54 protein-coding genes (1 of these 54 only partly in view) are annotated in these 56,670 nt (G+C 63.9%); 34 read left to right on the top strand and 20 right to left on the bottom strand.

Features of this window, described 5'->3' with window-relative positions:
• The 10 genes from ACVOLI_RS02990 to ACVOLI_RS02945 form a co-directional block, all read right to left on the bottom strand.
• Positions 1–1,316 carry the 5' portion of a sugar porter family MFS transporter gene (locus tag ACVOLI_RS02990; RefSeq protein ID WP_481533463.1) on the bottom strand. It extends 94 nt beyond the left edge of the window, so only the first 1,316 of its 1,410 coding nucleotides appear in the window; its start codon is at positions 1,314–1,316; its stop codon lies beyond the left edge, outside the window.
• A gap of 41 nt (positions 1,317–1,357) precedes the next feature.
• Positions 1,358–2,692 (bottom strand): xylose isomerase, encoded by a 1,335-nt coding sequence (gene xylA / locus ACVOLI_RS02985; protein WP_282267440.1) that lies wholly within the window; start codon positions 2,690–2,692, stop codon positions 1,358–1,360.
• 38 nt (positions 2,693–2,730) lie between these two features.
• Positions 2,731–4,224: a xylulokinase gene (xylB, locus tag ACVOLI_RS02980; protein WP_481533462.1), complete on the bottom strand. Its 1,494-nt coding sequence runs from the start codon at positions 4,222–4,224 to the stop codon at positions 2,731–2,733.
• Positions 4,225–4,252: 28 nt separating this feature from the next.
• Positions 4,253–6,634 (bottom strand): glycoside hydrolase family 95 protein, encoded by a 2,382-nt coding sequence (locus ACVOLI_RS02975; RefSeq protein ID WP_481533478.1) that lies wholly within the window; start codon positions 6,632–6,634, stop codon positions 4,253–4,255.
• A 97-nt stretch (positions 6,635–6,731) separates the two neighbouring features.
• Positions 6,732–9,599: a TIM-barrel domain-containing protein gene (locus tag ACVOLI_RS02970; protein ID WP_481533461.1), complete on the bottom strand. Its 2,868-nt coding sequence runs from the start codon at positions 9,597–9,599 to the stop codon at positions 6,732–6,734.
• Between the two features lie 55 nt (positions 9,600–9,654).
• Positions 9,655–11,346, bottom strand: a complete 1,692-nt coding sequence (locus ACVOLI_RS02965) for a DUF5597 domain-containing protein (RefSeq protein ID WP_481533460.1) — start codon at positions 11,344–11,346, stop codon at positions 9,655–9,657.
• 38 nt (positions 11,347–11,384) lie between these two features.
• Positions 11,385–13,286, bottom strand: coding sequence for a sialate O-acetylesterase (locus ACVOLI_RS02960; protein ID WP_481533477.1), 1,902 nt, complete (start codon positions 13,284–13,286; stop codon positions 11,385–11,387).
• 17 nt (positions 13,287–13,303) lie between these two features.
• On the bottom strand, positions 13,304–15,493 hold the full coding sequence (locus tag ACVOLI_RS02955) for a cellulase (protein ID WP_481533476.1): 2,190 nt from the start codon (positions 15,491–15,493) through the stop codon (positions 13,304–13,306).
• 92 nt (positions 15,494–15,585) lie between these two features.
• The gene (locus ACVOLI_RS02950; protein WP_481533459.1) at positions 15,586–18,525 is read right to left on the bottom strand and encodes a TonB-dependent receptor; all 2,940 of its coding nucleotides are present in this window, start codon (positions 18,523–18,525) and stop codon (positions 15,586–15,588) included.
• 304 nt (positions 18,526–18,829) lie between these two features.
• Positions 18,830–19,783 carry a LysR substrate-binding domain-containing protein gene (locus tag ACVOLI_RS02945; protein WP_282267426.1) on the bottom strand — a complete coding sequence of 318 codons (954 nt, stop codon included), beginning with the start codon at positions 19,781–19,783 and terminating at the stop codon, positions 18,830–18,832.
• Positions 19,784–20,028: 245 nt separating this feature from the next.
• Between ACVOLI_RS02945 and ACVOLI_RS02940 the strand changes: the two genes are divergently transcribed.
• Genes ACVOLI_RS02940 through ACVOLI_RS02920 form a run of 5 tightly spaced genes read left to right on the top strand, consistent with a single transcriptional unit; the run spans position 20,029 to position 24,349 of the window.
• Positions 20,029–20,763 carry an SDR family oxidoreductase gene (locus ACVOLI_RS02940; protein WP_481533458.1) on the top strand — a complete coding sequence of 245 codons (735 nt, stop codon included), beginning with the start codon at positions 20,029–20,031 and terminating at the stop codon, positions 20,761–20,763.
• A 1-nt stretch (position 20,764) separates the two neighbouring features.
• Positions 20,765–21,382, top strand: a complete 618-nt coding sequence (locus ACVOLI_RS02935; protein WP_481533457.1) for a 2-dehydro-3-deoxy-6-phosphogalactonate aldolase — start codon at positions 20,765–20,767, stop codon at positions 21,380–21,382.
• Positions 21,379–22,530 carry a galactonate dehydratase gene (dgoD, locus tag ACVOLI_RS02930; protein WP_282267420.1) on the top strand — a complete coding sequence of 384 codons (1,152 nt, stop codon included), beginning with the start codon at positions 21,379–21,381 and terminating at the stop codon, positions 22,528–22,530. Before ACVOLI_RS02935 ends, dgoD begins: the two co-directional genes overlap by 4 nt.
• Complete coding sequence (locus tag ACVOLI_RS02925; protein ID WP_481533456.1) at positions 22,524–23,444, top strand: SMP-30/gluconolactonase/LRE family protein; 921 nt, start codon at positions 22,524–22,526, stop codon at positions 23,442–23,444. The genes dgoD and ACVOLI_RS02925 overlap by 7 nt, the downstream gene beginning before the upstream one ends.
• A complete protein-coding gene (locus ACVOLI_RS02920) occupies positions 23,441–24,349 on the top strand; it encodes a 2-dehydro-3-deoxygalactonokinase (RefSeq protein WP_481533455.1) in 909 nt (302 codons plus the stop codon). Before ACVOLI_RS02925 ends, ACVOLI_RS02920 begins: the two co-directional genes overlap by 4 nt.
• 177 nt (positions 24,350–24,526) lie before the next feature.
• Here the strand turns inward: ACVOLI_RS02920 and ACVOLI_RS02915 are convergent, their stop codons facing one another.
• The 3 genes from ACVOLI_RS02915 to ACVOLI_RS02905 are packed head-to-tail and all read right to left on the bottom strand — an operon-like array spanning position 24,527 to position 26,537.
• Positions 24,527–24,802 (bottom strand): hypothetical protein, encoded by a 276-nt coding sequence (locus tag ACVOLI_RS02915; RefSeq protein ID WP_481533454.1) that lies wholly within the window; start codon positions 24,800–24,802, stop codon positions 24,527–24,529.
• 29 nt (positions 24,803–24,831) lie between these two features.
• On the bottom strand, positions 24,832–25,023 hold the full coding sequence (locus tag ACVOLI_RS02910; protein WP_481533453.1) for a hypothetical protein: 192 nt from the start codon (positions 25,021–25,023) through the stop codon (positions 24,832–24,834).
• Positions 25,024–25,025: 2 nt separating this feature from the next.
• Positions 25,026–26,537, bottom strand: a complete 1,512-nt coding sequence (locus ACVOLI_RS02905) for an FAD-dependent oxidoreductase (protein WP_481533452.1) — start codon at positions 26,535–26,537, stop codon at positions 25,026–25,028.
• Positions 26,538–26,644: 107 nt separating this feature from the next.
• Here ACVOLI_RS02905 and ACVOLI_RS02900 point away from each other — a divergent pair, with 107 nt between their 5' ends.
• The 20 genes from ACVOLI_RS02900 to ACVOLI_RS02805 all read left to right on the top strand — a co-directional run bounded on the left by ACVOLI_RS02900 (position 26,645) and on the right by ACVOLI_RS02805 (position 40,946).
• Positions 26,645–27,568, top strand: a complete 924-nt coding sequence (locus ACVOLI_RS02900) for a LysR family transcriptional regulator (RefSeq protein WP_481533451.1) — start codon at positions 26,645–26,647, stop codon at positions 27,566–27,568.
• Between the two features lie 304 nt (positions 27,569–27,872).
• Positions 27,873–28,085, top strand: a complete 213-nt coding sequence (locus ACVOLI_RS02895; protein ID WP_481533450.1) for a hypothetical protein — start codon at positions 27,873–27,875, stop codon at positions 28,083–28,085.
• 107 nt (positions 28,086–28,192) lie between these two features.
• Entirely contained in the window at positions 28,193–28,522 is a 330-nt protein-coding gene (locus ACVOLI_RS02890) for a hypothetical protein (RefSeq protein WP_481533449.1), read from the top strand.
• A gap of 905 nt (positions 28,523–29,427) precedes the next feature.
• On the top strand, positions 29,428–29,781 hold the full coding sequence (locus tag ACVOLI_RS02885; protein ID WP_481533448.1) for a DUF6794 domain-containing protein: 354 nt from the start codon (positions 29,428–29,430) through the stop codon (positions 29,779–29,781).
• Positions 29,782–30,190: 409 nt separating this feature from the next.
• Positions 30,191–30,649, top strand: a complete 459-nt coding sequence (locus ACVOLI_RS02880; RefSeq protein WP_481533447.1) for a hypothetical protein — start codon at positions 30,191–30,193, stop codon at positions 30,647–30,649.
• A gap of 57 nt (positions 30,650–30,706) precedes the next feature.
• Positions 30,707–30,979 (top strand): hypothetical protein, encoded by a 273-nt coding sequence (locus tag ACVOLI_RS02875; RefSeq protein ID WP_481533446.1) that lies wholly within the window; start codon positions 30,707–30,709, stop codon positions 30,977–30,979.
• A gap of 169 nt (positions 30,980–31,148) precedes the next feature.
• Positions 31,149–31,589: a hypothetical protein gene (locus ACVOLI_RS02870; RefSeq protein WP_481533445.1), complete on the top strand. Its 441-nt coding sequence runs from the start codon at positions 31,149–31,151 to the stop codon at positions 31,587–31,589.
• Between the two features lie 231 nt (positions 31,590–31,820).
• Positions 31,821–32,993 carry a serine hydrolase domain-containing protein gene (locus ACVOLI_RS02865; protein ID WP_481533444.1) on the top strand — a complete coding sequence of 391 codons (1,173 nt, stop codon included), beginning with the start codon at positions 31,821–31,823 and terminating at the stop codon, positions 32,991–32,993.
• Positions 32,994–33,176: 183 nt separating this feature from the next.
• Positions 33,177–34,187: an alpha/beta hydrolase gene (locus tag ACVOLI_RS02860; RefSeq protein WP_481533443.1), complete on the top strand. Its 1,011-nt coding sequence runs from the start codon at positions 33,177–33,179 to the stop codon at positions 34,185–34,187.
• A gap of 131 nt (positions 34,188–34,318) precedes the next feature.
• Positions 34,319–35,152, top strand: coding sequence for a trypsin-like serine protease (locus ACVOLI_RS02855; protein WP_481533442.1), 834 nt, complete (start codon positions 34,319–34,321; stop codon positions 35,150–35,152).
• Between the two features lie 234 nt (positions 35,153–35,386).
• Positions 35,387–35,689 (top strand): hypothetical protein, encoded by a 303-nt coding sequence (locus tag ACVOLI_RS02850; protein WP_296249694.1) that lies wholly within the window; start codon positions 35,387–35,389, stop codon positions 35,687–35,689.
• A 220-nt stretch (positions 35,690–35,909) separates the two neighbouring features.
• Positions 35,910–36,416, top strand: a complete 507-nt coding sequence (locus tag ACVOLI_RS02845; protein WP_481533441.1) for a hypothetical protein — start codon at positions 35,910–35,912, stop codon at positions 36,414–36,416.
• Between the two features lie 208 nt (positions 36,417–36,624).
• Positions 36,625–37,131, top strand: coding sequence for a GNAT family N-acetyltransferase (locus tag ACVOLI_RS02840; protein ID WP_481533440.1), 507 nt, complete (start codon positions 36,625–36,627; stop codon positions 37,129–37,131).
• Positions 37,132–37,341: 210 nt separating this feature from the next.
• Positions 37,342–37,734: a hypothetical protein gene (locus ACVOLI_RS02835; RefSeq protein WP_481533439.1), complete on the top strand. Its 393-nt coding sequence runs from the start codon at positions 37,342–37,344 to the stop codon at positions 37,732–37,734.
• 74 nt (positions 37,735–37,808) lie between these two features.
• Positions 37,809–38,198, top strand: coding sequence for a lysozyme inhibitor LprI family protein (locus ACVOLI_RS02830; RefSeq protein WP_296249702.1), 390 nt, complete (start codon positions 37,809–37,811; stop codon positions 38,196–38,198).
• A gap of 202 nt (positions 38,199–38,400) precedes the next feature.
• Positions 38,401–38,670: a DUF2798 domain-containing protein gene (locus ACVOLI_RS02825; protein ID WP_481533438.1), complete on the top strand. Its 270-nt coding sequence runs from the start codon at positions 38,401–38,403 to the stop codon at positions 38,668–38,670.
• 122 nt (positions 38,671–38,792) lie between these two features.
• Entirely contained in the window at positions 38,793–39,176 is a 384-nt protein-coding gene (locus ACVOLI_RS02820; RefSeq protein ID WP_481533437.1) for a YbjQ family protein, read from the top strand.
• A gap of 111 nt (positions 39,177–39,287) precedes the next feature.
• Positions 39,288–39,707, top strand: a complete 420-nt coding sequence (locus tag ACVOLI_RS02815; protein ID WP_481533436.1) for a hypothetical protein — start codon at positions 39,288–39,290, stop codon at positions 39,705–39,707.
• Between the two features lie 28 nt (positions 39,708–39,735).
• On the top strand, positions 39,736–40,068 hold the full coding sequence (locus ACVOLI_RS02810; RefSeq protein WP_481533435.1) for a low molecular weight protein tyrosine phosphatase family protein: 333 nt from the start codon (positions 39,736–39,738) through the stop codon (positions 40,066–40,068).
• A 215-nt stretch (positions 40,069–40,283) separates the two neighbouring features.
• Complete coding sequence (locus tag ACVOLI_RS02805) at positions 40,284–40,946, top strand: Pr6Pr family membrane protein (RefSeq protein WP_481533434.1); 663 nt, start codon at positions 40,284–40,286, stop codon at positions 40,944–40,946.
• 33 nt (positions 40,947–40,979) lie between these two features.
• On the opposite strand, the gene ACVOLI_RS02800 is transcribed toward ACVOLI_RS02805, so the two are convergent.
• The gene (locus tag ACVOLI_RS02800) at positions 40,980–41,654 is read right to left on the bottom strand and encodes a DUF2306 domain-containing protein (RefSeq protein WP_481533433.1); all 675 of its coding nucleotides are present in this window, start codon (positions 41,652–41,654) and stop codon (positions 40,980–40,982) included.
• 275 nt (positions 41,655–41,929) lie between these two features.
• Between ACVOLI_RS02800 and ACVOLI_RS02795 the strand changes: the two genes are divergently transcribed.
• The 4 genes from ACVOLI_RS02795 (at position 41,930) to ACVOLI_RS02780 (ending at position 46,650) form a co-directional block, all read left to right on the top strand.
• A complete protein-coding gene (locus ACVOLI_RS02795; RefSeq protein ID WP_481533432.1) occupies positions 41,930–44,122 on the top strand; it encodes a TonB-dependent siderophore receptor in 2,193 nt (730 codons plus the stop codon).
• Between the two features lie 223 nt (positions 44,123–44,345).
• Positions 44,346–44,660 carry an iron uptake protein gene (locus ACVOLI_RS02790; protein ID WP_481533431.1) on the top strand — a complete coding sequence of 105 codons (315 nt, stop codon included), beginning with the start codon at positions 44,346–44,348 and terminating at the stop codon, positions 44,658–44,660.
• Positions 44,661–44,672: 12 nt separating this feature from the next.
• Complete coding sequence (locus ACVOLI_RS02785) at positions 44,673–46,334, top strand: PepSY-associated TM helix domain-containing protein (RefSeq protein WP_481533430.1); 1,662 nt, start codon at positions 44,673–44,675, stop codon at positions 46,332–46,334.
• Positions 46,327–46,650: a DUF3325 domain-containing protein gene (locus ACVOLI_RS02780; protein ID WP_282273005.1), complete on the top strand. Its 324-nt coding sequence runs from the start codon at positions 46,327–46,329 to the stop codon at positions 46,648–46,650. The genes ACVOLI_RS02785 and ACVOLI_RS02780 overlap by 8 nt, the downstream gene beginning before the upstream one ends.
• 38 nt (positions 46,651–46,688) lie before the next feature.
• Here ACVOLI_RS02780 and ACVOLI_RS02775 read toward each other — a convergent pair whose 3' ends face one another.
• Entirely contained in the window at positions 46,689–47,585 is an 897-nt protein-coding gene (locus tag ACVOLI_RS02775) for a LysR substrate-binding domain-containing protein (protein WP_481533429.1), read from the bottom strand.
• Between the two features lie 99 nt (positions 47,586–47,684).
• On the opposite strand from ACVOLI_RS02775, the gene ACVOLI_RS02770 reads away from it, so the two are divergent.
• On the top strand, positions 47,685–47,894 hold the full coding sequence (locus ACVOLI_RS02770) for a hypothetical protein (protein WP_481533428.1): 210 nt from the start codon (positions 47,685–47,687) through the stop codon (positions 47,892–47,894).
• Between the two features lie 84 nt (positions 47,895–47,978).
• Positions 47,979–48,302, top strand: a complete 324-nt coding sequence (locus ACVOLI_RS02765) for a hypothetical protein (RefSeq protein ID WP_481533427.1) — start codon at positions 47,979–47,981, stop codon at positions 48,300–48,302.
• Positions 48,303–48,586: 284 nt separating this feature from the next.
• On the opposite strand, the gene ACVOLI_RS02760 is transcribed toward ACVOLI_RS02765, so the two are convergent.
• Both ACVOLI_RS02760 and ACVOLI_RS02755 read right to left on the bottom strand, forming a co-directional pair.
• Positions 48,587–49,297, bottom strand: coding sequence for a YceI family protein (locus tag ACVOLI_RS02760; RefSeq protein WP_481533426.1), 711 nt, complete (start codon positions 49,295–49,297; stop codon positions 48,587–48,589).
• Positions 49,298–49,387: 90 nt separating this feature from the next.
• Complete coding sequence (locus ACVOLI_RS02755; RefSeq protein ID WP_282272292.1) at positions 49,388–49,978, bottom strand: malonic semialdehyde reductase; 591 nt, start codon at positions 49,976–49,978, stop codon at positions 49,388–49,390.
• A gap of 131 nt (positions 49,979–50,109) precedes the next feature.
• Between ACVOLI_RS02755 and ACVOLI_RS02750 the strand changes: the two genes are divergently transcribed.
• Together ACVOLI_RS02750 and ACVOLI_RS02745 are read left to right on the top strand one after the other, a co-directional pair.
• Entirely contained in the window at positions 50,110–51,081 is a 972-nt protein-coding gene (locus tag ACVOLI_RS02750) for a mitochondrial fission ELM1 family protein (RefSeq protein ID WP_481533425.1), read from the top strand.
• 390 nt (positions 51,082–51,471) lie between these two features.
• The gene (locus tag ACVOLI_RS02745) at positions 51,472–51,957 is read left to right on the top strand and encodes a YajQ family cyclic di-GMP-binding protein (protein WP_282272294.1); all 486 of its coding nucleotides are present in this window, start codon (positions 51,472–51,474) and stop codon (positions 51,955–51,957) included.
• 21 nt (positions 51,958–51,978) lie between these two features.
• Here the strand turns inward: ACVOLI_RS02745 and ACVOLI_RS02740 are convergent, their stop codons facing one another.
• The 3 genes from ACVOLI_RS02740 to ACVOLI_RS02730 all read right to left on the bottom strand — a co-directional run bounded on the left by ACVOLI_RS02740 (position 51,979) and on the right by ACVOLI_RS02730 (position 55,764).
• Positions 51,979–53,070 (bottom strand): helix-turn-helix domain-containing protein, encoded by a 1,092-nt coding sequence (locus tag ACVOLI_RS02740; protein WP_481533424.1) that lies wholly within the window; start codon positions 53,068–53,070, stop codon positions 51,979–51,981.
• Positions 53,071–53,162: 92 nt separating this feature from the next.
• Entirely contained in the window at positions 53,163–54,287 is a 1,125-nt protein-coding gene (locus tag ACVOLI_RS02735; RefSeq protein WP_481533423.1) for an NAD(P)-dependent alcohol dehydrogenase, read from the bottom strand.
• A 13-nt stretch (positions 54,288–54,300) separates the two neighbouring features.
• Complete coding sequence (locus ACVOLI_RS02730) at positions 54,301–55,764, bottom strand: benzaldehyde dehydrogenase (protein WP_481533422.1); 1,464 nt, start codon at positions 55,762–55,764, stop codon at positions 54,301–54,303.
• A gap of 222 nt (positions 55,765–55,986) precedes the next feature.
• Here ACVOLI_RS02730 and ACVOLI_RS02725 point away from each other — a divergent pair, with 222 nt between their 5' ends.
• Positions 55,987–56,550, top strand: a complete 564-nt coding sequence (locus tag ACVOLI_RS02725; RefSeq protein WP_481533421.1) for a DUF1415 domain-containing protein — start codon at positions 55,987–55,989, stop codon at positions 56,548–56,550.
• Positions 56,551–56,670 lie beyond the last annotated feature (120 nt).

Below are 56,670 nucleotides of genomic sequence, written 5' to 3'. Positions count from 1 at the left end.
CTGTACGTCGATGCCAGACCAATGCCGGCCAGCAGCATCGGGAAGGTCACCGTGACGATGAAGTTCGCCGTCCACTGCGCCGCACCGGCAACCGCCAGCGCCGAGCCACGGATCTGGTTGGGGAACATCTCGCCCAGCATCACCCACATCACCGGGCCCCAGGACACGTTGAAAAACACCACGTATGCATTGGCCGCGACCAGCGCCAGCGTGCCCATGTGGCCGGGCAGCTGCAGGTGGCCTTCCACCATCGAACCGCTGGCGAAGGCGTAGACCACCAGTCCCAGCGATACCGCCATGCCACTGGAACCGATCCACAGCAGCGGCTTGCGACCGATCTTGTCGATCAACAACACGGTGACGATGCAGGCACCGATGCTGAGCGCGCCGGACAACACATTGATCAGCAACGCATCGCTCTCGGAGAAGCCCACCGCCTGCCACAGCACCGCGCCGTAATAGAACACCACGTTGATGCCTACCAGCTGCTGGAACACCGCAAGGCCAATGCCCACCCAGACGATCGGGCGGATCTTGCGGGTGGCCTTGTCGACCAGATCCGACAACTGCGGGCGGTGGTGGTCCTGCGACAACGACGCGTCGATCTCGCCCAGCGTGGCCTGCGCCTGCTCGGCACCGAACAGACGGGTCAGCACGGCCAGTGCTTCGTCCTTGCGGCGTTTGACCACCAGGAAGCGCGGGCTTTCCGGGATGAACAGCAACAGCAGCAGGAACAGCAGCGACGGGATCGCCTGCATCCAGAACATCCAGCGCCATGCGGCCTGGCCGGCCCACAGCGGCTCGGTCGAGGCGCCAGCGGCCTTGGCCAGCAGGTAGTTGCTGAGGAAGGCGATGAACAGGCCGGAGATGATCGCGATCTGCTGCACCGTGGCCAGCCGACCGCGGTAACGCGCCGGTGCAACCTCGGCGATATAGGCCGGCGACATCACGCTGGCCGCACCCACCGCGAACCCACCGACCACGCGCGCGGCGATGAACACCAGCGAGCTGTGCGCACCGCCGGCACCCAAGGCCGACAGCAGGAACAGCACCGCCGAGATGATCAACACCGAGCGTCGGCCCAGCCGATCGGCAAGACGGCCGGCGAAGAACGCGCCGATCGCACAGCCCAGCAGCATCGAGGCCACTTCAAAGCCCAGCTGCGCCTCGGTGGAGCCAAAGGCCTGCTTCAGGCCATCGACGGTGCCGTTGATCACGCCACTGTCGAAGCCGAACAGGAACCCGCCTATCGTCGCCACCACGCTGATCAATACGATCAGCGCGGTGTTTTCCTTGTTTGCTGCTGACTGCCCCATCCCCTCACCCTCTCTGTCTGGTTATGTCGTCGGCCTGGTGCTCAGCGCAGCAGGTACTGGTTGAGCAGGTTCTCGTAGCGCTCCTGCTTGCCGCTGGCCTGCACCGGTTCGCCGTTGCCGGCCGCGAGCTTGGCCAGGTCGGCCAGGCCCAGCTTGCCGCTGGCGAAGTCCTTGCCGGCGCCGGCATCGAAGCTGGCGTAACGCTGTGCGCGCCACTGTTCCCACGGCGAATCATTGAGCAGGCCGTGGGCCACTTCCAGACCGCGTGCGAACGCATCCATGCCACCGATGTGGGCAATGAACAGGTCTTCCATGTCGGTGGATTCGCGGCGCGGCTTGGCGTCGAAGTTCAGGCCGCCGACCAGGCCGCCCTGGCGCAGCACCACCAGCATCGCGCCGACGGTGTCGTACAGGTCGGTCGGGAACTGGTCGGTGTCCCAGCCGTTCTGCGCGTTGCCACGGTTGGCATCGATGCTGCCGAGCAGGCCGTGATCGGAGGCGACCTGCAGGTCGTGCTCGAAGGTGTGGCCGGACAGCGTGGCGTGGTTGGCCTCGATGTTGAGCATGAAGTCGTCCTGCAGGCCATTGGCCTTGAGGAAGCCGGCGACGGTTGCCGAGTCGAAATCGTACTGGTGCTTCATCGGCTCCATTGGCTTGGGTTCGATGAAGAACTTGCCGGTGAAGCCGATGCTACGGCCGTAGTCGCGCGCGGCGCTAAGGAAGCGTGCGAAATGCTCGAGCTCGCGCTTCATGTTGGTGTTGTGCAGGCTGGCATACCCTTCGCGGCCACCCCAGAACACGAAGTGCTCGCCACCCAGTTCAACCGTGGCTTCCAGCGCAGCCTTGACCTGCACCGCGGCGCGGCTGACCACGTTGAAATCCGGGTTGGTCGCCGCGCCGTTCATGTAACGCGGGTGCGAGAACAGGTTGGCGGTGCCCCACAGCAGCTTGGTGCCGGTGGCCTGCTGGCGTTGCTTGGCCAGCGCCACCACGTGCTTGAGATTCTTTTCGTAGGTACCGATGTCATCGGCGTCCGGCGCCATGTCGACGTCGTGGAAGCAGTAGTAAGGCACACCGAGCTTGGTGAAGAACTCGAACGCCGCATCGACCTTGGCCTCGGCGGTGGCCATGGCATCGCCTTTCTCCCACGGGAAGCGGCGCGTGCCCGGGCCGAACGGATCGGCACCGGCGTTGCAGAAGGTGTGCCAGTAGCAGGCAGCGAAGCGCAGGTGCTCGCGCATGCTCTTGCCACCGACCAGCTTGTCCGCGTCATAGACCTTGAACGCCAAGGGGTTGTCCGAGTCGCGACCCTCGAACGGGATCTGGCCGATGCCGGGGAAATACTCGGTGGCGCCGATGAAGGGCTGCTTGCTCATGGTGCGAATTCCTGTGTCGACAAACTACGGGGAAAGAATCAACCGCGGTACAGCGGCATGACGGCGTGCAGGTGTTGCAGGTAGCGCTGGTAGGCCAGCGCATAGGCCGCGCTGCGCGCGCCGTCGGGCGTGGCAGTGGCTGCGGCATCGGGGGTTACATGGGTGGCCGCGAGTGTGGCCAGGGATGCGTCGTTGCCGGCGCTGCGCTGCAATGCCCACAGCGCCTGCAGGGCGGCACCGAATGCGGCGCCCTCGGACTGCTGCGGCACTTCCACCGGCAGGCCGAACACATCGGCGACCATCTGCCGCCAGGCAGCGCTGTTGCTGCCGCCACCGGTCAGCACGATGCGGTCGAAGCGCATGCCGGCGCCGACGAAGGCGTCAAAGCCGTACTTCAGTGCATAGGTCGCCCCCTCCATCGCCGCGCGGTAGAAGTGCGAGGGGTTCATGGTGGTGGCGTCCAGGCCAGCCAGCACGCCCTTGCCCAGCGGCAAGTCGGGGGTGCGCTCGCCATTGAGGAAGGGCAGCATCACCAGCCCATCTGCGCCCGGCGTGGCCGCATTGATGTGCGCATCGCCGTCGCGGCTGCTGAAGCCGAACATGCGCGCCACCTGCTCGGTGACCACGGTGCAGTTCATCGTGCAGATCAGCGGCAACCAACCGCCGCTGGACGAACAGAACGCCGCCCATGCGCCACCGGCATCCACCACCGGCACATCGGAGCTGGCGAACAAGGTACCCGACGTGCCCAGGCTCATCGCCAGCTTGCCCGGCGCAACGCAGCCGGTGCCGATCGCGGCCATCATGTTGTCACCGCCGCCTGCGCCAACCTTCACCGTGGCCGGCAAGCCCAGGCGTGCTGCAGCTCCGGGCGCGATATCGAACAGGGCATCGGCGTCCACCAGCGGCGGCAGGCAGGCAGCGAGATCGCGGTTGGCGTCGGTCGCCTTCAGCAGTTCTGGCGACCACTGGCGCGTGCGCACATCCAACCAGCCGGTGCCCGAGGCATCGCCGTGCTCGCAGTAGTACTGGCCGGTCAGCACGAAGTTCAGGTAGTCGTGCGGCAGCAGGATATGCGCCAGCTTCGCGTAGGCATCCGGCCGGTGTTTGGCCGTCCATGGCAGCTTGGAGGCGGTGTAGCCGGCAAGGATGGGGTTGCCGGCCAGTTCGATGCAGCGCTGCGCGCCGCCGGCCGCGTCCATGATCCGTGCGCATTCGGCGCTGCTGCTGGTGTCGCACCACAGCTTGGCCGGCGCCAGCACCTTGCCGTCCGCATCCAACGCGACGAAGCCATGCTGCTGGCCCGACACCGCCAGCGCCTGCACCTGCTGGCGCAGCTGCGGGTCGATGCGGGCGAAGCAATCCTCCATCGCCGCGACCCACGCTGCCGGATCCTGCTCGCGGCTGCCGTCATCGGCACTGTGCAGCTGCAGTGGTGCGCTGGCCGTGGCCAGCAACTGCCGTTGTGCGGCGTCGTAGACCACGACTTTCAGGCTCTGCGTGCCCGCGTCGATACCGGCGACGATGCTCATGCCGCGCACCAACGGGAAGCAAGGTGACTCATGCAAGACTCCATTGACCGTCGTGCAGCTGCGCGGTGATGCGCTGGCCGGCACGCAGGTCCAGTTTCAGTTCGTGGGTTTGGTAAACGAGGTTGAAGGCGCCGCCGCGTTCGGCCAGCAGGCTGACCTGCTGCAGGCTGCCAGCGCTCCACTGCAGGTCGAGCACGCCGGCATTGCGCACACGCACGCCCTGCAAGGTGCCCTGCGCCAGTTCGGCCGGCAGCGCAGGCAGCAGGAACACCGCCCCGCCCCAGCTCTGCACCAGCATCTCGACGATGCCGGCGGCGCCACCGAAATTGCCGTCTATCTGGAACGGCGGATGTGCGTCGAACAGGTTTGGATAGCTGCGCTGCGGTGCCAGCAGCAGGCGCAGGATCTGCAGGCAACGCTGGCCTTCGCCCAGCCGCGCCCACAGGTTCAGGCGCCAGGCGATGCCCCAGCCGGTCGCTTCGTCACCGCGCAGTTCCAGGGTGCGGCGTGCGGCGGCGCTGAGCTCGGGACTGTCGCGGCGGTTGATCTGGCTGGACGGGTGCAGGCCGTACAGATGCGAGACGTGGCGATGGTGCAGTTCCGGCGCCTGCATGTCCCAATCCTGCTGCCACTCCATCAATTGGCCGGCGCGGCCGACCCGGTTCGGCGGCAGCTGCGCACGCAGCGTGTCCAGTTGTGCGGCGAAGGCGTGATCGGTATCGAGCAGGCGAGCGGCTTCGATGCATTGGCCAAACAGGTCGCGCAGCAGCTGCGCATCCATCGTCGGCCCGGCGCAGATCGCCGCGCCGTGCGGATGCTGGTTCTCCGGCGAGATCGACGGCACCGTGACCTGGTGGCCGGTGTTCGGATCGCGCTGCAGGCTGTTGACGAAGAACAGCGCCGCGCCCTTGAACAGCGGCCAGACCTGGCGCAGGTAAGCCGGGTCGCGGCCATAGTCCCAGCGGTCCCACAGCTGTTGCAGCAGCCACGCGCCGCCAGTCGGCCACAGTGCCCACTGCGCGCCATCGGGCGGCGTACTGACGCGCCACAGGTCGGTGTTGTTGTGCACCACCCAGCCATCGACGCCGTACATCTGCTGCGCGGTGAGCGCGCCGCTGCGGGCCAGTTCGCCGATCATCCGCTGCAAGGGCTCCACGCATTCGGGCAAGGCCGCCGCTTCGGCCGGCCAGTAGTTCATCTGCGTGTTGATGTTGAGCGTGTACTTGCTCTCCCACGGCGGGTCCATCAGATCGTTCCAGATGCCCTGCAGGTTGGCCGGCTGGGTGCCGGGACGCGAGCTGCAGATCAACAGGTAACGGGCATAGGCGTGGTACAGCGCGACCAGTGCCGGATCATCACCGCTGGCAAAAGCCGCGATGCGTTCGTCGGTAGGCTTGTCGGCGGCGCCAGTGCGGCCCAGGTCCAGGCGCATGCGCCGGTACAGGCGCTGGTGTTCGGCCAGGTGATCGGCGCGCAGCTGCGCGGCGCTTCTGCCTGCGGCCTTGGACAACTGTGCGGCTGTGATCGCTTCCGGATCGCCGCCGACGTCATCGAAGGCGCGGTAGCTGGTAGCGGCGACCAGGCGCAGTTCCAGCTCACGCACGCCGTCGAAGGCGATGTGATCGGTGTTGATGCGCAGCTTGCCGCCAACATGGCGCACCTGCACACGGAACGCAAAACGCAGCGTGCCGGGCACACCGTCGCGCGACACGTTGTGGCCGCTGACCAGCCAACCATCGTCGGTGGCCGTCGTACTGGTTGCGTGCTCGTTGGCGGTGCGGATGAAACCGCCCATCGGCTCACCGTCTTCCACGGTGTAGCGCAACACCAGGCATTGATCGACCGGCGAGATGAACACCTCACGGCGATGCAGGCCGGCACCGGCGCGGAACGTGGTGCAGGCAATGGCCGCATCCAGATCCAGCTCGCGGCGGTAATCGCTGATGCCTTCCAGGCGATGGAACTCCAGCCACAGGTTGCCCATCGGCTGGTACGGCATCTGTTTGACCGGCCGCGAGATCAGCGTCTCGTTGGCCAGTGCCTCGGCGGCGGCATAGTCACCGGCGAAGACCAGCTCACGCACGCGCTGCACGCTGTCGCGCGCACGCGGGTTGACCGCGCTGTACGGGCCACCGGCGTAGAGCGTGTCTTCATTGAGTTGCAGGCGCTCGTTGGCGACGCCACCGAACACCATTGCACCAAGCCGGCCATTGCCCAGCGGCAAGGCCTCCACCCAGCTGCGCGCCGGCTGCCGGTACCACAGCAGGTCGGCGGCCGACGCCGCGGCTTCCGACGTCGCCGCCTGCAGCACGCCGGCCAGCGGCAGGTTGCCGACGGCCAACGCGGCCGCCGCGCCCTTGAACAGCGCACGGCGGCCGGGCTGTGCCAGCCCGGCGCTTTCAGTGGTCATCCCGACGACCGGGACAGGACCGTTTGCAGCGTTCATTCCGGCCCTCCCAGACTCAAATGTCCACCGGTTTCCATAATGCCGAACTTGGCTGTCGCTGTCAGCGGGCAGCCGGACGGGTGATGGCCTGCGCCTTTCCGTCGTAACGCACCACCACATCGGCCTTGGGCTCCAGCGTGCCGATGCCGTCACGCGGGCCATCGACCCAGCGCACGCGCAGTTCGCGCTTGTCCTGCATGCCCGGGTAACTGCCCTCGCGCGCACCGATGCTCAGCACGCCCTTGGCCTGGTCCCACTGCAGCGCGATGCGGCTGGACTGGCCACGCTCGTAGCCGTAGTTGCGGCCGTTGTCCTCGTACAGCGAGAAGCTGCCGTCGGCACCGGTATAGACCTCGATGGTGACCGGCGCGTTCGGCTGCTCGTCGACGTACTGCTGGACCACGGTGCGCGGCACGATGGAGCCGGCACGCACGAACAGCGGGCTGCGCTCCAGCGGCGCGGCGGCGGTGATGGTCTGGCCACCGGCATGACGCTCGCCGGTGTTGAAGTCGATCCAGCTGGTGCCGGCCGGCAGGTAGACCTGGCGGCTGGTGGCCTTGAACTCGGTCACCGGCGCAACCAGGAAGGCCGGGCCGAACAGGTACTGGTCGGCGATGTCACGCACCTTGGGGTCGGCCGGGAAGTCCATCGCCATCGCGCGCAGGATGGTGCCGTCCTTCTGCCAGGTATCACCGGCGAGGGTGTAGATGTAAGGCAGCAGCGTGTAACGCAGCTTCAGGTAGTGGACGAAGCTGTTGTAGTGCGCCGAGCCTTCCGGGGCGATTTCCCAGATCTCGCGGTACGGGAACTGGCCGTGCAGGCGGAACACCGGCACGAAGGCGCCGTACTGGAACCAGCGCAGGCTCATCTCGCGCCACTCCGGCAGGTGCGCCGGGTCCTTGTCGATGAAGCGCTGCTCAGGCGAGAAGCCTCCGATGTCGAAGCTGACGTTCGGCGCACCGGCCATCGAGGCATTGACCAGGCCGGAGATCTGCTCACGCATGTCGTCCCAGCGCGGCACGATGTCACCGCTCCAGAACGCCGCACCGGCGCGCTGCTGGCCGGCGAAGTAGGCACGCGAGAGGATGAACACGCGCTTGTCCGGATCGACCTCGCGCGAGCCTTCGTACACGCCTTCGGAATGCACCAGCGGATAGGCGTTGAAGTACTCCACCGAGGAACCGATCGCGGTCGGTGTGGTGCGTGCCTTGCGCTCACCGATGTCGATGTTGCTGTGCAGGTCCGGCTCGGAGGCGTCCAGCCACCAGGCGTCGATGCCACGGCTGTTGAGCTTCTCGTTGACCTGCCGCCAAAAGATATCGCGGCCCTTCTGCGAGTACGGGTCGTAGAAGGAATTCAGGTAGCCCTTGCCGATCCAGTCCAGCTCGCCGACTTCGACGTTGCGGTGGTACATGGCACCGGCGGCGTCCAGTTCCTTGTAGTTGGCGGTGGTCGGGTAGAACTTCGGCCACACCGAAATCATGATCTGCGCGTTCTGGTCGTGCACGTGCTTGATCATGCCGGTCGGGTCCGGGAAGTTCTTGCTGTCGAAGTCGTGCGAGCCCCAGGCGTCTTCCGGCCAGTACGACCAGTCGAGCACGATGGCGTCGATCGGCAGCTTGCGACGGCGGTACTCGTCCAGCGCACCGGTCAGCTCGTCCTGGGTCTTGTAGCGCTCACGGCTCTGCCAGAAGCCATACGACCACTTCGGCAGCAGCACGGCCTTGCCGGTCAGTTCGCGGTAGCCGGCGATCAGTTCGTCGGCATTGCTGCCGGCAACCACGTAGTAGTCGATCATCTGCCCGGCTTCGGACCAGATCGAAAGATCATTGGCCTCGGCGGCGGGCAGCGGGTCGCGATGCAGCAGCGCGATATAGGCCGGATCGATCGCGTCCCATTCCACCTTCACCTGGTGCTTCTGGCCCGGCTGCAGGTCAAGCGCGAACTCGTGGTGCCACGGGTTCCAGTTCTGCCGCCAGCGGTCGATCACCAGCTTGCCGTCGATGTAGACCTTGGCGTACTCGCTGTTGTACATCGAGAACGTGTGGCGGCCGCCCTGCTTGGCTTCGATGGCGCCTTCCCACACCACCTGGGTACGGCCGCCCTGGGCCTTGTTCCAGCCCTCGGCAGGCAGCGCCTTCAGGTCCTTGATGTACTGGTAGTTGATCTCGTTCTCGCGCCGCACCACACGCTGCTGGCCATCGAACGAATAGGTCGCGGTGAATGCACCCGGCTTGCCCTGCGCGTCATAGACCACCAGGTCTTCCTGCAGCGGTCGCAGGCCCTTGGGATCGCCGTAACGGGTGATCGAGTTGTTGTCCCACAGGATGCCGTAGTTGCGGCTGGAGATCAGGTAGGGAATGGCGTTGTCGATGTTGTGCTGGAGCAGTTCGACATCGCGGCCCTTGAGGTTCATCCAGCCCTGCTGGTGCAGGCCGGTGCCGTACAGCGCTTCGCCTTCGACCGAATCGAAGCGCTGGCGCACGCTGTACATCGGCTTGCCTTCCACCTGCCCGGCGCTGAAATCACGCGTTGCGGCCGACTCAGCCAGCAGCGGCTTGCCGGCGGCATCGAAGAAGCTGACGCGGCCATCGGCCAGTGCTACCTGCGCGGAGATACCCGCGGCCTTCAGGGTCACGGCGCTGGCGTCCTGACTGAGTTCGAATGCCGGCACCGGCGCGCTGTTGGCCACCCGCATCAGGCTCGGGCTGCGCTGGAAATCACCATCCACGTCCGCGCTGACGCGCACGATGCGGTCGTCCACCAACTGCAGGCGCACATCGGCGGCCTTGGCATTGGCCGGGCGCACGATCACGCCATCGGCCTGGCGCTCCACGGTCTGTGCCGATGCGGCCAGCGGCGCCATCGCGGCGGCCACGGCCAGTGCCAGCAGGCTGGTGCGCAGCCGCGCGTGCTTGTTCTGCAACATCATTGGATCTCCCTCCGTTGGGGCGCCTGGCTGGCGCCTTGCTGTATGCGACTGTTCAGTACGTGGCCAGCTTCACCCGCAGCAACTGCGGTGCGCTGGAGAAATTGAGGCCGTAATCGGTCTGGTCACCGTTCCAGCGGCGGCGGAACGTCCACTCGCCGTCGACATAGGTGCCTTCATCCACCGAGTGATAGATCTGCCGCTCGGCCACCGCCGGATCGGCCGCCACCAGGCTGATGCGCGCGTGCGCACCGGTGACCAGGAATTCATCCGCTGCCAGCTGCACCACCAGCGCCCGGCCAATCGGCTCGGGGTTGCCCGGCGGCTCACCCTGGAACCAGAACTGCGGCACGCCATAGGTGATGACCGCGTTCCACTTGTCGTCGATCTTCAGGATCTGCACGGCCTGCCCTGGCTGCTCGGCGGTGGCGCGCACCTTGCCCTCGAAACTGGCCTTGGCGATCACCCCGGCAGCCGGCGCCACCAGCCGATAGTTCAACGCGAACGGCTCCAGCGTCTCCGGGTTCATGGCCCGTGCGCCGAGTGGATAGTTGGAGTACTTGGAGTAGTCGATGCCGAACGGCGACCAGCCGATGGCCTGGTGGCCCAACGCGGAGAAGAAGTAACGCGCGTACTCCTCGCGGTTGCCGGTCTCGGCAACGAACAGCGGATTGTCGGCGCGCGAATAGCGCTCCAGCACCGTGGTGTACATCGTGTACTCGGGCATGTAGATGTCCGGTGCCAGCAGGTCGATGTTCGGCGCTGCTGCCTTGTACACGTCCAGCACGTTGTCGGTGGGGCCACCGCTGGCGTACTGCCCGGGCTGGCCCGGGTTGAACGGGCCGCGCAATGCTGCATTGACCAGCATCGGCAGGTTGTACTCGGCCTTGCCGGCAGCAGCCACTTGGTCAATGAAGTGGGCGATATGCCAGGCATGGAAGAACTCGTCGGCATCGGCACCGAACACGTCACGCCACGTCCCCGGCTGCTTGCCCAGCTTCTTCAGCAAGGCCTCGGGTACGGCTGCATCGAAATCCTTCTGCGCAAGCGGCGAGAAGTCACGCACGCTGCCATAGGTGCCCGGCTCGTTCTGCGGCTGCACCATGATCACGGTGTGCTGCGGGTCCTTGGCCTTGAGGTGACGCATCAGCTGAACGAAGGCCTTGCGGTCGGCCTCCAGGGTTGCCGGTGCATGCGGCGACAACGAGTTGAGGGTGCGGCCATCGGCGGTGATCACGCGCGGGAAGCGCTGGTTGTCCAGCTTCACCCACTCCGGCGCGTAGTTCGGGCCGTTGTTCTTCCAGGTGGCGAACCACAGCAGTATCAACCGCACTTTCTTTTCGCGGGCCTGCTCCAGCAGGGTATCGACGAAGGCGAAATCGAACTCGCCCTCCTTGGCTTCCACCTGTTCCCAGCCTACCGGCACCATCACCGTATTCGGCTTGACGATGTCGATGGCCGGCCATACGTCGTCCAGCGCCTGCGGGTAGTTGCTGGAGTTGTTGACCTGCGCGCCAAGGATCAGGAACGGTTTGCCATCGACGAACAAGGCATGGCGACCATTCTCGGTGACCACGCGCGGCAGGTCCGCTGCAGTGGCCGCGGCCGCGGCTGCAGCCTTGGCTTCGCCACCTAGCGCAGCGGGTGCGTCCGGGTTGGCGCTGCCACAGGCAGCCAACAGCAATGCCATCGCGGTTGCGAGCAGGCCACCGGTGACCGGCGCGGAACGTCGGGATGTCAGCTTCATGGTCGTTTCCTTTTGCTTCATGCAGGTAGTCCGCACGCTCATGGCCCGGTGCGGAAAGGCGACGCCGGCAAGCCGGTGGCACCTGTCAGGTTGGCGCCCTGCGCGGTATCGCTCCAGCCATAGCGCGCGGCCACCGGCGCCTGCACTGCGCTGCTCTGCAGGATCACCCGGTTACCATCGATGCGGGCCTGCGCACGATGGAAATGCCCATCACTGCCGGCAACCTCAAAGCCCTTCAGTTCACCGCCACCGCCTACCTGCAACGGCGCAGCGCCCGCGTCGAAACGCAGCACCACGCTGCTGCCCTGCACGTCATGGCCGACATGGCTCGGGCCGGATGCAACGACCGCGCTGTCGCCATAAACCAACTTCCCTGCGGCGAGCGCCAGGCGATCGCCAACGGTGCGCTTGTTGCGCGGGTGGATGTCGTGCACATCGCCAACGTCGGTGATCACCACCTGGGCGGTGGCTGGCAGCGCCAGTGTCGTGCCCTGCGATTCACGCAGCAGGGCCCACGGGCTGTCGATGGCGACATCGTCGGCATCGCGCTTGTCCGCACCGGACGAGAACGGCGCCAGCTGCACCCACAGGAACGGCAGCGCAGGTGCCTTCCACTGTGCGCGCCATTGCGTGATCAACGCCGGGAACTGCTGCCGGTACTTCTGCGCCTGCGGCAAGGTATTGGCGTTGGATTCGCCCTGGTACCAGAGCACGCCACGCACGCCGTAATCCTGCAGTGGATGGATCATCGCGTTGTACAACAGGGTTGGATGCTGGTTCTTGTCGTCCACCAGCGCGACCTGCGCGCTCTCGACACGGAAGCTCCAGCCATCCAGCGCACGCGCGGCCGCGCCCTGCGGCTGCACGAACACTTCGCTGGCCTCGCCGTGGATGCCGCCACCGCCGCCGAAGTCCTGCACGCGCACCGCGACATGGTTGAGCCCGGCGTGCAATGCGGACGCGGGCACGCTGTAGCGACGCGCCAGGTTGTACTGCAGCTTGGTTTCGCCGACCTGCTGGCCGTTGACCCAAGTGGTATCGCTGTCGTCGATGCGGCCAACGCCCAGGGTCACGCCCTTGGCAGCTTCATCGGCGCTGAGGCGGAAGCTGGCGCGGTACCAGGCAACGCCGTCCATGCCATTCCAGCCCTGGCTTTCCCACAAGCCGGGGACAGTAATTGTGGTCCACTGCGCCGCATCGACATCAGCCTCATGCCAGTGGCTGGCATCGGCCGGCAGCTGCGGCCAGCGCGCAAGGTTGGCGCGGGTTACCTGCAGCGCCTTGGTGTCGGCCTCGCGCAGCGCAGCCGCCTGCGCGGCCAGCGCGGCGCTGTCCAGGCCCTGCGTTGCTGCATCACTCCAGGCTTCGATGGTGCTGCCGCCCCAGGTGCTGTCGATGATGCCGACCGCAACACCAGTGCGCGCACGCAGCTGTTGCGCGAAGTAATACGCTACTGCCGAAAAGTCGCCGGCGGTACGCGGCGTTGCCTGCCGCCAGTCGCCGCCATTGAGCTGCCACTGCGGTGCGCCGGCCCACGACTTGGGAATTTTGAAATGGCGGATCAGGGGATCATCGGCAGCGGCGATCGCCGCCTCGGCGCCATCGGTCTGGGCCAGTGGCCATTCCATGTTGGACTGGCCCGAGGCCAGCCACACTTCACCGACGTAGACGTCACGCAACTGCTTTGGCGCAGCCTTGTCGTCGATGCTCAGCACATACGGGCCGCCAGCCGGCAACGCGGCCAACTGCGCGCGCCAGTTGCCGTCGGCAGCGGCCTTCACCGTCACCTGCCTGCCCGCGAAATCGATGCGTACCTGTGCACCCGGTGCAGCCTTGCCCCATACGGGCAAGGGCTGGTCACGCTGCAGCACCATGCCGTCGGCGAACACACGCGGCAGCTCCACTGCCTGTGCACTGCTGGCAAGCGCTGCCAGGCCCATCACTGCGAACAACGATTTCACTTCGATTCTCCGTACCAGATGCCACGGCCTTCGGTGCCGAAATAGACGCGGCCGGGAATACGCGTATCACCGGTGACATGGCGGATCACGCCGCCAAAGCGCTGCGCGTCGTTGTCGATGCGGGTCCAGCGGCGGCCACCGTTGTCGGAACGGTACAGGCCACGCTTGCCGGCCATCTCGCCGAATACGAACAGCACCGGCGTGTCACCCTCCTTGAGCGGCTTGCCGAGCCCGACCGAGAACACGTTGTCCAGGCCTTCCACACGGCGCAGCTTGCCCGGCGACCAGTGCAACAGCCCACGCCAGCCGGCGGCGACCCAGGCCTCCCCGGCCTGCCACGGATTCGGGCGGATCTCGGCACGGAACCAATCACCCACCGCGCCAACGCCGGCCTCGGCCTGACGGAATTCCACGCCGCCGTCGCCACTGACATACAGCGCGCCGCTGACCGGATCGAAGCCGTAGTACACGCCGGCCTCCAGCTTGTCCGCTTCCACCACCGCATTCTTCGGCAGGCCTTTCACCGCCTGCCAGCGGCCGCCGAAATCGGCGCTGAGCCAATGGCCGCCATTACGGGTCTGCCAGATAACCCGCTTGCCATCGGCGGCCAGGGTGATGCGGCCCGCACCTTCGCCATCGGGCGGTTCGTGCGCGAATGCCGTCCACGTGCGCCCGCCATCCTTCGACCAGGCTGCACGCACCGCGCCTTCGGGGCGGTCATGGAAATAGCCGGTACGCACCATCAGCTGCGGTGCCTGCCCGGCATAGGCAAGGCTTTCGGTATTGGAGAAGCGCACGCCGGCAAACCGCTGCTGCGGTGTGTCCAGATCGTCATGCACGAAGCCGTCGATGTCGCCCAGACCACTGACCAGGTGCGCGCCCTGCGGCGGGCTGACCAGCGCCAGCGGAACGGTCTCCTCGAAGCCAGCCAACGGGAAACGCCAGGTCAGGCGCTTGCCGTCGTCGAAGCTGCGCAGGTCGCGCGTATCCCAGATGCCGTAGCCGGTGACGAACTGCAGGTGGCCGGGGTCGTGCGGATCGATCGCCAGCACACCCATCCAATGCGGCCGCGCCTCTTCGGTCCACGGTGCATAGGAGTGGTCGAAGTCGGCGCGCGTGGACAGCGCGGTCCAGCTGCGGCCGCCATCGACGCTGCGAAAGATGTCGTCATGCGGCGCGAAGCGGTTGAAGGTGCTGGCGACGATACGCTGCGGGTCCTGCGGATCCACCGCCACCGCGCCCCAGCCGAAGCCGTCGCCCTGCAGGTCGGTGGACTGCGGCACCGGGGTGATGTCGGTCCATGCACCGTCGCGCGGATCAAAGCGCCACAGCGCACCGTTGTTCATGGTGTTGGGGCCGGGCTGGTCGCCGTAGCTCAGCAACCAGCGACCCAGGCTGTCGCGCACCATGTGGTTGGGGCGCAAGCCGGTCGGCTGGCCCGGCACTGCCTGCCAGCTGCTGCCTGCATCGTCTGAGCGGTACAGCGCGGTCTGCTGGGTCGAGACGCCGGCGTAGACCGTGCGCGATGCACCGTCGCCACCCTTGCTGTCTGGTTCGAAATTGATGAAGGCCACGCCGATGGCCTGCGCACCGCCCCAGCTCTGCGCGGTGGCTGCGGTGGATTTGGCGATTGCCGGGAACGACTTCAACTCGCTCCAGCTGACACCACCGTCGGCACTGCGCCACACGCCGTTGGCGCGCGTACCGAACAACAGCACCTTGCCGTCGTTCGGGTCCACCGCCAGGCGCTCACCATTGGCACGGCCCAGTTCGTTGCCGCCCATCTTGAAGGGCAGTTCGGTGCGCTGGAAACTCTGCCCGCGGTCGTTCGAACGCAGGATCACGCCGTTGCTGCCACGCTCGTGCAGATAGGTGCCCACCGCCATGTACAGGCGTTCGGGGTCGGCCGGATCGACGGCCATGCTTTCCACGCCGAAACGGCCCTGGTCGCTGGCGTCCATCCAGTCCAGCAGGGGTTGCCAGCGCTGCTGCGCCGGCTCCCAACGGTAGGCGCCACCGATATCGGTGCGCGCGTACTGCAGCCCCTGTTGCTGCGGGTGGAAGACCAGCCCGGTGACGAAGCCGCCGCCGCCGATGGCGACGTTGTGCCACTGGTACTCCGCTGGCGCCGCCGCGGGTGCGGACAGCGCGACCGGCGCTGGCAGCAGCATCGCCGCCGCCAGCATCCACCGCCGCAGGAGCCCGGCGCCCGTGGCCGCGTGTTGCTGCGTACCACCCGTATTGAAGCGCCCGACACCTGCCATCACCGCACCTCCGTTCAAAGATCCAGGTTGGCCCGGATGCTCAATCCATAACGACGATCATTGACGTACCAGCCGTTGGGACGGCTGCTGCTGCCGTAGTAATCCGAACGCACCTCATCGAGCAGGTTGGTGCCGTCCAAGGTCAGCGACCAGATCTTGTTGAGGTTGATGCGCAGCGAGGCATCCAGCTGGCCGGTGGCGTCGTGGTACTGCGGCACGTGACCCGCATTCGGCGGCCGCGTGGTGACCAGCCAGGTATCACGCCAGTTGTAGGCGGCACGGAAGGACACACGTTCCTTTTCGTACATCAACACCACGTTGTAGCTCTTCTTCGACAGGCCTTCCAACGGCAGGTAGGAAATCTCGATGCCGTCGGTGCTGGCGGCGTCCGGTGCCGGTGCCTTGCTGTCCACGTAGGTGTAGTTGGCCTCGAAGCCCAGGCCGTCCAGCGCGCCCGGCAGGAAGGTGAAGAACTGGCGGTAACCGAGTTCGAAGCCCTTGATCTTGCCGTCCTGGCCGTTGGCGCGGGTCTGCAGCTGGAACTCGCGCACGCACTCCATGCTCACGCATGGACGGGTCTCACCGGTGGTGGAACCTTCCAGCGGCATGTCGAAGTTCGGGTCGAAGTAATTGGCGGCGATCGTGTCGTAGTAGTAGAAGCCGTCAACCTGCTTGTAGAACGCGGTGCCGTAGATCATCGAGCCCAGGCCGAAGTACCACTCCAGCGAGGTATCGAACTGATTGGAGTACATCGGATCCAGGTTTGGATTGCCGCGGCTGGCGTAGGAAACGCCACCGGTGTTGAAGTCGAAGAACGTGTCGTTGAGATAGACGTAGGGGTCCATCAGGTTGAAGTCCGGGCGCGACATCGCCCGCGAGGCAGCCACGCGCCACTGCAGGCTGTCGGTCAGGAACATGCGGAAGTTCAGGCTCGGCAACACATCGGTGTACGAGTGCTTGGCGTTGACCTGGTTGGTGTCGTTGGTGGCCGAATTCTGCGCCAGCTCATAACCGTTGACCGTGGTCTCGGTGCGCACCACGCGCGCGCCGACGTTGACGTCCCACGGGAAGCGCGCCGAGTCGTTGCCCAGGCGCAGCATGGCGTACGCGGCGTAGGTCTTCTCGGTGTACTCGCGGATGTCGGTGATCGGGTTGTAGGCGATCGGCTCGTGGCCGAACATGCGCACGGTGTTCTCGTAGTCGGCGACCATCTCGTCGCAGGCAACGTAGCCGGTCGGCAACCCGCTGTTGCCACGGAAGTGGTCACTGAACGGGAACAGCCGGTAGCAGGCATTGGGGTAGTCGGCGAAGGGCGCCGGGGTGAAGCTGCCCCAGGCATTGTCGGTACCGGCCGGTGCGATCTTCTGCCAGTTCCAGCCCGAGCTGCGGGTGATGGCGCTGCGGTCGGTGTAACGCACGCCCATGCGCAGGTCGTTGAGCAGGTCGCTGTCGAGGAAATCCCAGCGCAGGTCGGCGCGCCAGGAGAACTGGTCGGCGTCGTTGTTGTCGCGCTTGTCCAGGTGCGAGTACCAGCCACCGTAGTTGCTGATGTCGCTCATGTAGCCGTTGATCGGCTGGCCGGTCTCGCGGTCGAGCACGGTCACCGACGGATAGCGGCCGCTCATGTCCACGCGCACCGGCGGCACGCCGTACAGGCCGGACCAGCCACGCCAGTCATCCGGATCCACCTGGCCGGCGAGCAGGTCAACCCAGTAGTTGACGCTCTCGGTGGTGGCATCGATGTACTGGAAGTCGGTGGACAGGTGCAGGTTGTCATTGACCTGCCACTTGCCGCCCAGCGCATAGTCGGTGGTCACCGAGTTGCGCCAGTCCATGCGCGCGGTGGTGGTGATCAGCGCGTTGTTGAAGGTGCCGTACTGGAACTCGCCGTTGCCATCGAAGCCGAACGGGTCGTTGAACGCTTCGTAGCCCGGGATGCTCGGCGAAACGAAGCCCCAGCCGTTGTTGGACCAGTTCACCAGGTCCTGGGTGTTGTTGTTGAGGTTGCCCACGCGCACGCTGTATTCGCGGTTGCGGAACTTGTAGTCCGAACGCAGCACGGTGCCGTAGATCTCGACGTCGTCGTTCGGCTTCCACTGCAACGCCACGTACTGGCCGTCACGCTCACGGTCACCGAAGTGGCTGTACATGCCGACTTCGCTGGGAATGACAACGTTCTGGCCTTCGTAGCCGGGTACATCGTCATAGGACAGGTAGCTGCCCATGTTGATGCGGTCTTCGCGGTACTGGCCTTCCTGGTGGGCAACGTTGAACAGCACGCCGAATTCACCGGCTTCGGTGTTCCAGCGGTTGGAGAACAGGATGGATGCCGAGGGCTGCAACGAGTCGCGCAGGTCCCATTTGTTGAGGGTGAAGCTGCCGGAGACCTTCATGCCGTCCTGGTCGAAGGGCATGCGGGTGCGCAGGTTGACCAGGCCACCGAGGCCTCCTTCGATCATCTCCGCACTGGGGTTCTTGTAGACGTCCACACCGCCGAGCAGTTCGGCCGGCACGTCTTCCCAGCTCAATGCACGGCCGGCATTGGCGGTGAAGATATCGCGGCCATTGAGCTCGCTGCGCACCTGGGTGAGGCCGCGCACCATGATGCCGCTGCCTTCGCCCTTGTTGCGGGTGATCTGCACGCCGGTGATGCGTTGCAATGCCTCGGCGACGTTGTTGTCGGGCAGCTTGCCGATGTCCTCGGCCACGATCGAATCAACGATCTGGTCGCTGGTTTCCTTGATGATCTGTGCCTTGGTCAGGCTGCCACGGGTACCGGTGACCTCGACCTTGTCCAGGTCGGTGGTGGTCGGCGTGGTGGCGGCTTCCTGTGCTTGAGCGGCGGCCGAAAGCAGCAGCGCCACACTCAGGGCAAGGACGGTCGGTTGCAGACCGCTACAAGCGCGGCGACGCGCGCTATTGGCCACCGTGAGGCGGCGCTGGAACGTTGACATGAATGTTCCCTCCCAGGACACATGACGACGATTGAGTTGTCCCCAGCACCGACGTCATTGCGCCTTTGGCACCAGGTGAAGCTGATTGAAAACCGCGAACCTGCACACCCCGCCATGGCCGGGCGCCCGACTTACCGCTCTCCACATCACTTTGCCGGTGGATCCGCATGCCCCCTGGCGCACGCGGGCCATGGCCCTGATACCAATGACCTGAAACAGCCACGGCGGCGAGCATAGGCGGGGGTACTCATTCCCGACCAATGAAAAAATGCGCAGGATGTATATCGGAAGTGAATACCCCGGTTCAGGCGACCGGGGGGTACAAGCGCCGCGCGGTCAACCGCAGCGCCTCCAGCACGCGCTCGGCACCCGGGGACAACAACTGGTCGCGACGGCGGATGATGCCGAAGAACTCCATGCGCACGTCCAGCGCGATCGGCAGGACCAGCATCTGCCCGGTCTGCAGGTAGGGCGCAACCGATTCGGCCGGCAGCGCGGTCAACATGTCGCTGTGGCGCAGCAGATGGATGGTGACCGGCAGCGAGGTGGTCTCGACGATGTTCTGCGGCGGCACCAGCCCATGTTCCAGGAACACCGCGTCCAGCCGTGAGCGCAGCACGCTGCCATCGGGCGGCATGATCCAGCCATACTCGACCAGATCGCCGTAGCCGACGCGCTTGCGCCCCGCCAACGGATGGCTGGCACGCACGATCACCGAGTGCGGCTCATCGGCCAGTGGCTCGAACTCCAGCTCACTGCTGCCTTCGGCGCCCATGATGCGGCCGACCACGATGTCGAGTTGGCCATCGAGCAGCTTGGCCACCAGCGGCCGGCTGTAGTCCATCTCGATCCGGATCAGGATGTCGGGGAAGTCGCGCTTGAGCGCGGCCACCGCCTGCGGCACCAGGTTGGTGCCGGGATTGACCACGGTGCCGATGGCGGCCTGGCCGGTGCGGCCACTGCGCAGCGCCGCGATCTCGTCCTGGGCCCGGCCGATCTCCGACAGCGCCGAGCGCGCCCGGCGGATCAGCACCTGGCCATACCAGGTCGGCTCCACCCCGCGTGCATGCCGTTCGAACAGCGGCACGCCCAGCAGGTCCTCCATTTCGGCCAGCAGCTTGGACGCCGCCGGCTGGGTCATGTTGGCCGCCTCGGCCGCGCGCAGCACCGAGCGCTGCTCGTAGAGATGCAGCAGCAGCAACAGGTGCCGGGTCTTCAAACGGGTGGCATTGAACCAGCCGGTGGTGGGTTGAACCATGCGTGCCGATCCCCTCGACTGAGTAGCTATTCGCCCAGCGAATACATTACGACAAAAATTTCATTTGTCGCACATAGGTTCTCACGCAAGGCTATGCCACGCTTCCGTCAGCACCGCCGCCGCCCTGCCGGGCCGGCGCGGCCAGTACCGACAGCAGGCTTCAGGGAGAAAGGGATGAAGGTTTCACGATCAGCCAGCGCCAGCCGCGCGGGCGGCCACTGCGTTTGCCAAGCGGGGAGCTGCCGATGAGTGGCCGCCTGGCCGGCAAGGTGGCGGTGGTGACCGGTGCCGCCAGTGGCATCGGCGCGGCCATCGCCCGCCTGTTCCATGCCGAAGGGGCGCAGGTGATCGGCATCGACCTGGCTGCCGGCGATGCCGACGGCATCGAGCTGCTGCAGGGCGACATCACCGATGCCGCCGCGATGCGCAGCCTGATCGAAGCCGCCCTCGAGCGCCATGGCCGCATCGATGTGCTGGTCAACAATGCCGGCGCCGATGTGTTCTCCGATCCGCTGGCATTGGACGACGCCCAATGGCAGCGCTGCTTCGCGCTGAACCTGGAAGGTGCCTGGCAGCTGTGCAAGGCCGTGCTGCCCGGCATGGTCGCGCAGCAGGCTGGCGCCATCGTCAACATCGCCTCGGTGCATGGGCACAAGATCATTCCTGGCGCATTCCCGTATCCCGTGGCCAAGCACGCCTTGATCGGCATGACCCGCTCGCTCGGCATCGAGTACGCCGCGCATGGCATCCGCGTGAACTCCATTTCGCCCGGGCTGATCCTGGTGCCACGCATCGAGGCCTGGTTCGAACGCGAACCCGGCGCCCGCGAGCGCCAGGCCGCATTGTTGCCGCCGCGTCGCATCGGCAGGCCGGAAGAAGTGGCCTATACCGCGCTGTTCCTGGCCAGCGACGAAGCGCGCTTCATCAACGCCACCGACATCCTGATCGATGGCGGCCGCTCACAGGTTTACCACGACTGACATGACCGCCCTGCCCTTCCAGTTGCCCTTGATCGCGATCCTGCGCGGCATCACGCCGGGTGAGGTGGATGCACATGTCGATGCGCTGGTCGAGGAGGGTTTCGACGCGATCGAGATCCCGAGCAACTCGCCGGGCTGGGAGCAGAGCGTGCAACGCAGCGTGCAGCGCCATGGCCAGCACGCCTGCATCGGCGCCGGCACGGTGGTATTGCCCGAACATATCGACGCCTTGCTGCGCGCTGGTGGCCGGCTGATGGTCACCCCGAATACAGACCCGCAGCTGATCCAACGCGCGGTTGCCGAAGGGCTGCTGGTGGCGGCTGGCTTCGCCACCGCCAGCGAGGCCTTCCAGGCACTGCGCGCGGGTGCGCAGATGCTGAAGCTGTTCCCTGCATCCATTCACGGCCCAGCACTGATACGCGCCCTGCGCAGCGTGCTGCCGCCCGTACCTCTTTTCGCCGTCGGTGGCGTCTCCCCCGCCACCCTGGCCAGCTATCTTTCCGCTGGTTGTCAGGGTGCGGGCACCGGCGGTGACCTTTATCAACCCGGCCAACCGGTGCAGACCACGCGCGACAACGCGCGTGCGTTCCGCCAGGCCTATCTGGACTACTCGGCATGAAGATCGTGCGTCTGACCACCTACCAGGCTGCGCCGCGCTGGTTGTTCCTCAAGATCGAGACCGACGAGGGCATCAGCGGCTGGGGCGAACCGGTGATCGAAGGCCGCGCAGCCACCGTGGAGGCCGCCGTACACGAACTCGGCGACTACCTGATCGGCAAGGACCCGGCCCGCATCAACGACCTGTGGCAGGTGCTGTACCGCGGTGGCTTCTACCGCGGCGGCGCGATCCTGATGAGTGCCATCGCCGGCATCGACCAGGCGCTGTGGGACATCAAGGGCAAGGCGCTGGGCGTGCCGGTCTACCAGCTGCTAGGCGGCCTGGTGCGTGACCGCATGAAGACCTATCGCTGGGTTGGCGGTGACCGTCCGGCCGACATCGTCAAGCAGATGCAGCATTACAAGTCGCTTGGCTACGACACCTTCAAGTTCAACGGCACCGAAGAACTGAAGCTGATCGACAGCCCACGCGCCGTCGACACCGCCATCGAGAAAGTCGCCACCATCCGCGACGCCCTCGGCAACAGCGTGGATTTCGGCATCGATTTCCATGGCCGGGTGAGTGCACCGATGGCGCGCGTGCTGCTGAAAGAACTGGCGCCGTACCGCCCATTGTTTGTCGAAGAGCCGGTATTGCCGGAGCAATGGGAGTACTACCGCCCACTGTCGGAGGTCAGCAGCATTCCACTGGCGGCCGGCGAACGCATGTATTCGCGCACCGAGTTCAAACCGGTGCTGGCAGCCGGCGGACTGGCCATCCTGCAGCCGGACCTGTCGCACGCCGGCGGCATCAGCGAGTGCCACAAGATCGCCGCGATGGCCGAAGCGCATGACGTCGCGCTGGCCCCGCATTGCCCGCTCGGACCGGTGGCGTTGGCTGCCTGCCTGCAGCTGGACTTCGTCGCCCACAACGCGGTGCTGCAGGAACAGAGCATCGGCATCCACTACAACGAGGGTGCGGACCTGCTGGACTACGTCATCAACAAGGACGACTTCGCTTGCGACGCACAGGGCTGCATCGCTGCCCTGCCGAAGCCGGGCCTGGGCGTGGAGATCGACGAAGCACGCCTGATCGAAGCCAACAAGAATCCACCGCGCTGGCGCAACCCGCTGTGGCGCCACAGCGACGGCAGCGTTGCCGAATGGTGAATGCACAGGTGCCGCAGGTAACCGAAGCCGACGCACGGCTGCTGGTGGACAGCCGCTGCGAGCTCGGCGAAGGCATCCTCTGGTGCGACCGCCGCACTGTCCTGTACTGGACCGACATCCTCGCAGCACGCCTGTGGCGCTACGATCCAGCCAGCGGCCACAGCCAGTACTGGCAGCTGCACGAGCCGCTGGGCTGCCTTGCGCTGGCAAACGACGGCCGCCTGCTGCTGGGCCTGGCCAATGGCCTGCATGCAGCCGACCCGGAAGCCCAGCTGCAGGACCGCGAACTCAGCCTGCAACTGCTGGCACAGGTGGAAGCCGACAACCCCAACACCCGCATCAATGACGGCCGTGCCGACCGCCACGGCAACTTCGTGTTCGGCACCAAGAGCGACCATGCCGACGGACGTCGCGGCGGCAGCTTCTACCAATGGAGTGCAGGCAAAGGCCTGCGCCGCCTGCCCTTGCCACACGCCGCCATTCCAAACGCGATCTGCTTCAGCCCTGACGGTGAGCGCATCTACTTCTGCGACTCGCCGCAGGCCAACATCATCACTGGCCGTTATGACCCGCACAGCGCACTGGTTGAAGAGCTGCAGGCATTTGCCAGCCTGAGCGAACCAGGCATCGAACCAGATGGCGCGGTAGTCGATGTCCAAGGTCGCGTATGGAACGCGCAGTGGGGCGCAGGCCGGGTTGCCTGCTATTCCGCCGATGGCCGCATCGAGCAGCTGATCCACATCCCCGCCCAACACGCCTCCTGCTGCGTACTGGCACCCGGTGCGCTGTACATCAGCAGTGCCCGCGTCGGCCTGGATGCCGCCGCCTTGAGCGCGCAGCCCGATGCAGGTGGCATCTTTGTCTGGGAGCACCCGCAGTTGAAGGCAAGCGTGGATCGCGTGGAGTTGCCATGATCGCCGTGGACTGGGGCACCAGCAGCCTGCGTCTGTACCGCCTCGATGAGAGCGGCCATGTCTGCGAGCGCCGCCGCAGCGAACGCGGCCTGCAAGCCAGTGCCGGACAGTTTGAAGCGGTGCTGGCAGAAGAGATTGCCGGTTGGGATGACCGCTTGCTGCTCCTGTCCGGCATGGTCGGCAGCCGCAGCGGTTGGCAGGAAGTACCTTACCTGCCCTGTCCTGCCGGCATCGACGACCTCGCCGCTGCCTTGGTACCGCTGCAGGCACCGGCCTTGGCCGATCGCGCGTTATGGGTCGTGCCAGGTGTCAGCGATACCGGCGGCGACGCGGTACCCGACGTAATGCGCGGCGAAGAAACCCAGCTGGCCGCACTGCTGGCGGTACTGCCACGCGGCAACCATGTCGTCTGCCTGCCCGGCACGCATAGCAAGTGGGTTTCGATTGCCGATGGCCAGATACGTCGCCTGACCACGGCGATGACGGGCGAGCTGTACGCGGTACTGCGCACCCACAGCCTGCTGGGCAAGCTGATGCCCGAAGATGACAGCCGTTTCGACGCTTGGGCATTTGAAAGTGGACTCAAGCGCAGCCGGCAGAAGGGCGGACTTCTGCATCACCTTTTCGGTGTGCGCACCCTCGGCCTGTTCAACCAGCTGGAAGGCAGCGCCCTGCCCTCCTATCTGTCAGGCCTGCTGATCGGCCACGAGATACTTTCCTCCGGTGTACTCGAACACACCCCGCGCTTGTCGCAGGTGCACCTGATTGGCAGTGACCGCTTGCTGGCCCTGTATGCACAGGCGTTGATTTCCTGGGGCATCGGCGTACAACGCCACCCGGAAGACCTGGCTGCGCGCGGCATGCATGCGCTGTGGCAGCGACGGCTGGAGCTGGGTGGTGTTTGAGCTTCAACGCGTTGTAGTGCGGAACTGAGCTGATCAACGGGCCAGGTCAACGCATGTAGCGTTTGGTGGAGCATCTTTCGCTGCCAAGCGCTCCTCTAGAAGCTCTCATCAACCGAACGAAGTTCGACGGAAGCCAAGCCGTTTTGGTTTTGGTTCTTGCTGTGGCTGTGGCTGTGGCTATGGCTTTGCCTCTGCCTTTGCCTTTGCCTTTGCCTTTGCCTTCACCCTTGGCTTTGGCTTTGGCTTTGCCTTCGCCTTCGCCTTCGCCTTTGGCTTTGGCTTTGGCTTTAGCTTTAGCTTTAGCTTTTGGCTTTGGCTCCTATCCCTTCTCCCGCTCGCGGGAGAAGGTGCCCCGAAGGGGCGGATGAGGGGGCTTTTGCTTTTTGGCTTTTGCAAGGTGCTTCGCACCTCACCCTCTCCCCAACCCCTCTCCCGGGGGGAGAGGGGCTTCAAGCAAAGGCTTCAAGCAGACATGCTTCTGTTCACTTCTTGAACAACAACGCCAACACACTCGGCCGCAGCGCCAGCTTCAGCATCTGTCGAAACTCAGCCGGCGTCAGACTGGTCTTGCACGGCAGCATGCCCGCAACACCGTCCATCACCAGCAGCCCTTCCTCGGCCTTCACGTCATTGATACGCACATCCAGCTTCATCGCGGGGGTAGCAACTTTCATGCTCAAGCCTCCCAGTTGCCAAGGCCTACGACTTCACGACCCGCAGCGCGTCCAGAGATCATTGCCTCGGTAAGGTACGAACCATTCTGATAGAGGTCGGAGAACATCGACCCCATCTCACCGGCTTCATACAAACGCGGGATGTGCTTGCCATCATGGTCCAACACCTCGGACTTGATGTTGCGTCGCGCGCCACCGCCCGTGCACACGATCACCGGATCAATCCGCATGGCATAGAACGGCGCCTGCGCGATCGGAAACAAGGTCTCCGGGTTACGCCCGAAATCGGCGTCATTCCTCGCTGCACAGGCCGCGTTGTAGCGCTCAACCTCGGCACGCAGCTTGGCCGGATCGCGGTTGATCTGCACCGCCAGTTCCTCCAGCGTATCCGCCTTCTGGATCCAACCCTTCTCAACTTCCACTGCGTTGTCGTCGGACCACTGGTAGCCGCGCACCACCGGGTTCCAGCTCATCACTTCAACCACAAGCTTGTTGTACTGGCAGGTGATGGCATCAAAGACCATATGCACGGGCTGCGCACGGTAGTGCGGGGTATCCACCCAATGGCCGTGCTTTTTTTCCTTGTAGTGCGTGAGCTGCAATTCGGCGGTTTCGTTGTAGAAGCGTTCGGTGTTCGCATCCACCTCGATCCAGCTGAAGCTCTGCCAGAAGAAGTTGCGCAGGAAGCCATTGACGAAACCCTCCGGCTTGAAGCCCGGCCAGATGCCACCGGACTGGCCCTGGTTACGCATATGCCACAGATCCGCACCCGCCTTCTGCAGGATCTTGATGCCGTCGCCGGTGTTGTGCGGCGTACCCAGCGGTGCCGGGTTGGCGAGGCCGAAGTAATTGCGCTGCATGTCCAGGTTGGCCTCAAAGCCACCGGTCGCCATCACCACGCCCTTGTTGGCACGGATGGCCACGCGCTCGCCGTTCTGCTCGGCGATGACGCCGAATACCTCCAGCGTATCCGGGTCCTGCACCAGATCCTTGAGCGGCGACTCATAGGCGATCTGGATGCGCGGGCGCAGGCGGATATTCTCGCGGAAAGCGAGGTACACGCCGGACGGGATAGGCAGGATGGTGGCGGTGCAATGCACGGCCTCACGCGCACCGAGCTCAGGGAACTCCAGCACCGCATCACGCTCGGAGAAGCCGGTGCCGTGGATGAACTGCGCACCGGCCTGGGCCGCACGCTCCTGGATCCACGGTTCCAGCGCTTCCATGGCCTCTGACCACGGCACCAGCATGTCCTCCGGGATCGGGTTGGCTACGCTCATCTTGCGCTGGTACTCGGCCAGCACCTTGGCGTTCCTGGTGATCAGCAACGACTGCCCGGCAACGCGGCTGTTGCCACCGGTCTCAGCCTCATTGGCCTTTTCCAGAATAAGAATGGACAGGTTCGGGTCCAGGTCGTGCGCCTCGATGGCGGCACACATGGCGGCCAGACCAAAGCCGGCGATGACGAGGTCGTACTGCTGGTCCCACTGTTTGACGGCGTTGCGGCTGGCCATGGTTCCCCTCCGGGAGATGCGATCAGCCGACTATCGATGCCCTGCCCCGATTACCGCCAACCAATTCGAGTACGATCCACAACCATTGGTTGTTACCTCGTACCGCCATGGACCTCCGCCAGCTTCGCTACTTCCTGTCCGTGGTCGAACACGGCAGCTTTACCCGCGCCGCCGCGGCCACCGGCCGCACCCAGCAGGCCCTGAGCAAGGGCATCCAGGCACTGGAGCAACAACTGGGCGCCCGTTTGTTCGAACGCGGCAGCCGCGAGGCCAGGCTCACCGACGTCGGCCGCCTGCTGATGGAACACGCCCAGCCTGCCCACGACGCCGTGCGCCGCTTCGAGGACCGCCTGCACGAGCTGCAGACCGGCGCCGAAGGGCAAGTCCGCATCGGCACTGGCCCCAGCACCGCCGGCTCGCTGGTAGCACCGGCGGTGCTGGCGCTGCGCCGGCATTGGCCAAAGATCGGCATCCACGTCAGCAGCGGCATCCTGCCTGAACTGCTGCCCAGCCTGCTGGCGCGCGAACTCGATGCGGTAGTCACCCTGCACACCTTTGGCGATGGCGACCCCGACCCGCGCATCAAGAGCGAAGTGCTGATGCACGACGAGTACCGCGTACTCGCCAGCGTGCGTCACCCGCTGGCGCGGCAACGCGCCATCACGCCGGCGCAGCTGTTGGAGCAGGCATGGATTTTCGGCCGTCGCCTCGGCGCGGTGGAGGGCGCATTCCGCCAGCGCTTCCATGAAGCAGGGCTGGAGCCCCCGCTCAACACGATGGAAAGTGGTTCCCCGGAATTCATGCGCGCGATGATTCGTGACGGCGGCTATCTCACGTTGTTGCCCAGCCGTCTGGCGCAGGCAGAGCTCCTTGCCGGACAGTGGGTGAAACTGGATGCACCAGGGTTTGCGTGGCAACGGCCGGTGATGGTTTACACGCGTGACGGCGAGCCGCAAAACGCGCCGCTGGCGAGATTCCTACAAGCGCTGCGGAATGCGGCGGAGTTGGCGCGGGTGCGGGAAGTGGAGTAAGGGCTTGAGCAAGCGTGGCGGAGCACTGGGTCAACTCCGTATTCGTCACGCGGCCTGGATGGACCGACGGAAGCATCATCGCGATCACGGCATTCCAAGCGCCAATACGCCCGACGGGAAAGGGATGTATTCGATATCACCGTGAACAAACGATCCTAAACTGGGAGGGATGAGGTGATCGCAAGCCGCGCCGCATATTGCAAGCCATTGTTTATACGGAAAATCATTCCCGTTTCAAAGCGGCCCGAAAGTGCGCATACTGAGCTTTACACCGCTTTTAGGCGGTCTACTAAGAGTTAGGCGCATGACTATTGATGCTCTTCTGCCCGAGATTGATGCCGCAAGGCGCCGCGGCGCCATGGTTATTCTCAAGTGGGACGGAGAGAGGAGCCGGAACGTCTCTACAGTCCTCATCACTCATCAAGAGAGCGATTTCGTCTGGCGCAAGGACAGCGACAATGTGGTTGCTGCATTGCATGAGGCAATTACTGCGTTCGACGCCCACTGCCCGCCTTAAGCATTCCACGTATCTTAAAATGGCTTCGGCTGGTTATGGCAGGGCCTAACAGTTCATTCAAGCCGAACCCGCTGCGCGGGTCGGCTTAATTCCAGAGTTAGGCCTTGATGGAAGCTTTACTGCCAGCTGTCTTTCTCCTATCAGGCTTGGTCGCACTCCCGGCCTTCGCCATGACCGCCTACTACTCGCGCACCTTCAACCGCTATTTGCGAATCACTCATCCAGACATCTGGACTAAGATCGCTCCTGATCCAGCGACAGAGCCATCGGCTTCTGCTCCAGACGTTTTGTTCATAACAAAGCGTAAGTACAGAGCTATTGGCGACCCAAAACTCAACGCCCTGGGTGATCTGTGCTTCCGGTCAGGCTACTGGGCTGCCTCTGCATTTCTCGTGTTTGTTCTTTCTGGCGTCGCCTGTGCCACACTCAAGACCTAACAGTTCATTCAAGCCCAACCCGCTACGCGGGTCGGCTCAGTTCCGGAGTTAGGTGGCATGGGAAAGACTGCCCGCAACTGGATCGAACACACTGCGGACTGGCGCGATGAGCCGATGGCCTACTGGGTTCACTTTGAGCTTGGCGGTGCCGCGTGGCGCGCGTCCGAGTCGTACAGCCCGCCGGCCCCAAGAGCCGAGGGTCGCAACGGCTATCCGGTACTTTGTGTCGAGTCGCAAGGTTTTGTCTTCCGCTTCTCTTCCGCAGCACAGCTTGCGGAGTGTGTAGATATCCTTGGGCGTAAGCCCCTCCCGACATCGCGCCGGCTATCCGCCATTCGTGGTGGTGGGCATGGCCCCAATAGTCACTGGCTTAGTCGGTTGCCCGGCCACATCAAGTCCTCCAAGACTCGACAACATGCCGTGGAGGATCTCCGCTCAGTTATCTCTGCCATGGCACCTAACAATGCATTCAAGCCCAACCCGCTTCGCGGCGCGGCTTGACTCAAGCATTAGACCATGGGGGCGAGGCTTATGGGGCCACAAGAGATTCTCGCAATTGCTGCAACGCTGGGGCTGCTGATCGCGCTGTCAGGCTGCTGGGTCATGATGCGATCTCTTCGCACCAGGCCCAGTCGGCTGCTCTTCACTTCCGTGGTTGCCCTCATCTTGTGGGCCTTCCTCTCTGACACGGTCTACAGAGCAGTCTTCTACTATTCCGATCTCTCCGAACCAAAGCCTTGGCAAAACTGGTTTTACCTGTCGTTGGAGATAGTGGTACCGGCGTTCCTGATCCTCTGCGCATCCACCTGCTTCTGGTTGGTGGCTCGGTCGCTGCCCCGGCACAACAATTCAACCAAGCCAACGTCGCTTCGCGACAACGCAGAACTCCAGAGTGAGCCCTGATTATGAAGCTCTTCACCGCATTCCTGCTTTCGCTGGCTTTCTGCGGCTCTTCGTTCGCTCAAGAGAAGGAAGCGGAACTTCTTGGACCCGACAATTGGCCGACTACCGTGAGCGCGACTGTCGCCGACCTTCTTTCCACTCTCTCTGCAGCGGACAGGGAGGCCATTCGCAGTACAAAGAAGGACGACCTCATTCGATATCACCATGGATGGGGTACAGGCATCAGGAATCACTACGGGCTCTGGCGCGGGAATCAAGCGCTCATTCAGGATGCGTGCCATGAGCCATGCCACCCGGATACTGCATCAAACCGAATTATTGAGGCTGTTTGGCAGGCCCTTCAAGATGAGGGCTAGCCGTTCATCCCAGCCAACGCCGCCAAGCGATTCGGCCTGACTCCGGAGTCGAGCCAACGTGAAAGCTCTCGCACGACGAGGAGACGGCGCACTGGTCGCGATTGGCGCGGCCGTCTGCCTTGTGGGGCTATGGCTTTGGTGGTTCGCCAGCCCTTCGCCCCACCGCTACATCGAGCTGGTTGTTGCCCTACCAACGACGTGCATCGGTCTTATGATCATTGGCGCTACCATCGCCAGCAGTCATCGTCCAGCTGGAGGATTCTGGTTCTGGCTGGGGCTTTGTACATTGATTCTAGCCGCGCTTCCGCTTCTTGGGCTTGTTGCCCTCCTTGTAATCGGAACCGTAGCCTGACGATTGATTCAAGCCGACGTCGTTACACGATTCGGCATAACGACGGAGCGGGGTGTCATGTTCAAATGGCTTTGGCAACTCTGGCAAGGCCCTGTTGTAGCGACAGCGGTCCACCCGATTTTCGGTACCATGGAACTCACCAGGATTCGCGGGGAAGAGTCATGGGATGCGGATTGCGTTCCTTTTGCAGGTCGCACTATTTCCGTCTACGTCAACACCATCAACTCCGAAGCCCCTTCGAAGAAACAGATTGCGTTCTTCCACAGAGCAAGCAACGACGAGACCGCCTTGTTCCAGCAGTCAGCATCCGTGCTGGTTCCGGCATATGAGAGGATCTACGGACCGCTTCCTGGCGCTTTGGGCGACACATTTGAGTTCGTTGGCCTTGGGGTTCCGCTTGATGCCGATCCAAACAACCCATGGCTGCTTCAGTTTGAAACAGTTGGCGGTCGATACGCTCTATTTACCATTCATTTCAAAGATGGCGTAGCTGAGCGCTACGATCATGACACCTGACAAGGTGTCCGGGCGGCGCTCGCTTCGCAGATCGGCTCGATTCCGGAGCAAGTCCTTATGTGGCAACGCCGGCAGCTTAGACAAACCATCATCAGCACCGGCTGCGTGGGCGCCTTGTTTGGCGTCCTGCCCGTCCTTGCCCTGCTGGCGTCCAGCTTGGAGCACCAGCACCATTCAAACCATTCCCGGCCACTGATAGCTCAAGCGCTGGAGCTTGGGCTTCTGTTCTTTGGCTGCATCCTGTTCTGCGTCATCATGTTTGGCCTGCTTCCAATGGCCGTGCAGTATTGCTTTGTTTGGATGGTGCGCCGCTGGACAGGGCGCGCTTGACAGTTCATTCGAGCCGAAGCCGACGCGCGGCGGCGCTTGCCAGGATCGGCGACCCGTCGCTCAAGTCACTGGCGGCGGAATGTGCCATGCACGTTCGTCTTCCGGATGGGTCCTGACAATTCGTTCAAGCCGGCGTCATCGCGCGGCGCAGCTGAGTCCAAGGTGTCAGATGCCAACAACAACCACACATCGCAACCCTGCCTGCTCACCTCGCACACGGTTCTGGCTGGCCTGCCTTTCAGCGCCCTTGCCTGCGCTTGCCGCTGCGTTCCTGGCACCCATCGCGGCCATTCCGCTGCTTGTTGCATGTTGGTTATTGGCGCTGCACTGGGTTCTGGCAGCCCATTCGCCTTCCAACCGGATCGCTGACATACCCATCGGCCGCCTGGTTCTGGTTGCCCTTGGCCTGACGACTGGCATCGCCATTTCCGGGGCGATTGCCGCCGCCATTTCAGCTCCGCTGATTCTGCATGGCAGATACCAGTACCGACATGGCGCGAAACAACTCCTCATCACCGAAATCGATTCGCATGCGGTATCGACAACTACGAGCAATTCCATTTCTGTAAACGTCGCCGTCCCCAGCGATGAGTCCGCCTGGCGCATATGACTGCATCTGCAGCCCAGGGAAGTCACCGCCGTTCCGGCGCACTGAAGGATCTGGCCGGGCAGATTCGTGGACTCTTTCTTCACTGGCTCGACCCTTCAATACCTCCAGTGCTCCCACAAGTGCCCTCCCAGTTCAAGTGCTGGAACCACTACGGCGTTGCGGCGGGTATTCGGCTACTTTATGAGTCCTTCCCTATCCCACTTCAAGCGCCGACGCATGCAAGCGACTTCGATGGCTTTTCGAAACAGGTGGTGCTTCTACTTCTTCGTACTGTCAGCGGCACTCCTTGGCGCGAGCTGCAAGGGCGAGCCGGCTCCCGCGAAGGGTCTGGAGGCAGACATCGAAGAAGTCGCTGCAACGCTCATCGAGCAGCCTTTGCTGCACTCGACCTCAATCGCAGTCGTGCACCGGGGCAAGGAGTTCACTCATCACCGCGGTGACATGGTTGCCGGCACCCCTGGGGTACCGAGCGATGCGACGCTCTACGAAATCGGCTCATTGAGCAAGACGCTGGCGGGAACCTTGGCCGCGAATGCCGTCCTGGAGCACAGGATCAGCCTGGATGACGATATCCGGAAATATCTGCAAGACGACTATCCCAACCTGCAATACCACGGCGAGCCGATCCGCATCCGCCATCTGCTGTCGCATACCAGTGGCCTGCCGAACATGCTGCCGGAGCGCGCCAATACCGTACTGGCCGACTTCACCGACCGGCGTACGCCCGCTGAGCTCAATGCCATCTACGCCAGCTACGGAAAGGGCGAATTCTTCAAGGACCTGCATGCGGTCGAGATTGGCCGAGCGCCCGGAAAGGAGTACGCATATTCCAGCACCGGGACCGAACTGGTGGCGCACGTACTGGAAGTGGCTTACAAGAGCGACTACGAGTCACTTCTGCGTGGGTTCCTGCGAGATTCCATGGCGATGACGGATACCAGGATCCGCCTTGGCGATGCTGACGCGACACGGCTTGCAGTTGGCTATCACAGTGACAATCCGCTACCGACCACGGCAATGCCCCAGCTGCCCTGGGGTGCGTCCGGAAACGTGAAAGCAACAGTTCCGGAGATGGTGAAATACCTGAGATTCCAACTCGCCAATGGACCGGTCGTGGAGGAATCCCATCGCACACTGGTGAACTTCGATCCCGAATTCGGCATCGGCTATTTCTGGAACATCGTCAGCGGCGACCGCTTGAAAGGCAGGTACTATGCACATCATGGTGGCGTGCCCCGCTCACAGTGCTATGTCTACATCATCCCGAAGTACGACCTTGGCATCTTCATCATCACCAACCAGAGTGGCGACCATACCGCACGGGCCATGGAGGCGGCGGTCGACACGCTGGTCGAGCGCATCGCGGCTTTGGAGCAGGCCGCTGACCAAGGCCATTCCCGGTAGTGTGCACGGCCGCGGGCCATCATCCAGTCACAAATGGAGAGGTATGCCCAGCATCTTGAACACGTCGAACCTGCTTCGCCAGCCAACGGCATGACAGGTCAGACCGATCCGCTACAGGGCACCACAACTCCAGAGGCTGGTACTGCTCAACCACCTGCAAACCCGCAGCCGTAGGACACGCACATGCTTCCTTCAGCAGTTACCTTGTTGAGTGCCGCGCTTCTGTTGATCTCAGCTTGTTCAGCCCTCGCCTCGGACAACCAGTACCCTCCACGTAGCCCGGCACCCGCCTCGCAGCCGGCAGGCGCGCACAACCCGGGCTCTTCCGCTGTCAGCTATCGGCTGGAGGTGCCGCTATGGCCCGAGGGCTCCCAGGTTCTTCTGGACGGCATCAATGCACTCGCCCACGAGAAGTGGGCGTTGACTCATCCGACATATCTCGTCTATTCACCGAAGATCAACTCCTCGCGTTCCGCCATCCTCGTCTTTCCGGGTGGCGGCTACAAAGCCTTGGCGATAGGCCCCAACAGCACGCTTGGGCCGCAAGGCGCTGATGTCTGCAAATGGCTGACCGATTCGGGCATCACCTGCATCCTGGTGAAATATCGCGTCCCCAACACTGGATGCAATTGGAACAGCGAGACCAGAAGGCACGAGCAACCCGAAATCCCAATGGCGTTGCAGGACGCTCAGAGGGCGATCGCTCTTGTTCGTTACAACGCGGGTGCGTACGCCATCGACCCCGACAAGATCGGCGTCATGGGGTTCTCTGCAGGAGGGAACCTGGCGGTCTTGGCATCCACAGCCTTCCGACATCGAACCTACGAGCCAATCGATGCAGTCGACCAGATGAGCAGCCGCCCTGATTTCGCGATTCCGGTTTATCCGGGACACCTGACCATGGAGCACAAGAACAAGACTCCCAAGTCAGTCGCAGCAGGAGAGCTGAACACCGACATTCACATTTCCAGCGACGTGCCACCAACCCTGCTCATACACGCCGAGGATGATGCAGTCGATCCGGCCTACTATTCGCGCGTGTACGAGGAACCGCTGAGGAAGGCTGGCGTAAACGTAGAGCTCAAGCTGTATGCAACCGGCGGACATGCCTTTGGCGTCAAGCGGCAAGGAACAGATACCGATCAATGGACCGATGACGCACTTCGTTGGCTCGACAGGCTCGGAATGCCATAGCGCGTCATCAGAGATGAATCCTTTCACCGGGCAACGCCCGGAAAACCCATGCAAGCCAATACTGCCTTGCTACCCATTCGTTTCAGGTACCGGCCCCAACAGCGACAGGGACTACCGACCAAAGGATGCTCATGAAATCCCTCGCAGGCCTGCTGTTCGCATTACTCCTCACACTGTCCTCGACTGCTGATGCCATCGTCATCCGCCACGATGTTGATGACGCCAAGTACCGGATTACCAGCAGCGAGTTTCCCGCGCTGGTCGACATGCCCGGCGAGGGGCATGGCAGCTTGATTGCTCCGCAGTGGGCGGTCACGGCTGCACATACCCTGCCCCGGCATGCTGAGCTCAAGCAGGTGACGATCAACGGGCTGCCGCGCGAGGTGGAGCGCGTCATCATCCACCCGGGTTACAGAACACTGCCGCAGACGCTGATCGATCAAGCCACAGCCAGCGGTGAGGCGATGTTGATCGTGGTGTTCCTTGCCTCATCGGATGACATCGCGCTGATCAAGCTGCGCCAGCCTGTTACCGATGTCGCATCGGTGGCCGCCTACAAGCGTGACGATGAGGCTGGCCAGACCATCAAGCTGATCGGCAAAGGGGCCACCGGCACCGGTGACATCGGGCACGACCCCAGCGGCCCCAACCGCACGGAGCTGCGGCGTGCATTCAACACGGTCAGCAGTGCGTACGACCGTTGGCTCTGCTATGTGTTCGATGCACCACCTTCGGCCCTGCCGCTTGAGGGTGTACTCGGGAACGGGGACAGCGGTGGCCCGGCATTGATCCAGAGCGGCAATCAGTGGTTGCTCGCCGGGCTGGGCTCCTGGAAGGTTGTGCAGGGCAACGTGCTGACCGCACGGCCCGGACGCTACGGCCAGGTTGCCTGCAATGTCCGCATCAGCCATTACGCGGATTGGATCGACGGTGTCATCTCGGAGCAGACCCAGGACGCAAAATGAGTTTGCGCATGGTGCCAGACCTTGCATGCTGGCCCGGGCATTGGAAGGTTCCGAAAAACTGCAACCAGCTTTGTGGAAACGCGCAGCGGTTCCAGATTCGCTGACCGCGAGCGGACATAATCAGCGCCTTCCCTGTTCATGATTCGTCACGGAGCTTCAATGACAAAGGCTTGTCTCCCCCTGCTCGCCTCAGCCGTTCTTTACTTCAGCATCCCGACGGCGCAGGCGCAGCCCGTGTACAAGTGCACCGGCCCGAAGGGTGAAACCAGCTACCAGTCCATCCCCTGCCGCGAAGGCGAAACCTCGTCACGCCGGTATGCATCGCCCTCCCCGTCCAACCCGACCCAGGCCATCACTGCGGCCCCGGCCGGGCCGGGCCAACGGCGCGTGCAGGTTCGCTATACGACGACCGCTGGCAACGAAAACTGCGATGGCGCCAAGGCGATGCGCACGGCAGCGCTGGGCGCTGCAGGAGCACAGGCCACGGCCGATATGAGGGCCAGCCTGGACCAGCAGGTCAACGCCGCCTGCAGGTAAGCGCAGCGATGGCGTGTGCGGCAACGGCAGCAGGGAATTGGCAGGGGCGACGTCGATGACTGCGCAACTGATGCGCCGGGCACGCCTGGTTGCCGCCAAATTTGATTGAACCTATACGCGATACGTTCAATCATCACCCGGCTGGCCTCGGTACCGGGTCAGCCGGGGCGCCTGCTCGATCGGGCGCGCGCAGGCCCTTGTCGTCCAGGGAATCCATGCCATGCGATTCTTCAGCCAGACGCTCACGCTCACGCTCGCCCTGCTCCTGCCGCTAGGCGCGGTCGCCCAGGGCCAGGGCAGGTTGAAGGTGGACAGCTCACAGGTTGTCGGCCTGACCGCACTGCTGGAAGCGCAGCCGCGCCATCCGGAGGCGACCAGCATCCGCGCCCTGCTGCTTGAATGGGAGGACAGCACCAGGGACGTGGTGGATTACGTCTGCCCGGACGTGCTGGCGCCGGTGCCCGCAACGGGTACTCCCAATGGCCCGGAACTGCTGGCGCAGTTCATCTTTGGCAGCGCGGCCTTCCAGGTCGCCAACCCATCACAGAAGGGCGCCTTGCAGCCATCACAGCTCGCCGGCATGCGCAGCATGCTCAAGGCCTACAAGGCATTGCTGGCCACCGATCCTGCCGCACGCATTCCACGTTTCGACTCACTCGTCGCCATGGACGCCGAAGGCAGCCTCGCCGCCTACCTTGAGCCTATCGTCACCCTCGGCTGCCAGTAGTCGTAGACGGGCTGGTGAAACCCGCCAGCTGCCATTGCCGCCCGCGAACGACCCCGGGTGCGCTGCGCTTACCCGGGCTACGGCGTGCAAGGTACGCCTCCGGCTTAGCTTGAGCCTGTTGTCACGCTTGCTTGCATGCGACTGATGTCACGCCGCCCAACCGATATGCTTCCGTACCCAATCCTCCCCGCAAACGCTACCTGCTCCCATGGACATCCAGATCCGCCCGGAAACCACCGCCGACATCGCGGCCATCGAAGCAGTGACGGTCGCCGCCTTTCTGGAGGCACCGCATACCGATCACACCGAGCAATTCATCGTTGCGGCATTGCGCCGCTCCGGCCAGCTCACCGTCTCCCTGGTAGCAGAAAAATCGGGTGCGATCGTCGGCCACGTTGCGGTGTCGCCGGTGACGATCGCCGGTGAGGACGTGGGTTGGTACGGGCTTGGACCGGTATCCGTCGTGCCCGATCTGCAGGGCAAGGGCATTGGCAGCCAGCTGATCGAAGCAGCACTCGATCAGCTGCGCGTACTTGCTGCAGGCGGCTGCGTGGTGCTTGGCGAACCAAGCTACTACGCGCGTTTCGGATTCAAGGCCACTGATGCGCTCACCTTGCCAGGCGTGCCCGCCGAGTACTTCCAGGCGCTTTCGTTCGATACACGGCTGCCGCAGGGAACCGTTGCCTATCACGCCTCGTTCTCGGCGCAGGAATAACGGTATTGCACGCACCTGCGCACAACGTTTGCGGGCATGGGATCAGCACCAAGCCAGCATCACGCGCATTTGTTCTCCGCATGGCTAACGGCAGGCAATCGCAGACTCCGCGCTTGCTAGCAGTGATTTTCCTAGGCAGAGTTGCGCACGTCGAACACCCCGATCAGCAACGAACCGGCTGATCCTCCATCCACCAAAAGGAAGCCCCGGATGCGATACACCACAGCCCATCGCACTGCCCACAACATCTTGCTGCCGGAAGTGCTGCGTCGCGGCCGCCTTGCCTTGCTCGCCCTGTTGTTCACCCTTGTGCTTGCGGCCTGTGGCAAGCCGGTTCCGGCAGACAAGCAGGCTTATGTCGGCACCTGGGAATCGACCACCACCTCGCTGCTCATCGATGCCAGCGGGCGCGTCATCTACAAGCACCAACCGAGCCCGTCGGTCAGCAAATCACTGGATGCACCAATCAAGGCCTATGAAGGCAATGACTTCATCGCCGGAGTCGGCCCGTTGACCACGCGTTTCGTGGTCTCCGTGCCGCCGCATCAAGTGGACGGCAGCTGGAAGATGACCGTCGATGGGCAGGAGCTCACGCGGCGCTGAGCCGATTGGCCCTTGCAGATCCGCGAAGACGATCACCACGGCAGCTGCGGCTGCCACAGCACAGGCGCTGCACGATGCGACCCAATGTAGTTTCCCTGTTGTTGCTTGCAGGCTTGGCGTGGCCCGCTGCCGCCACCCCGGTGGACCACCAGCAGGCCTATAACGACTGCCTGGCCAAGGCCGGCGGCATCAACAACGGTACCGTGGAGGCCTGCTCATCGGTGACCTCGGAGCATGCAAAAGCGGAGATGACACGCCTCTACCGTGCCATCAACAGCAAATTGCTTGCGGAGAACGCGAACGATGCAGCAAGGCTGGAGCGCGCCCAGAAGGCCTGGCTGGTGTACCGGGACCTGCACTGCGAACTCGCGGGCTCCTATGTTGGCTCGCCGATGTATTCGTTCTGCCCGATGCAACTGAACATCGACCGGGTCATTGAACTGCGCGAGCTGGCCGGGCAATGAAGCGCATTGCTTCCCCGGCGGCAACCTGGAAGCGCTTGCCAGAAGCACTATCAGCTCCTACCATCTGCGCGTCCTCGCGACTCACGCGACGGCCGTAAGCGTTCACGTCAACCAACGCGCCCATCAACTCCGGCATTGCCGGGGCTGTTCGCCCATCCATGGGCGGAAGGCGCCATTGCTTGACCGGATCCAGGAGATCACCGTGAACGCTACAAACAAGAACATCATTGCCTTCGGCATTCCCAAGCTGCCCTTGCGCTACGGCGCCTTGGTCATGCCCTTGCTGCTGTCCATCCTGATGACCTGCGTCGTCTCCCTGATCAGCACACTGAAGAGCATCGGTATGTCACCGCAGCTCGGCTCCAAGTGGCTCGCTGCCTGGGGAATCTCGTGGCTGGTCGCCTTCCCCATCCTGCTGTTGCTGTTACCGGTAGTACGCAAGGCGACGGCGGCCTTGGTGCGGTCGGCCTGACATTCCGAACTCCCGGCCCGCCCAGCGGGCCGGTTCCCATCCGTGTTGCACGGGAAGCCATGGTGCCAACCATTGGAATGCACGCATACTCAGCTCCCTGATGCACCTTGCCGGCACTCACCATGACCGACCCTTACAACACCTCCACCAGCCGCACGACACCTGCCCTGCTCAACGACGCGATGATCACCACCGCGCTGGAACTGCCGGGCTATCGCGCCGTGCGCAACCTCGGCCTGGTACGCGGCATCACTGTGCGTTCGCGTTCCATCGTTGGCAATTTCCTCGGCGGCTTGCAGACCATCTTCGGCGGCAACATCACCATCTACACGGAGCTGTGCGAACAGGCCCGCGATGAAACCTACCGCGACATGGTCGCCCACGCCCGTCAGCTTGGCGCCAATGCAATCATCGGTGTGCGCTATGACGCCACCGAGCTGATGACCGGACTCACCGAAGTGCTCTGCTACGGAACTGCCGTGGTGGTGGAAACGGATACCCGTTGATCGCGCTTTGCAGTACTCCGCACAGGCCTGCGGCGGTTGGGTCGACCACACGCTGCCAACCCCGGCTTGAACCTATCTGCGGCGCAGTCCGCACTCCACGTGAAGGATCACATGCGAACGAAATTGCTGGCCCAGCTCATCGGCTTCGTGGTGATCGTGCCGAGTACGCTGGTGGCGTTGTTCTATAGCGCGTTGGGCCTGATGTTCGCGCTGGAGTCGATCCAGCGCCAGCAACACCTGGGCAGCGCCGCGCTGGTATTGGCCTGTCTGAGTGGCGGCTGGCTCGGCATCGTCGCGTTGTGGCGTGCCTATTTCGTGCTTGGCACTGACCAGCACAGCTTCAACAGCACATTTATCTGGATGGGTTTCGGCTGTGGCAGCCTGGTTTCATTGGTCCTTATCGGGCTGGTAAATGGCTCGCTGCTTTTCCGGGGAGTGTTCTTCGGTTGGCCGTTGCTGGCGGTTGCCGTGTTCACTGCAATGCTCCTGCGCCGCGGCACTCGAGCCACCCCCCCTGCACCTTCCGCCTGAGCAGGCACCAGACTTCGAGGGAGCCGTCATGCCACGCAACGTCCTTTTCATCTGCACCCAGAATCGCTTGCGCAGTCCCACCGGAGAGCAGGTCTTCGCCAACTGGCCGGGTATTGAAACGCAGTCGGCCGGGCTGGGAAATGATGCCAATACGCCGGTGTCACCAGAGCTGCTGGCTTGGGCGGACCTGATCTTCGTGATGGAAAAAGCCCATCGCAACAAGCTGTCCAAGAAGTTCCGCGCACATCTGGATGGCAAGCGCGTCATCTGCCTGGATATACCGGATGACTACGACTACATGGATCCCATCTTGGTGCAGCTGCTCAAGCACAAGGTGACGCGGTTCCTGCCGGTGGGCTGAGTGGCACTGCGGCTGGCCAAGAAGGAGCATCCGCTTCGGAGTTTTCCGCGCCCCCGGCGGCAGTGGTGCTTGGGTCGCCCTCTCCCCAACCCATCTCCCGTGCAGGGAGATGGGCTTTCAGCAGCGGCTGACCGCCGAGCCAGCTTGCTTGCGGGCTGAATGCTCGTACTGCGCTACTCTTCCTACCCGGGCAGTTGAACTCCTTCGGAGAGCAGATGCAGACCAAGCCTCACCCGCTCGACAGGAAGATGCTGGCAGCACTGGCAGTCGTCGCATGGTCGGCGCTGCTGCTGCAGCTCTACCTGTCCATTGAATTGGCGTTTTCCAATGGCCGTGGTGCCCTCCATGGAACGCTTGCCTTCCTCGCCTACTTCACGGTGCTTACCAATCTGTTCGTCGCGCTTTCAGCCACCTTGCCGCTGGTTGCCGGAGCCACACCTCCTGGCCGGTTCTTCGCCAAGCCCGAGGTATTGGGTTGTGCGATCACCTCGATTGTCATGGTGGGTGCGGGCTATCACCTGCTGCTGCGCAATGCCTGGAGCCCGCAGGGATTGCAGCTGCTTGCCGACTACCTGCTGCACTACGTCGTGCCACTCTGCGCACTTGCCTATTGGATGGTGTTTGCGCCACGTAACCGACTTGGCGCGCTCGCACCATTGGCATGGTGCATCTATCCGGTCGGCTACTTCATCTACGCGCTGATCCGCGGCGAGCTCACCGGCATGTATCCGTATTACTTCATCGATGTCGCCAAGCTTGGTTTTGCCAAGGTGCTGGCCAACTCAGTAGCGATGCTGCTGGGCTTCCTGCTGGTTGGCATGGCGGTGCGCTTCATCCCGGTATTGCGTGGCGCTGTCGGCTCACCCGCTGAGCCTTGAATCGCCCGTCAGTCCAACTGGCAGCAGGAAGCATCACCCCGCGGGAGCGGCCATTGACAGCGCTCGTCCCCGCCACCTCGTCCACGCACTCGACAGCACGCCTTGCAGTAGCAACGGCACCACCCAGCTGCTCCACAACAGCAGCGCGATGGCGTCCGGACTGGGCGCATGCCCGCTCGCTATCCACGCCGGCAACAGCAACCGGAACACCACTGGTGCCAGCGTGACCAGGTAGGCGCGCGTCATCCAGCGGCGATGCCATGCAACTTTGCCACGGCGGATGCTGATCATTGCCACCAAGGCCGTCAGCAACCAGGCCAGCGCAGTACCCGCAAACGCGGTGGTGATCGAGGCAGGCGCCGGCGAGGTGGCGATCAAGCCCACCGCTGCTGCACAGGCCAACAACATGCCGCTGATGTAGCAACGCCCAAACCAACGGTGCAGGCGCGGCCAGGCACGCGGCCAGCGGGTGAGGAACTGCAGCGGCCCGAGCACGATGCCCAGCACACCACCGGTTATATGCAGCCACAACCAGCCGCGCCGCGACCAGTACATGGTGTAGTGCTCGGGGTCCAGGTGACGGTACTGGCCATGGACGGCGAGCAGGAAATGCAGGCTCAGCGCGGCCAAGGCCAGCCACAGCAATGCCCAGGCCAGGCGTTGCAGGGGAGCACGACGTTCAACCTCTGCATGAAGCGCGTCGGACATCTTGACCTCGGGCTCGCGGGCGTCGGCCAAAGCATACAAGGCGCCGCCAGCATGCTGCAGGTGACCCGGCACATGGTCTGATTCAGCCGGGTGACGCCGCGCAGACACGGCCTTTTGACGAAACCTGACTGCCCGAACAGTTGCAAACTGCGAATCATTCGCATTTAATTTCCCACTAACATCGCCGCCCGCTTGAGCGCAGTTATCACCCGCAACGGAAGCGGGACCGCCCCGCCCGTGGTCAATCCGTTATCTAAATCCGTTCAGGTTCGCTCATGCACCCCAGTCGCTCCCTCGCCCGCCCGGCTCATGCCGCTGGCTCATCGTTCCCGTTCCGCAATACCCGCAACTGTCTGCAGGTCGCCATCTGCCTGGCCTTGGCCAGCAGCTGTGGCGTTGCCATGGCCGCGCCACAGAGCGTCTCCGCCTCTGCCTCCGGCACGGAAAATGACACCGCTACCCAGCTGGATACGGTGCGCGTGGTATCGCAGCGTGCCAACCGGGTCAGCAACGGTGCCACCAACCTTGATCTGGATATCAAGGAAACCCCGCAGTCGATCAGCCTGGTCAGTGGCGAGCAGATGCAGCAGTTCGGCATCGACAACATCAACGACGCGCTGCGCCTGGCCACCGGCATCCAGGTGGAGGAATGGGAAACCAACCGCACCAATTACGTGGCGCGCGGCTTCGACATCAAGAACACCCAGATCGACGGCGTCGGCCTGCCCAATGACTGGGGCATCGTCACCGGTGCGATGGATGCCTTCGGCTACGAGAAGCTCGAGGTCATCCGCGGCGCCAACGGTCTGCTCACCGGCGTGGGCAACGCTTCGGGCACCATCAACTACGTGCGCAAGCGCCCCACCAACGAGGCCAAGGGCCAGCTGGGCGTCAGCGTTGGCTCGTGGGGCAAGCGCCGCGTCGAGATCGACTATTCCACGCCCTTCACCGAGGATGGCCGTTGGGCCGGTCGGGTGGCGGCTGCGCATGAAGACGCCGACTCCTACCTGCGCGGCTTCAATACCGACCGCAACTTCTTCTACGGCGTGGTCGATGGCCAGATTGGCGACAACGGCACGCTGACCGTGGGCTATTCCTGGCAGAAAGCCAACAGCGACCAGAACATGTGGGGTGCGCTGACCTTCGTCAACGCTGATGGCACGCAGGCGTCATGGCGCCGCAGCGCCTCCACCACCCAGGATTGGACCTACTGGGATACCAAGACCGAAACCGCCTTCGCCGAATACACCCACCAGTTGGGTGCGGACTGGCAGGTAAAGGCCTCGTACAACTACCGCAAGAGTGGCAGCGATGACCAGCTGTTCTTCGCCTACACCACCACCGGACTGGATCCGCTGACCGCCGAAGGTCTGGTTGGCTGGTCGTACAAGGGCATCGACCAAGGCAGCTCGCACCTGGGCGATATCACCTTGAATGGTCGTTTCCAGTTGTTCGGCCGCGAGCAGGAAGCCGTGTTCGGCTTCAGCATCGCCAAGAGCGAAGAGACCACCTGGGACCACCCGGTAGATAGCAGCGATCCTTCGTTTGGCGCATTGCCCGCCTTCCCCTATGCAGGCAACGCCATTGCCGAACCGCAATGGGGCCCGCGTACCAGATCCAACTGGACCAACCAGCGCCTGAAGCGCGGCTATGGTGCGACCCGGCTGAGCTTCACCGATCGCCTGAAGTCGGTGATCGGCTTCAACTGGGCGGAGTACCACCGCGACGGCAACAACGGCGTTGCCTTCAACCAGACCGAAGACCATATCAGTCCCTATACCGGCCTGACCTGGGACTTCAATGACAGCGTGCTTGGTTATGTCAGCTATTCCGACATCTACCAGCCGCAGGACCAGTACGACATCAAGCATGTCTACCTGGACCCGACCAAGGGCGTGAACTACGAAGTCGGCATCAAGGCCGAATGGCTGGACCGCCGCCTGCTGACCACGCTGGCGCTGTTCAAGGCCAAGCAGGAAAACCTGTCCACCTATGGCGGCTATGACTTCGCCACCGCCAACTACTGGTACTACGGTGTGGACGTGGAGTCCAAGGGCGTGGAGTTCGAAGCCACCGGCAAGCTCAGCGACAACACCAACCTGGTATTCGGCTACACCCAGCTGAAGATGAGCAACCAGGACGGTGGCAGCACCTATACCTGGGTGCCGCGCCGCACCGCCAACCTGATGTTGACCTCTCGCCTGCCGAACTATGAAGCACTGTCGTTCGGCCTGGGTGGCCGCTGGCAGAGCGATACCTCCACCAAGGAAAGCTACACCAACATGGTGGTGCGCCAGGGCAGCTATGCCGTGCTCAACGCCTTCGCCGCCTGGGACGTGCTGCCCAACGCAACGATACGCGCCAACATCAACAACCTCACCGACCGGAAGTACATCAACAGCCTGTACCAGATTGGCTACTACGGTGCACCGCGGAACTACCAGCTGAGTTTTGACTGGCGGTTCTGAGGACGGCGGATAGCGAAGCAGTCTTAGTTTTTGGTTTTTGGTTTTTGGCTCCACCCCTCTCCCCTTGCGGGAGAGGGTGCCCCGAAGGGGCGGGAGAGGGGTAGCACTTCGCTACAACCTCACCTACACCCCGACCCTCGCCCTCTCCCCAACTCCTCTCCCGGAGGCAGAGGGGCTCAAGCAACGCTGCAACGAAACTGATACCCGAGACGTCACCGCCACCATGTCCCAAGCAACCACCATCACTGCTACTTCCCGCTCGCGACGTCAGGTCGTACTGCGGGTGCTGGCCGCAATGTTCGGCGGCTACGTCTTTGCCTGGGGCACGGTGGCGCTGGCGACCTGCCTGCTGTTCGCGGCCAAGCTCGACTTCCACGATGCAGAGTTCCTCGGTGCCTTCATCGGTCTGCTCGCCTACGTGACGGTGTTCCTGTGGAGCATCGCGACCCAGCGCCTGCTGCGCGTCTGGGTCGTATTGTTCGGCGGCGGACTATTGATGGCGGGCGCTGCATCGCTGGTCCAATCCCTGCTCGCATGACCGGAGAAGTCCATGTTCAATAGTTTCCGGCAAGCAATGGCGTGGCTGCACACCTGGTTCGGCCTGGTGCTGGGTTTCGTGCTGATGGCGGCGTTCTTCTTTGGCGCGCTGTCCGTCTTCGACCGCGAAATCGATCGTTGGGCGATTCCCGCCACCCGCATCGAAGCGCAGCCGATGCCGTCCTTCGAGAAGATCCTGCGGCCTGCCTTCGAGCGCATGCAGCCGACCAAGGACGCCATCGATGCGATGCGCCCGCGTGTCAACGGGCCGATGCCCACGCACTTCGACAAGGTCGCCAGCTGGAGTGCCTACACCACCCACCGTGACCCCGTGCTAGCCCTGTACGCGGGCTATCAGGTGCCCAACGCCAAGGACCCGGAAGAACTGATCTGGGCCTATACCACCATCGATCCGCGCGATGGCAGCGTGCTGCCCGACGATCACTTGAAGATCGGCAGCGGCTTCTTCTTTCCGCTGCACTACGGCCTGACCCTGGACTGGAAGAACCTGGGCATCTGGATCGTCGGCTTCTCCGCTTTGGTGATGCTGGCCGCGTTGATCAGCGGCGTGGTGATGCACCGGAAGATCTTCCGCGAATTCTTCACTTTCCGCCCGGGCAAGGCCAGGCTGCGCAGCGTGCTGGACCTGCATAACCTCACCGGCGTGGTGGCGCTGCCGTTCCACTTCTTCTTCGCACTGACCGGCCTGCTGATCTTTGCCGGCACCTATTACTTTCCGGTCGGCCACACCCAGCTGCATGATCTGCACGACCTGCACGAACGGATGGAAGCGCAGGAAACCGGCCTGCCGCATCAGCGCGCAGGCGTTGCCGCGGGGCTGGCATCGGTGGATGCGATGGTCGCGCAGGCACAGCAGCGTTGGCAGGCCAATGACAAGGCCGGCGATGTCGGTTTCCTGGTGCTGCAACATGTTGGCGATGCCAACGGCTACGTCAGCGTGTACCGCGCCGGCACCGACCGCATCGCATTGGTAGGCGATGGCATCCACTTCAAATCCTCCGACGGCAAGCTGATCCGCGAAGATCCAGCCGCCACGCCGATGGCACGCATGGCCGAGTTCCTCACCGGCCTGCACCTGCAACACTTCCGCCATTGGCTGCTGCGTTGGCTGTACGTGTTCGGCGGCCTTGCCGGTGCCGTGTGCATCGCCACCGGCTTCATCTTCTTCGTCGAGAAGCGCAAGCGCCAGCACGCCCAACAAGGCAGCCAAGGCGCACGCATCGTGGACGCGCTTGCGGTGACCACGGTGACCGGCATGGTTCTGGCCACGCTCGGCATCCTGATTGCCAACCGCCTGCTGCCCGAGGCCCTGCCCGGCCGTGGCGACTGGGAGCGCTATGCGTTCTGGGCGGTGTGGGCGCTGGCGCTGGTGCATGCGGGTGTGCGCGGTGCACCGGTGGCACGCGGCCTGGCCAACCCGGCATGGCGCGAACAGACCTGGGCCATCGCGGTGATGGCAGTCGCAGCCGTGGCCTTGAACTGGATCACCACCGGCGACCATCTGCTGCGCACGCTGGCGCGCGGCTATTGGCCGGTGGCGGGTATCGACCTGTTCCTGCTCGGCAGTGCGTGCGTGGCCATGATCGCTGCCCGCAAGCTCGGCCAGCGCGCGCATGCCAAACAGGCCGCACACCGGGAGAACGCGCATGCATGAGTCGCTGTCTGCCAATCTGATGCTGGCCGCCGCACTGCTGAGCAGCCTTGCCGGCATGGCATGGCTGGCACTGTCGATGCAGGTACATGCGCTGCAGGTGTGGCCACGCCAGCCATCGCCGGCCACCCTGCGCTTGCTGCGCATCCTCGGCAGCTTCAGCGTCTGCGTTGCACTGGTGCTGTGCCTGGCGGTGGATCACGCCACGATGGCGGTGCTGGTCTGGGTGATGGCCTTGAGCGCCGCGGCGATGTTGGTGGCGTTTACGCTGTCTTCGCAACCGCAGCGCCTGCGCGTGTTTGCGCCTTGGATCAGGTAACAACGCGGTCGGCAGGCAATGATTGCTGGCCGCCAAGCTCAGCGCTGTTCGCCCATGTGTTCACGATACGCAGCAGCTTCCGCGTGCAGCCATTCGCGGAATGCCAGGAAGCCGCGATGGCTGGTCGAACGCTCCGGGTAGACCAGCCAATGCGACCATGCTGTCTTGAGTCGTTGATCGGACAGCAACTGCAACTGGCCTGACTGCAACAGCAGCTGTGCGCGCGTCACCCGCCCTAGCGCCACACCCACGCCTTCCAATGCCGCACGATGGTGCGACTCGGAGTCATCGAAGATGGCAACGTAGCGCTTGGGCGCTTCCGCTCCGGTCAAGGCGAACCAGCGGTCCCACTCGCCATCCGGGTCACCCAATAGCGGCCACTCCGACAGCGGTTTCGTACCGATGCCGCCCATGCGCTCCACCAGTGCCGGACTGGCCATTGGCACCAGCCACTCATCGATCAGGGGCTCGGCAATCACGCCCGGCCAACGACCATCACCGATGCGCATCGCCCCATCGAACTGCAGTTGCCGTTCGAAATCGATCAGCAGTTGGTTGGACTGCAGGTTGATCTCGATCTGCGGATGCGCCGCCACGAAACGACCCAAACGTGGCACCAACCATGCCGACGCCATCGTCGGCACCGCGCTGATCGACAACACACAATCGCGCCGCGCCTGGAACGGCCTGAACACCTCGTTGATCGCATCCAGATGCGGGCCAATCTGGTCCAGCAGGCGTCGCCCTTCCTGCGTCGGTGCCACGCCGCGTGCCTGCCGTAGCAGCAGCGGATAGCCGAGCCGCTGCTCCAGTTGGCGCATCTGGTGGCTCAAGGCACTGACGGTGACGTTCATCGCCTCGGCAGCACGCGACATGTTGCCCATGCGCGCAGCAAGCACGAAACCCTGCAGGAACTGGAGTGGCGGCCTGGACATTGGACTTGAGTTTTCCTCAACAATCGCTTGAAGGATGCTCGCTTTTACGGACTATAGCCCGGAACTAACCTCAACCCACTCTCAACACGGAGCAGGGAAATGAGCGTTTACACCGATCTGCTGTTCATGCATGGGCATATCGCCAATGTCGAGCTGGCCAGACAACTGGCGGGCCAGGACGGCACCGCTGCCGCCGCCGAGGGGGCAAGCGACATTGGCAAGATGCGCAGGGATGAGCGCGGCCATGAACCCGCAGACGCCCCGGCGCGCGCGATGTCCCTGCCAACGGATGCCTGCTCGAATCGTTGAAGCCTGCCCGTTCCGATCTGCGTCCAACAGCGCAGGCCCGCCTCTCCGCCATCAACCGCGCCGCAACTTGGTATGGTTCGACAGATGAAAAACCACCACTGGCGCGGCCGAGCGGCCGCCTTGCTTACCACCGTCGTGATTCTGTGCATCGTCTCCAACCCGGAACTGGCTACGTTGGTGCCTGTGCTGGATGCATTGGGGCTGGACGTGCTGTTCGCGCTTTTCTCCGCACAGTTGATGGTGATTGTTTCGGATGTGCTGCTGCCGTATGCGCGGCATTTCCATCAGCGCTGGGGCAGGCGCGCATTGAAGCCGGTTGGTGATGCGCTGCTATGTGTAGCGGGTGGCTATCTGCGGCAGTTGGTGGGGCATGTGCGGCTTGCCGGGATGCCAGCGCGGCTTGCTTGAGCGCGGATTGGGGTTCATCTGTAGGAGCGGCGTAAGCCGCGAAGCTGACGGAATTGAAACCATCCGCATCTTTGCCAACTGATGATGTATCGGCTTCGCGGCTGACGCCGCTCCTACAAAGGCCAGGAAGCCATGTAGCTGCTTACGGCTTGCTTGACGCGCTTTCGCCTACCCTCACCCCAACCCCTCTCCCGGAGGGAGAGGGGCTTCAGGGCTTAACGACAAAGGCCCGCCAATGGCGGGCCTTTGCGTTTGCTGCATGCTGCGAAGAAACCGCTGGCCGATTACTTGGCGGCAGCTTCCTCGGCCTTCGGGATCGAGGCTTCGGTGGTGATGCGGATCTTGACGTCGTCGCTGACGGCCGGGGCGTAGGCGCCCACGCCGAAATCGCTGCGCTTGATCGTGGTGGTGGCATCGAAGCCGACCGACGGCACCTTGGCCATCGGGTGCTCACCGGCACCGTTGACGGTCACGTCCAGCACCACCGGCTTGGTGATGCCCTTGACGGTCAGGTCGCCGGTCACGGTCAGCTTGTTGGTACCAGCGGCTTCCACCTTGGTGCTCTTGAAGGTAGCGGTCGGGAACTTGGCGGCATCGAAGAAATCGGCGCTGCGCAGGTGCTCGTCGAACTTGACGGTGAAGCTGTTCAGGCCGCTCAGCGGCAGGGTCACTTCCACGCTGGACTTGCCCACGTCAGCGGCGTCATACACCAGGGTGCCGTCCGCGTTGCCGAAGTGCGCGCTCGGGTTGGAGAAGCCCATGTGGCTCCACTGCACCAGCACGTCGGTGTGGGTCGGGTCGAGCTTGTAGGTGCCGGCTGCGATCTGGATCGCAGCAGCTTCCGGGGCAGCCGGGGCAGCAGCAGCGGCATCGGCCGGCGCAGCGGCGGTTTCGGCCGGGGCGGGAGCCGGGGCAGCGGTGTCAGCCGGCTTGGAGCAGGCGGTGATGGCAGCGGCCAGGGCCAGCGGGAGCAGCAACTTGGTCATAGCGGACATGGATCTCTCCTTGGAGGTGATAGACGGGATAATTCTGGACAAGCAAGGCGTCAGCCAACGTGACGGACGCCGCGTGGAACACTTCAGCAATCAGGCAATACGCGCGGCTTCGTCGAAGGAAAGCCGCGGCAGGCGCGGGAAGATGCCGGACGGGTCGCCATAGCCCAGATTGACGAGGAAATTGGACTTGATGGCGGTGCCGGCAAAAAACGCTTCATCCACCTTCGCCGGGTCGAAGCCCGACATCGGGCCGGCATCCAGGCCCAGCGCGCGCGCGGCCAGGATCAGGTAGGCACCCTGCAGGCTGCCGTTGCGGAACGCAGCCTCGTGGCGGCCTTCGCGCGGGCCGTCAAACCAGGCCTTGGCGTCGGTGTGGGGGAACAGGTAGGGCAGCTTCTCGTGGAAATCCAGGTCAAAACCAATGATCGCCGTGACCGGGGCAGCCAGGGTCTTGGCCAGATTGCCCTCGGACAGGGCCGGTGCCAGCTTCTGCTTGGCTTCGGCCGATTTGACGAATACGAAGCGCGCCGGGCTGGCGTTGGCGGAGGTGGGTGCCCACTTCAGCAGGTCATACAGGGCGCGCAGCTGGCTGTCCTCGACCGGACGGTCCTGGAACGTGTTCTGGGTGCGGGCGGTGCGGAACAGCTGGTCAAGCGCGGCATCGTTGAAGATGTCGGACATGGAAACTCCGTGATGAATTGGCTACGGTCGTGACATTGCACCGGTCAGCCCGGGACAATGACACGCCGATCAGAGTTCGCAGTGTAGAGCCCTGTGGCAGTTGCAACACCCAGCCTTTTTGAAACGAATTAATGCCATACGCGAAACGATCGACGCTCCCATGGACGATCACCGACGGCCGCGCCGGCAATGTGCGCCAGGCGGTGGCGCTGGCGTCTGCGCTGGGCCTGGGCGGCCAGCAACGCCTGCAGCTGCAGCCACAGGCGCCTTGGCGCTGGCTGTCGCCGCGGTTGCTACCGGGCGCAGCACGGGGCTTTGGCGCGCAGTTCGCGCAGCTGGCCGGCAATGCACCGGGATTGGCGATTGGCTGTGGCCGCCAAGCTGCGGGCGCATTGCGGGTGCTGCGCCAGCGCGGCAGCCGCACCGTGCAGATCCTCGACCCGCGTATTCCGCCGCGCCACTGGGACCTGCTGGTGGTACCCGAGCATGACCGCCTGCGCGCGGACAACGTGCTCACCCTGCTGGGCAGCCTCAACCCGGTCAGCGATGACTGGCTGGCCTGGGGCCGGGCGGCGTTCTCCAGCTTCGAGCAGCTGCCGGGGCCGCGCACCGCCTTGCTGGTGGGCGGCCCCACCGATCATGCACCGTGGCAGGACGACGACATCCAGCCGCTGTTCCAGCAGCTGGCTGCCCGCATCCGCGCCGAGGGCGGCAGCGTGCTGGCCACCACCTCGCGGCGTACCCCGCGCGCGGCGACGGCCGCCCTGCTGCGTGCCTTCGACGATGTGCCCGGCGTGATCTGGGCCGATGGCGGCGATGGCTCCAACCCCTACGCCGGACTGCTGGGCTGGGCAGACCGGATCGTCTGCACGCCGGACTCGGTCAACCTGCTGTCGGAAGCCTGCGCCACCCGGGTACCGGTGGGCGTGCTGTTGGGTACGCGCGCGCAGGAGCGGATGGCGCGCTTCCAGCAGGCCTTGCGGGAGCGTGGTCGGTTGCTGGATGGGCTGGCTGCATTTGATGCCGATCTTGGTGTGACGGTTGAGCCCTTGCGCGAGACCACCCGGATTGCGGCTGAGGTGAAGCTGCGCTTGGGGTTGTAATCAGCTCTGGCTGTTGCTCTCGCGGTAGCTCTGGCTCTGCCCTTCGCCCCTGGTCCGTCATTCCCGCGTAGGCGGGAATCGCTCTTGGCTTTGGTCTTGGTTTTGGCTGTGGTCTTCGCTCCTAGCTCGTCATTCCCGCGCAGGCGGGGCTTTCAACCGACGAATGTCGGGGCATCGCTCTTGGCTCTGGCTTCGATTCCTCCGTGCGAAAGAGGAACCAAAGCAAAGCAAATGCGGGAGCAAGAGCAGGAGCGATTCCCGCCTTCGCGGGAATGACGAGCTGAAAGCAAGCCCAAGCCAAGCGAAACGGCAACAGCAGCCGCAACCTCCACCATCCCCTACCCGCCAATCGCCTAGAATGACCGCTGTTTTCTGATTGGAGCAGGCCCCATGCCTTCCTTTGACGTCGTATCCGAAGTTGACAAGCACGAGCTGACCAACGCCATCGACCAGGCCAACCGCGAGCTGTCCACCCGCTTCGATTTCAAGGGTGTGGCGGCAAGTTTCGAGCAGGATGGCGAGAAGCTGATCAAGCTCACCGCGCCTACCGATTTCCAGCTCAAGCAGATGTCCGACATCCTCAAGCAGCGCCTGGCCGCGCGCAACATCGACTTCCGCTGCATGGAATTCGGCGATATCGAGACCAACCTGGGTGGCGCGCGCCAGCAGGTAACGGTCAAGCAGGGCATCGAGCAGAAGCTGGCCAAGCAGATCGCCGCCAAGATCAAGGAATCCAAGATCAAGGTCGACACCCAGATCAACGGTGACAAGCTGCGCGTCAACGGCAAGAAGCGCGACGACCTGCAGGAAGTGATGGCGCTGCTGAAAAAGAGCGACTTCGAACAGCCACTGCAGTTCGACAACTTCCGCGACTGATGTAACCCCGTTGCAGCAGGCTCAACCGGCCTGCTGCAACTTGCGGTACAGGGTGGTGCGCGAAATACCCAGCTGACGTGCCGCCGCACTGAGATTGCCGGCATGCGCCGCCACCGCGTCACGCACTGCGTGCGCACTCTGCACACGCAGCGGGCTCGCCGCCGCCAACGCACGCGTGCTGACGCGCGCGCGCACCGGCCCGCGCAGATACTGCACCTGCACGGCACTGTCCGCACCCAACGGCACCCGGTGTACCGGCCCAGCCTGCAACAGGCGGCGGCGCTGGTGCACGTTGGCCTCGGCGAATACGCCATCCAACGTCTGCAGCGACAACGGCCCGCTACGCGGCAGGCCGAGGATGCGCCGCGCCACACTGTTGGCTGCCCGCAAGCGACCGTCCTCGCCCACTGCCAACAAGCCTTGCAGCGGCGTGCCCAACCAGCGCGCGTCGTGCTGCAGTGCCAGCAGGTGGCAGTCACGCTGTTGCTGGATCAACTGGCTCTCGATCGACAGTGCGGCCTGGCGGAAGTGGCAGCGCAGCAGTTCACTGTCGCGCTCGCCGATGCCGGTGATGTCCAGCGCTCCGAGCACTTCACCATCGACGCCGTGCAACGGCACGCTCAGGCAATAGACGCCGGAGAACTCATCAAGATAGTGCTCGTTGCCGCGCACCAGCGCCGGCGCGTCCTCGGCCAGCGCGCAGGACGGCGCGGTGGTACCAATCTCGATCTCGCGCACGCGGCGCCCGACCTGGATAGGCCGCAGTATCGCCTCGTCGCCCAGGCCATGTTCGCGCTGGGCGATGATCAGACCATCACGATTGACGCAGAACAGGGTCCAACGACGGCCACCGAACGCGGCCCACAGATCATCCATGTCCTGGCGCACGCAGCGCGCCAGCAGGCGATCGGCCGGATCATCCAGACGCGTCTGCCGCTTTGCCAACGCTGAGTACTGCGGTGCCTGCTGCGGACGCACGCCTGCTTGCCGTGAGCGCTCCCAGGAGCGCAGCAGTGCGGGGGACAGCAGTTGCGCGGGAAGGCTGCCGCCTTCGGCAAAGCGCTGTCGCGCCGCTGCAAGACGTTGCTGCTGTTGCACGAGCGTGTCGGCCATGGGCGTCCTCCAGACAACTGCGCCCAGCCTACACCCCGCTCGCTGACTGGATCGCCATCGCGGACCGGTTTGGCCCGCGATGGTTTGTTCCATCAACCGATCTTGAGGATCGGCTTCAAGGTGATGCCCTTGGTGCTGTCCTCGGCCGCCTGGTTGATCTGCTCCAGCGGATAGAACCTGACCAGCTTGTCGAACGGGAAGCGGCCCTGCTGGTATAGCTGTACCAGCTGCGGAATGAACACCTTGGGCACACTGTCACCTTCGACGATGCCGCGGATGCTGCGTCCGCCCAGCAGCAGGTTGTTGACGTCGAACTCGGCCTTGGTGCCCAGCTTGGGCGCGCCCACCACGCCGATCACACCAAGCCCACCCAACGCCTCGATGCCCTGGGCCAACACCTCCGGGCGACCGGTGGATTCAAGCGCGAAGTCAGCACCACCATCGGTGATGGCACGCACCGCCTCGATCACATCCACTTCGCGACTGTTGATCGTATGGGTGGCACCCAGCTCCTTGGCCAGCTCCAGCCGCGATGGCACCACGTCGATGGCGATGATGGTGGTGGCACCGGCCACGCGTGCGGCCATCACCGCGCTCAGGCCGACCGCACCCGCGCCATAGGACGCAAAGCTGCTGCCCGCGCCAACCTTGAGCGAGTTGATCACCGCACCGGCACCGGTCTGGATACCGCAGCCCAATGGGCCGAGCAGCTCCAGCGGCGCGTCGACCGGCACCTTGATCGCATTGTTCTCGCGGCTCAGTGCATAGGTCGCAAACGAAGACTGGGCAAAAAAGTGGTCGTGCAATGGCTGGCCGTGCGGGTCCTGGATGGCGGTGCTGCCATCCAGTTCACCACCGCCGAAGTTCAGGCCGAAGAAGTCCTTGCAGTACGCACCATGGCCACCGCTGCACGGATTGCAGTGCCCGCAGGCACCGTAGGTGAGCACCACATGGTCGCCCACCTTCAGATCCTTGACGCCCGGTCCCAGCGCCTCGACCACACCCGCCCCTTCATGGCCGAGCACCGCCGGCAGCGGCACCGGGTAGTACTGGTCACGCACGATCAGATCGGTGTGGCACAGGCCCGTCGCAACGACGCGTACCAGCACTTCGTCATCCTTGGGACCACGGATGCGCGCCTTCTCGATGGTGAACGGTTTTTCCTTCTCGCGCGCCACCGCCACGGTGATGTCACGCAGTTCTGCAGATGCACTCATGGGTTTCTCCTGTTCAAAGTGGATAGGCCGGGGCTTCGCCCTTGATGGTCAACCATTGCCATTGGGTGAACTCTTCGATGTTGGCCGGGCCGCCGATGCTGCTGCCATTGCCCGAGGCACCGACACCGCCAAACGGGTTGATGACCTCATCATTCACGGTCTGGTCGTTGATATGGAGGATGCCGGTGTGCAGCTGCTCACCCAGCTTCAGGGCGCGGCCGACATTGCTGGAGACGATCGCCATCGACAGGCCGTACTCGGTGTCGTTGGCCAACGCTGCGGCGTCTTCATCGCTGTCGAACGGCACCACCACCGCCACCGGCGCGAAGATCTCGGCACGGAAAGCCGGATTGGTCTTATCCACGCCACTGAGCACGGTCGGCTCGAAGAACAGGTCCTGATAGGTGCCGCCGGTCTCCAGGGTTGCGCCGGCCGCTGCGGCCTCGGCAACCACGCGCGCGGCATGGTCGCGCTGCTGCGCGTTGATCAAGGGGCCGAGCGCGACATCGGCAACGGCCGGATCACCGACGGTCAGTGATTGCGCCTTGGCGACGAGCTTCTCCAGGAACTGCGCATAGATGCCACGCTGTACCAACACGCGGCCAGTGGCCATGCAGATCTGCCCCTGGTGCAGGTAGACGCCCCAGGCGGTATTGGCGATGGCCAGGTCGATATCGGCATCGTCGAGCACGATCAACGCGTTCTTGCCGCCGAGCTCCAGCGACACTTTCTTCAAATGCCGGCCTGCCGCTTCGCCAACCTTGCGACCGGCAGCGGTGGAGCCGGTGAACTGGATCATGGCGATATTGGGATCGCTGGTCAGCGCCGCACCCGCCGCGCCGTCACCCGGCAGCACGTGCAGCACACCGGCTGGCAGCCCGGCCAGTTCAAACAGCCGCGCGATCACGAAGCCACCGCAGACCGCCGTGCGCGGGTCGGGCTTGAGCACCACCGCATTGCCCAGCGCCAGCGCCGGTGCCACCGCGCGCATCGCCAGGTACAAGGGAAAGTTGAACGGGGAGATCACCCCGACCACACCCAGCGGCCGACGTCGCGCCAGATTCAAGCGCCCCGATGCCGATGGCAGGATCTCACCCACGCTGCGCGAGGGCAGCGCCGCGGCCTCCTGCAACGCCTTGGTGCTTACCTTGTTCTCGAAGCCGGCCTTGAGCTTGGTCGAACCAGACTCTCGCACCAGCCAGTCGATGATCTCGGCGGCGTGTTCATCGGCCAACTGCGCGGCACGGCGCAGCACCTGCGCACGGGTTTCATGGGGTGCATTGGCCCAGTCACGCTGCGCCTTGGCGGCGGCTGCGGCCGAGCGCGCGATCTGCGCTGGGTCGGCCATCGCGATGTTGCCGAGCACCTTGCCGGTAGCCGGCTCGATCACCTCATGCAGGCTGCCACCGGGCTGCCATTGACCATCAAACTGCTTTCCCGCCCATAGCGCGGGGGGAAGAAACGCCTGTTCTGCCATTGCCTGTACTCCTAGCGTGGTCCATGCCGACATTGAATACCCGCGTCCCGCGCCTGCCTATTAGCCTTCGGCAAGGTCGTTGCAAGCTGCTGAAAGCATGGGGATTTCAACAATGCACGCTGTCCAGTTTGTGGACAGTGAATACCAGCCCGATGACAACCCGACGGCAGCCAACGCCGATGCCCACTACAATCGCCTGCCCTGCCAGCCCGAGCGCCAGCCATGAACGAAGAAGCCGCCATCGATCCCATCGCCGTCACCCGCAACTGGGTGGAGAAGGCCGTGATCGGATTGAACCTGTGCCCGTTCGCCAAGGCGGTCTACGTCAAGCAGCAGGTACGCTTCGTGCTCAGCGATGCGACCACGCCGGAGGCGCTGCTGGAACAGCTGGCCGAAGAGCTGGTGTTGTTGCGCGACACCCCGGCCGAGCAGATCGACACCACGTTGATCATCCATCCGGAGGTGCTGGAAGATTTCCTGGACTACAACGATTTCCTGGAAAACGCCGATGCGGCGGTAGAAGCGTTGGATCTGCAGGGCATCCTGCAGGTCGCCAGTTTCCATCCGCAGTACCAATTCGCCGGTGCTGCCGCCGATGATGTGAGCAATTACACCAACCGTTCGCCCTACCCGACCCTGCACCTGCTGCGCGAAGACAGCGTGGAACGCGCGGTGGCCGCGTTCCCGGACCCGGACGTGATCGTCGAGCGCAACATCGCCACGCTGGACAAGCTGGGCGTGGAAGGCTGGCATCGTGTCCTGGGCGGCGGTGAAGGCAACGCCTGAGAGATGCACCTGTAGTGCCGAGCCATGCTCGGCAGAGGCTGTACCAGGAATGCTGCAGCCAAACGCTTCACCTGTAGTGCCGAGCCATGCTCGGCATTGGCATTACCGGTAAAGCCCCTT

It is taken from the genome of Stenotrophomonas sp. STEN029, from assembly GCF_056760015.1.
The sequence above is the reverse complement of the archived record's forward strand: the minus strand, read 5'-3'. Positions and strand labels throughout refer to the sequence as shown.

Bases quoted from the DNA above. Each gene is read 5' to 3' on its own strand.
- ACVOLI_RS02730 (WP_481533422.1), bottom strand. From the start codon at position 55,764: ATGGCAGAACAGGCGTTTCTTCCCCCCGCGCTATGGGCGGGAAAGCAG.
- ACVOLI_RS02835 (WP_481533439.1), top strand. From the start codon at position 37,342: ATGCGATACACCACAGCCCATCGCACTGCCCACAACATCTTGCTGCCG.
- ACVOLI_RS02815 (WP_481533436.1), top strand. From the start codon at position 39,288: ATGCGAACGAAATTGCTGGCCCAGCTCATCGGCTTCGTGGTGATCGTG.
- ACVOLI_RS02725 (WP_481533421.1), top strand. From the start codon at position 55,987: ATGAACGAAGAAGCCGCCATCGATCCCATCGCCGTCACCCGCAACTGG.
- ACVOLI_RS02805 (WP_481533434.1), top strand. From the start codon at position 40,284: ATGCAGACCAAGCCTCACCCGCTCGACAGGAAGATGCTGGCAGCACTG.
- ACVOLI_RS02760 (WP_481533426.1), bottom strand. From the start codon at position 49,297: ATGTCCGCTATGACCAAGTTGCTGCTCCCGCTGGCCCTGGCCGCTGCC.
- ACVOLI_RS02740 (WP_481533424.1), bottom strand. From the start codon at position 53,070: ATGGCCGACACGCTCGTGCAACAGCAGCAACGTCTTGCAGCGGCGCGA.
- ACVOLI_RS02890 (WP_481533449.1), top strand. From the start codon at position 28,193: ATGGAAGCTTTACTGCCAGCTGTCTTTCTCCTATCAGGCTTGGTCGCA.
- ACVOLI_RS02865 (WP_481533444.1), top strand. From the start codon at position 31,821: ATGGCTTTTCGAAACAGGTGGTGCTTCTACTTCTTCGTACTGTCAGCG.
- ACVOLI_RS02875 (WP_481533446.1), top strand. From the start codon at position 30,707: ATGTGGCAACGCCGGCAGCTTAGACAAACCATCATCAGCACCGGCTGC.
- ACVOLI_RS02765 (WP_481533427.1), top strand. From the start codon at position 47,979: ATGAAAAACCACCACTGGCGCGGCCGAGCGGCCGCCTTGCTTACCACC.
- ACVOLI_RS02885 (WP_481533448.1), top strand. From the start codon at position 29,428: ATGAAGCTCTTCACCGCATTCCTGCTTTCGCTGGCTTTCTGCGGCTCT.
- ACVOLI_RS02950 (WP_481533459.1), bottom strand. From the start codon at position 18,525: ATGTCAACGTTCCAGCGCCGCCTCACGGTGGCCAATAGCGCGCGTCGC.
- ACVOLI_RS02830 (WP_296249702.1), top strand. From the start codon at position 37,809: ATGCGACCCAATGTAGTTTCCCTGTTGTTGCTTGCAGGCTTGGCGTGG.
- ACVOLI_RS02970 (WP_481533461.1), bottom strand. From the start codon at position 9,599: ATGTTGCAGAACAAGCACGCGCGGCTGCGCACCAGCCTGCTGGCACTG.
- ACVOLI_RS02770 (WP_481533428.1), top strand. From the start codon at position 47,685: ATGAGCGTTTACACCGATCTGCTGTTCATGCATGGGCATATCGCCAAT.
- ACVOLI_RS02920 (WP_481533455.1), top strand. From the start codon at position 23,441: ATGATCGCCGTGGACTGGGGCACCAGCAGCCTGCGTCTGTACCGCCTC.
- ACVOLI_RS02855 (WP_481533442.1), top strand. From the start codon at position 34,319: ATGAAATCCCTCGCAGGCCTGCTGTTCGCATTACTCCTCACACTGTCC.
- ACVOLI_RS02800 (WP_481533433.1), bottom strand. From the start codon at position 41,654: ATGTCCGACGCGCTTCATGCAGAGGTTGAACGTCGTGCTCCCCTGCAA.
- ACVOLI_RS02810 (WP_481533435.1), top strand. From the start codon at position 39,736: ATGCCACGCAACGTCCTTTTCATCTGCACCCAGAATCGCTTGCGCAGT.
- ACVOLI_RS02905 (WP_481533452.1), bottom strand. From the start codon at position 26,537: ATGGCCAGCCGCAACGCCGTCAAACAGTGGGACCAGCAGTACGACCTC.
- ACVOLI_RS02790 (WP_481533431.1), top strand. From the start codon at position 44,346: ATGTCCCAAGCAACCACCATCACTGCTACTTCCCGCTCGCGACGTCAG.
- ACVOLI_RS02820 (WP_481533437.1), top strand. From the start codon at position 38,793: ATGACCGACCCTTACAACACCTCCACCAGCCGCACGACACCTGCCCTG.
- ACVOLI_RS02795 (WP_481533432.1), top strand. From the start codon at position 41,930: ATGCACCCCAGTCGCTCCCTCGCCCGCCCGGCTCATGCCGCTGGCTCA.
- ACVOLI_RS02735 (WP_481533423.1), bottom strand. From the start codon at position 54,287: ATGAGTGCATCTGCAGAACTGCGTGACATCACCGTGGCGGTGGCGCGC.
- ACVOLI_RS02785 (WP_481533430.1), top strand. From the start codon at position 44,673: ATGTTCAATAGTTTCCGGCAAGCAATGGCGTGGCTGCACACCTGGTTC.
- dgoD (WP_282267420.1), top strand. From the start codon at position 21,379: ATGAAGATCGTGCGTCTGACCACCTACCAGGCTGCGCCGCGCTGGTTG.
- ACVOLI_RS02955 (WP_481533476.1), bottom strand. From the start codon at position 15,493: ATGCTGGCGGCGGCGATGCTGCTGCCAGCGCCGGTCGCGCTGTCCGCA.
- ACVOLI_RS02845 (WP_481533441.1), top strand. From the start codon at position 35,910: ATGCGATTCTTCAGCCAGACGCTCACGCTCACGCTCGCCCTGCTCCTG.
- ACVOLI_RS02945 (WP_282267426.1), bottom strand. From the start codon at position 19,783: ATGGTTCAACCCACCACCGGCTGGTTCAATGCCACCCGTTTGAAGACC.
- ACVOLI_RS02840 (WP_481533440.1), top strand. From the start codon at position 36,625: ATGGACATCCAGATCCGCCCGGAAACCACCGCCGACATCGCGGCCATC.
- ACVOLI_RS02910 (WP_481533453.1), bottom strand. From the start codon at position 25,023: ATGAAAGTTGCTACCCCCGCGATGAAGCTGGATGTGCGTATCAATGAC.
- ACVOLI_RS02880 (WP_481533447.1), top strand. From the start codon at position 30,191: ATGTTCAAATGGCTTTGGCAACTCTGGCAAGGCCCTGTTGTAGCGACA.
- ACVOLI_RS02860 (WP_481533443.1), top strand. From the start codon at position 33,177: ATGCTTCCTTCAGCAGTTACCTTGTTGAGTGCCGCGCTTCTGTTGATC.
- ACVOLI_RS02935 (WP_481533457.1), top strand. From the start codon at position 20,765: ATGACCGCCCTGCCCTTCCAGTTGCCCTTGATCGCGATCCTGCGCGGC.
- ACVOLI_RS02780 (WP_282273005.1), top strand. From the start codon at position 46,327: ATGCATGAGTCGCTGTCTGCCAATCTGATGCTGGCCGCCGCACTGCTG.
- ACVOLI_RS02975 (WP_481533478.1), bottom strand. From the start codon at position 6,634: ATGACCACTGAAAGCGCCGGGCTGGCACAGCCCGGCCGCCGTGCGCTG.
- ACVOLI_RS02940 (WP_481533458.1), top strand. From the start codon at position 20,029: ATGAGTGGCCGCCTGGCCGGCAAGGTGGCGGTGGTGACCGGTGCCGCC.
- ACVOLI_RS02775 (WP_481533429.1), bottom strand. From the start codon at position 47,585: ATGTCCAGGCCGCCACTCCAGTTCCTGCAGGGTTTCGTGCTTGCTGCG.
- ACVOLI_RS02960 (WP_481533477.1), bottom strand. From the start codon at position 13,286: ATGGGCCTGGCAGCGCTTGCCAGCAGTGCACAGGCAGTGGAGCTGCCG.
- xylA (WP_282267440.1), bottom strand. From the start codon at position 2,692: ATGAGCAAGCAGCCCTTCATCGGCGCCACCGAGTATTTCCCCGGCATC.
- ACVOLI_RS02745 (WP_282272294.1), top strand. From the start codon at position 51,472: ATGCCTTCCTTTGACGTCGTATCCGAAGTTGACAAGCACGAGCTGACC.
- ACVOLI_RS02965 (WP_481533460.1), bottom strand. From the start codon at position 11,346: ATGAAGCTGACATCCCGACGTTCCGCGCCGGTCACCGGTGGCCTGCTC.
- ACVOLI_RS02895 (WP_481533450.1), top strand. From the start codon at position 27,873: ATGACTATTGATGCTCTTCTGCCCGAGATTGATGCCGCAAGGCGCCGC.
- ACVOLI_RS02755 (WP_282272292.1), bottom strand. From the start codon at position 49,978: ATGTCCGACATCTTCAACGATGCCGCGCTTGACCAGCTGTTCCGCACC.
- ACVOLI_RS02925 (WP_481533456.1), top strand. From the start codon at position 22,524: ATGGTGAATGCACAGGTGCCGCAGGTAACCGAAGCCGACGCACGGCTG.
- xylB (WP_481533462.1), bottom strand. From the start codon at position 4,224: ATGAGCATCGTCGCCGGTATCGACGCGGGCACGCAGAGCCTGAAAGTC.
- ACVOLI_RS02900 (WP_481533451.1), top strand. From the start codon at position 26,645: ATGGACCTCCGCCAGCTTCGCTACTTCCTGTCCGTGGTCGAACACGGC.
- ACVOLI_RS02750 (WP_481533425.1), top strand. From the start codon at position 50,110: ATGCCATACGCGAAACGATCGACGCTCCCATGGACGATCACCGACGGC.
- ACVOLI_RS02870 (WP_481533445.1), top strand. From the start codon at position 31,149: ATGCCAACAACAACCACACATCGCAACCCTGCCTGCTCACCTCGCACA.